The sequence below is a fragment of the Phyllobacterium sp. TAF24 genome (assembly GCF_052113785.1).
In the GTDB taxonomy this organism is placed as follows: Bacteria; Pseudomonadota; Alphaproteobacteria; order Rhizobiales; family Rhizobiaceae; genus Phyllobacterium.
Genome location: NZ_JBFRDN010000034.1, coordinates 1 through 54,593 on the forward strand (window position 1 = coordinate 1; position 54,593 = coordinate 54,593).

45 protein-coding genes are annotated in these 54,593 nt (G+C 55.1%); 11 read left to right on the plus strand and 34 right to left on the minus strand.

All coding sequences use genetic code 11. The features are described from left to right. The 10 genes from cydB to AB4Y96_RS22335 form a co-directional block, all read right to left on the minus strand. The coding region (gene cydB, locus AB4Y96_RS22290; RefSeq protein ID WP_441919964.1) for a cytochrome d ubiquinol oxidase subunit II at positions 1-1,119 on the minus strand (1,119 nt) is incomplete at its 3' end. A 6-nt stretch (positions 1,120-1,125) separates the two neighbouring features. After that, positions 1,126-2,703: a cytochrome ubiquinol oxidase subunit I gene (locus AB4Y96_RS22295; RefSeq protein WP_441919966.1), complete on the minus strand. Its 1,578-nt coding sequence runs from the start codon at positions 2,701-2,703 to the stop codon at positions 1,126-1,128. Positions 2,704-2,781: 78 nt separating this feature from the next. Further along, positions 2,782-4,473, minus strand: coding sequence for an amino acid ABC transporter ATP-binding/permease protein (locus tag AB4Y96_RS22300; protein WP_441919968.1), 1,692 nt, complete (start codon positions 4,471-4,473; stop codon positions 2,782-2,784). Further along, the gene (gene cydD, locus AB4Y96_RS22305) at positions 4,470-6,242 is read right to left on the minus strand and encodes a thiol reductant ABC exporter subunit CydD (RefSeq protein ID WP_441919969.1); all 1,773 of its coding nucleotides are present in this window, start codon (positions 6,240-6,242) and stop codon (positions 4,470-4,472) included. Before cydD ends, AB4Y96_RS22300 begins: the two co-directional genes overlap by 4 nt. Before the next feature lie 3 nt (positions 6,243-6,245). Then, positions 6,246-6,818, minus strand: coding sequence for a GbsR/MarR family transcriptional regulator (locus AB4Y96_RS22310; RefSeq protein ID WP_091886317.1), 573 nt, complete (start codon positions 6,816-6,818; stop codon positions 6,246-6,248). A 202-nt stretch (positions 6,819-7,020) separates the two neighbouring features. After that, positions 7,021-7,848: an iron uptake system protein EfeO gene (efeO, locus tag AB4Y96_RS22315; protein ID WP_441919971.1), complete on the minus strand. Its 828-nt coding sequence runs from the start codon at positions 7,846-7,848 to the stop codon at positions 7,021-7,023. Positions 7,849-7,859: 11 nt separating this feature from the next. Next, on the minus strand, positions 7,860-9,173 hold the full coding sequence (efeB, locus tag AB4Y96_RS22320; RefSeq protein WP_441919973.1) for an iron uptake transporter deferrochelatase/peroxidase subunit: 1,314 nt from the start codon (positions 9,171-9,173) through the stop codon (positions 7,860-7,862). Positions 9,174-9,187: 14 nt separating this feature from the next. Then, positions 9,188-10,375 carry an iron uptake system protein EfeO gene (efeO, locus tag AB4Y96_RS22325; RefSeq protein WP_441919975.1) on the minus strand — a complete coding sequence of 396 codons (1,188 nt, stop codon included), beginning with the start codon at positions 10,373-10,375 and terminating at the stop codon, positions 9,188-9,190. Positions 10,376-10,384: 9 nt separating this feature from the next. Then, the gene (gene efeU / locus AB4Y96_RS22330) at positions 10,385-11,227 is read right to left on the minus strand and encodes an iron uptake transporter permease EfeU (protein ID WP_112529443.1); all 843 of its coding nucleotides are present in this window, start codon (positions 11,225-11,227) and stop codon (positions 10,385-10,387) included. Positions 11,228-11,553: 326 nt separating this feature from the next. Beyond that, entirely contained in the window at positions 11,554-15,171 is a 3,618-nt protein-coding gene (locus AB4Y96_RS22335; RefSeq protein ID WP_441919977.1) for a hydantoinase B/oxoprolinase family protein, read from the minus strand. A 120-nt stretch (positions 15,172-15,291) separates the two neighbouring features. On the opposite strand from AB4Y96_RS22335, the gene AB4Y96_RS22340 reads away from it, so the two are divergent. The 6 genes from AB4Y96_RS22340 to AB4Y96_RS22365 are packed head-to-tail and all read left to right on the plus strand — an operon-like array spanning position 15,292 to position 22,886. Continuing rightward, a complete protein-coding gene (locus AB4Y96_RS22340; RefSeq protein ID WP_091886258.1) occupies positions 15,292-15,879 on the plus strand; it encodes a winged helix DNA-binding protein in 588 nt (195 codons plus the stop codon). A 15-nt stretch (positions 15,880-15,894) separates the two neighbouring features. Further along, on the plus strand, positions 15,895-17,727 hold the full coding sequence (locus AB4Y96_RS22345; RefSeq protein ID WP_441919980.1) for an ABC transporter ATP-binding protein: 1,833 nt from the start codon (positions 15,895-15,897) through the stop codon (positions 17,725-17,727). Positions 17,728-17,767: 40 nt separating this feature from the next. Further along, a complete protein-coding gene (locus tag AB4Y96_RS22350; protein WP_441919982.1) occupies positions 17,768-19,303 on the plus strand; it encodes an ABC transporter substrate-binding protein in 1,536 nt (511 codons plus the stop codon). Positions 19,304-19,356: 53 nt separating this feature from the next. Continuing rightward, a complete protein-coding gene (locus AB4Y96_RS22355; protein WP_091886249.1) occupies positions 19,357-20,280 on the plus strand; it encodes an ABC transporter permease in 924 nt (307 codons plus the stop codon). Positions 20,281-20,284: 4 nt separating this feature from the next. After that, positions 20,285-21,139 carry an ABC transporter permease gene (locus tag AB4Y96_RS22360; RefSeq protein ID WP_441919984.1) on the plus strand — a complete coding sequence of 285 codons (855 nt, stop codon included), beginning with the start codon at positions 20,285-20,287 and terminating at the stop codon, positions 21,137-21,139. 16 nt (positions 21,140-21,155) lie between these two features. Continuing rightward, a complete protein-coding gene (locus AB4Y96_RS22365) occupies positions 21,156-22,886 on the plus strand; it encodes a M14 family metallopeptidase (protein WP_441919986.1) in 1,731 nt (576 codons plus the stop codon). Positions 22,887-22,889: 3 nt separating this feature from the next. Here the strand turns inward: AB4Y96_RS22365 and AB4Y96_RS22370 are convergent, their stop codons facing one another. The 11 genes from AB4Y96_RS22370 to pcaD all read right to left on the minus strand — a co-directional run bounded on the left by AB4Y96_RS22370 (position 22,890) and on the right by pcaD (position 32,133). Then, positions 22,890-23,699 (minus strand): alpha/beta fold hydrolase, encoded by an 810-nt coding sequence (locus AB4Y96_RS22370; RefSeq protein ID WP_441919988.1) that lies wholly within the window; start codon positions 23,697-23,699, stop codon positions 22,890-22,892. A gap of 69 nt (positions 23,700-23,768) precedes the next feature. Then, positions 23,769-24,488, minus strand: coding sequence for an ABC transporter ATP-binding protein (locus tag AB4Y96_RS22375; RefSeq protein WP_441919990.1), 720 nt, complete (start codon positions 24,486-24,488; stop codon positions 23,769-23,771). Beyond that, entirely contained in the window at positions 24,469-25,233 is a 765-nt protein-coding gene (locus AB4Y96_RS22380) for an ABC transporter ATP-binding protein (RefSeq protein ID WP_091886236.1), read from the minus strand. Before AB4Y96_RS22380 ends, AB4Y96_RS22375 begins: the two co-directional genes overlap by 20 nt. Then, positions 25,230-26,237 (minus strand): branched-chain amino acid ABC transporter permease, encoded by a 1,008-nt coding sequence (locus tag AB4Y96_RS22385; protein WP_441919992.1) that lies wholly within the window; start codon positions 26,235-26,237, stop codon positions 25,230-25,232. The genes AB4Y96_RS22380 and AB4Y96_RS22385 overlap by 4 nt, the downstream gene beginning before the upstream one ends. Before the next feature lies 1 nt (position 26,238). Then, a complete protein-coding gene (locus tag AB4Y96_RS22390) occupies positions 26,239-27,102 on the minus strand; it encodes a branched-chain amino acid ABC transporter permease (RefSeq protein WP_091886314.1) in 864 nt (287 codons plus the stop codon). 58 nt (positions 27,103-27,160) lie between these two features. Further along, positions 27,161-28,333: an ABC transporter substrate-binding protein gene (locus tag AB4Y96_RS22395; RefSeq protein WP_441919994.1), complete on the minus strand. Its 1,173-nt coding sequence runs from the start codon at positions 28,331-28,333 to the stop codon at positions 27,161-27,163. Positions 28,334-28,463: 130 nt separating this feature from the next. After that, positions 28,464-29,537: a 3-carboxy-cis,cis-muconate cycloisomerase gene (locus AB4Y96_RS22400; RefSeq protein WP_441919995.1), complete on the minus strand. Its 1,074-nt coding sequence runs from the start codon at positions 29,535-29,537 to the stop codon at positions 28,464-28,466. A 21-nt stretch (positions 29,538-29,558) separates the two neighbouring features. Further along, positions 29,559-30,173, minus strand: coding sequence for a protocatechuate 3,4-dioxygenase subunit alpha (gene pcaG / locus AB4Y96_RS22405; protein WP_441919997.1), 615 nt, complete (start codon positions 30,171-30,173; stop codon positions 29,559-29,561). Next, complete coding sequence (pcaH, locus tag AB4Y96_RS22410) at positions 30,173-30,913, minus strand: protocatechuate 3,4-dioxygenase subunit beta (protein ID WP_441919999.1); 741 nt, start codon at positions 30,911-30,913, stop codon at positions 30,173-30,175. Before pcaH ends, pcaG begins: the two co-directional genes overlap by 1 nt. A gap of 12 nt (positions 30,914-30,925) precedes the next feature. Further along, on the minus strand, positions 30,926-31,330 hold the full coding sequence (pcaC, locus tag AB4Y96_RS22415; protein ID WP_112529414.1) for a 4-carboxymuconolactone decarboxylase: 405 nt from the start codon (positions 31,328-31,330) through the stop codon (positions 30,926-30,928). Then, entirely contained in the window at positions 31,327-32,133 is an 807-nt protein-coding gene (pcaD, locus tag AB4Y96_RS22420) for a 3-oxoadipate enol-lactonase (RefSeq protein ID WP_441920001.1), read from the minus strand. The genes pcaC and pcaD overlap by 4 nt, the downstream gene beginning before the upstream one ends. Before the next feature lie 101 nt (positions 32,134-32,234). Here pcaD and pcaQ point away from each other — a divergent pair, with 101 nt between their 5' ends. Further along, entirely contained in the window at positions 32,235-33,155 is a 921-nt protein-coding gene (gene pcaQ / locus AB4Y96_RS22425) for a pca operon transcription factor PcaQ (RefSeq protein WP_441920003.1), read from the plus strand. A 1-nt stretch (position 33,156) separates the two neighbouring features. On the opposite strand, the gene pobA is transcribed toward pcaQ, so the two are convergent. Next, positions 33,157-34,329 (minus strand): 4-hydroxybenzoate 3-monooxygenase, encoded by a 1,173-nt coding sequence (pobA, locus tag AB4Y96_RS22430; RefSeq protein ID WP_441920004.1) that lies wholly within the window; start codon positions 34,327-34,329, stop codon positions 33,157-33,159. A gap of 112 nt (positions 34,330-34,441) precedes the next feature. On the opposite strand from pobA, the gene AB4Y96_RS22435 reads away from it, so the two are divergent. Next, entirely contained in the window at positions 34,442-35,314 is an 873-nt protein-coding gene (locus AB4Y96_RS22435) for a helix-turn-helix domain-containing protein (protein WP_441920006.1), read from the plus strand. 11 nt (positions 35,315-35,325) lie between these two features. Here AB4Y96_RS22435 and AB4Y96_RS22440 read toward each other — a convergent pair whose 3' ends face one another. Next, on the minus strand, positions 35,326-36,081 hold the full coding sequence (locus AB4Y96_RS22440) for an IclR family transcriptional regulator (protein WP_441920008.1): 756 nt from the start codon (positions 36,079-36,081) through the stop codon (positions 35,326-35,328). A gap of 182 nt (positions 36,082-36,263) precedes the next feature. Between AB4Y96_RS22440 and AB4Y96_RS22445 the strand changes: the two genes are divergently transcribed. Genes AB4Y96_RS22445 through pcaF form a run of 3 tightly spaced genes read left to right on the plus strand, consistent with a single transcriptional unit; the run spans position 36,264 to position 39,114 of the window. Then, the gene (locus AB4Y96_RS22445) at positions 36,264-37,124 is read left to right on the plus strand and encodes a CoA transferase subunit A (RefSeq protein WP_441920010.1); all 861 of its coding nucleotides are present in this window, start codon (positions 36,264-36,266) and stop codon (positions 37,122-37,124) included. An 11-nt stretch (positions 37,125-37,135) separates the two neighbouring features. Next, complete coding sequence (locus tag AB4Y96_RS22450) at positions 37,136-37,909, plus strand: CoA-transferase subunit beta (RefSeq protein WP_441920012.1); 774 nt, start codon at positions 37,136-37,138, stop codon at positions 37,907-37,909. Beyond that, on the plus strand, positions 37,909-39,114 hold the full coding sequence (gene pcaF / locus AB4Y96_RS22455) for a 3-oxoadipyl-CoA thiolase (protein ID WP_441920014.1): 1,206 nt from the start codon (positions 37,909-37,911) through the stop codon (positions 39,112-39,114). The genes AB4Y96_RS22450 and pcaF overlap by 1 nt, the downstream gene beginning before the upstream one ends. 55 nt (positions 39,115-39,169) lie before the next feature. Here the strand turns inward: pcaF and galE are convergent, their stop codons facing one another. From galE to AB4Y96_RS22510, 11 genes are all read right to left on the minus strand, one after another. Next, positions 39,170-40,189, minus strand: a complete 1,020-nt coding sequence (galE, locus tag AB4Y96_RS22460) for a UDP-glucose 4-epimerase GalE (protein WP_441920016.1) — start codon at positions 40,187-40,189, stop codon at positions 39,170-39,172. Between the two features lie 128 nt (positions 40,190-40,317). Continuing rightward, a complete protein-coding gene (locus AB4Y96_RS22465) occupies positions 40,318-41,505 on the minus strand; it encodes a polysaccharide pyruvyl transferase family protein (protein WP_441920017.1) in 1,188 nt (395 codons plus the stop codon). Positions 41,506-41,543: 38 nt separating this feature from the next. Further along, complete coding sequence (locus AB4Y96_RS22470) at positions 41,544-42,872, minus strand: glycosyltransferase family 4 protein (protein WP_441920019.1); 1,329 nt, start codon at positions 42,870-42,872, stop codon at positions 41,544-41,546. After that, on the minus strand, positions 42,869-45,112 hold the full coding sequence (locus AB4Y96_RS22475) for a hypothetical protein (RefSeq protein ID WP_441920021.1): 2,244 nt from the start codon (positions 45,110-45,112) through the stop codon (positions 42,869-42,871). Before AB4Y96_RS22475 ends, AB4Y96_RS22470 begins: the two co-directional genes overlap by 4 nt. Positions 45,113-45,122: 10 nt before the next feature. Continuing rightward, positions 45,123-45,905, minus strand: a complete 783-nt coding sequence (locus AB4Y96_RS22480) for a hypothetical protein (protein ID WP_441920023.1) — start codon at positions 45,903-45,905, stop codon at positions 45,123-45,125. 10 nt (positions 45,906-45,915) lie between these two features. Beyond that, complete coding sequence (locus AB4Y96_RS22485; protein WP_441920027.1) at positions 45,916-47,178, minus strand: glycosyltransferase family 4 protein; 1,263 nt, start codon at positions 47,176-47,178, stop codon at positions 45,916-45,918. After that, positions 47,175-48,017 (minus strand): class I SAM-dependent methyltransferase, encoded by an 843-nt coding sequence (locus AB4Y96_RS22490; protein ID WP_441920024.1) that lies wholly within the window; start codon positions 48,015-48,017, stop codon positions 47,175-47,177. Before AB4Y96_RS22490 ends, AB4Y96_RS22485 begins: the two co-directional genes overlap by 4 nt. Further along, entirely contained in the window at positions 48,014-50,275 is a 2,262-nt protein-coding gene (locus AB4Y96_RS22495; protein ID WP_441920028.1) for a glycosyltransferase family 2 protein, read from the minus strand. Before AB4Y96_RS22495 ends, AB4Y96_RS22490 begins: the two co-directional genes overlap by 4 nt. Positions 50,276-50,351: 76 nt before the next feature. Continuing rightward, a complete protein-coding gene (locus tag AB4Y96_RS22500) occupies positions 50,352-51,011 on the minus strand; it encodes a calcium-binding protein (RefSeq protein WP_091886306.1) in 660 nt (219 codons plus the stop codon). A gap of 290 nt (positions 51,012-51,301) precedes the next feature. Continuing rightward, the gene (locus tag AB4Y96_RS22505; protein ID WP_091886180.1) at positions 51,302-52,720 is read right to left on the minus strand and encodes an HlyD family type I secretion periplasmic adaptor subunit; all 1,419 of its coding nucleotides are present in this window, start codon (positions 52,718-52,720) and stop codon (positions 51,302-51,304) included. Continuing rightward, positions 52,717-54,492, minus strand: a complete 1,776-nt coding sequence (locus AB4Y96_RS22510) for a type I secretion system permease/ATPase (protein ID WP_441920025.1) — start codon at positions 54,490-54,492, stop codon at positions 52,717-52,719. The genes AB4Y96_RS22505 and AB4Y96_RS22510 overlap by 4 nt, the downstream gene beginning before the upstream one ends. Between the last annotated feature and the right edge of the window lie 101 nt (positions 54,493-54,593).

Below are 54,593 nucleotides of genomic sequence, written 5' to 3' on the forward strand. Positions count from 1 at the left end.
GTCGTCCACTTTGCCCCATAGCACCCGATAGACCCACGTTGTGTAGGCTGTAATGAGCGGGACAAAAATGACCGTCACGACAAGCATGATAAAGAGCGTCAGATGGCTCGATGACGTATCCCAGACTGTCAGGCTTGACCGCGGATCGATCGACGAGGGCAAGATGAATGGAAACATCGACAGACCCACAGTCGAAATAATACCGAAGATCGAGAGCGCACTGGACAATATGGTCGTAATCTCGCGTTTGCTTCTAAAACCCAGCAAGGCGATCATGGCACCAAGAAACCCGAGGGCAGGGGCAATGATCATCCAGCTATGGGTTACGAAATTGGCAAACCAGGCATTATTATCCTGTACCACTGTTTTCAACAGCGGGTTGGACGGGCCAACCGGATTGATAATGCTGGTAATGCGGTAACCACCAATCATCGTCCATAGGATCAACCCGGCAAGAGCAAACAGAAGAAGGGTGATTGGTGCCGCGAAACTGCCAAACCGGCGCGCCCGTTCCGCAATGATGCCTGTCGTTTTCAACTGCAACCACGCGCTGCCATGCATAATGAGCATAGAGACCGAAAGAAGCCCGCAGAGAAGCGCGAACGGATTGAGAAGGCCAAAGAAGGACCCCTCGTAGAAAATGCGCAGGTCGCCGTCAAAACGGAAGGGAACACCCTGCAAAACATTGCCCAAGGCAACGCCAAAGATCAGGGATGGCACGAAACCACCAACAAAGAGCGCCCAGTCCCAGGCAGCGCGCCACGTGGCGCTATCGCGTTTGGAGCGGTATTTGAACGCAACGGGGCGAACGATCAGCGCTGCCAGGATAAGGAACATCGCGAGATAGAAACCGGAAAAGGATACAGCATAAAGCGGAGGCCATGCGGCGAATATTGCACCGCCGCCAACGATAAGCCAAACCTGATTACCTTCCCAGATGGGACCAATTGTGTTGATGGTAATCCGCCGCTCCATGTCTGTTCGCGCAACAAAGGGCAAGAGCGTCCCAATGCCGAGATCAAAACCATCTGTTACAGCAAACCCAATCAGCAATACGCCAATTAAAAGCCACCAGATCAGTCGTAACGTGTCGTAATCAATGAATTGATGCAGGATCATGGTCGTTTACTCCGCCGGAACAATGTGTGGGGAAATCAGGAGAGCTTCTGGTTCGTTATCCGGTTCCGGCCCTTTGCGAATGGCGCGAAGCATCAAGCCCATCTCAATGACGAACAGCACCGTGTAGATCGTGACAAAACCGGCAATCGTGATCAGCAGTGACATTGCACCGAGATTGGAAACTGCTGCGGCCGTTGGCAGAACACCTTCGATGATCCAAGGCTGGCGACCAAATTCCGCAACGATCCAGCCCATTTCGGCGGCAATCCAGGGGAGGGGGATCGCCAATACCGCAATCCGTAACAACCATGGATATGTATCAAGTTGTCGGCGCACGGACAGTACGAAAAAGGTTGCAGTCAGCAAGATGAAGAACATACCGAGCCCAACCATGATACGGAAAGACCAGAAGAGGGTAGGGACATGCGGAACCGTGTCCCACGCGGCCTTTTCAATCTGTGCTTCTGTTGCCTGACGCGGATCATCAACATAGCGCTTGAGAAGCAAGGCATAGCCCAGGTCAGCACCATTATTCTCAAATGTCGTACGGGTATCAGGGGCAATTTCACCCGTGCTGCCAGCCGCACGTATCTGCTGAAGTGCATCATAGGCAAGCAAACCTTGCTTGATCCGCACTTTCGCGTGTTTGACCAGATCTTCAATACCCGGAATTTCCGTGGTCAGGGAGCGCGTACCGATCAACCCCATAAGCCAGGGGATATGCACCGCATAATGGGTTTCACGCGACTGTTGATCGGGAAAGCCGAAGGCAGTGAAAGCAGCCGGAGCAGGCTCGGTCTTCCACATCGCTTCAATGGAGGCGAGCTTCATCTTCTGATGTTCGGTGGAGAGATAGCCGCTCTCATCTCCAAGTACGACCACGGAGAGGGAAGCGGCAAGTCCGAAGGAGGCAGCCACCGTCATCGATCGTTTGGCCAGAGCCGTGTGGCGGCCTTTCAAAACATACCAGGCCGAGACGCCGAGAACAAAGATAGAGGCCGTTACGTAACCGGCTGAAACCGTGTGAACGAACTTTGCCTGAGCAACCGGATTAAACAAAACCGCAAAGAAATCAGTGACTTCCATTCGCATGGTTTGTGGATTAAATGCCGATCCCACGGGATTCTGCATCCAGCCATTGGCAATCAATATCCACAAAGCGGAGAAGTTCGAACCGATAGCAACCAACCAGGTTGCTGTGAGGTGCCCCACTTTTGAAAGCTTGTCCCAACCGAAGAAGAACAGCCCGACGAAGGTCGCTTCGAGGAAGAATGCCATCAGGCCTTCAATGGCCAGTGGTGCCCCAAAAATATCCCCGACATACTGGCTGTAATAGCTCCAGTTCATGCCGAACTGGAATTCCATGACAATGCCGGTAGCTACACCAAGAGCAAAGTTGATACCGAACAACGTGCCCCAGAATTTCGTCATCTGCCGCCAGATCACACGACCTGTCATCACATAGACGGTCTCCATGATCGCAAGCAGCACGGAAAGACCGAGTGTCAAAGGTACGAAAAGAAAGTGATAAAGCGCTGTTATCGCAAATTGCAGGCGCGAAAGCGCCACGATGTCGAGTTCCATCTGCTTCTGTCGGGTTCGCCCGACCCCCTGTTGATCAGCCTTGCGACAGGCAAGCGCCGAGTGAAAGAGACTGCGCGGTCAGTCAGGCCGCAATGTTGCAAGCACAACATCAAACTCCGTTGTGCCGCGGTGTACGGAGGCAATGATTTGCCCCTGTTTCATGATGAGAAGGCGATCAGCCAATTCGGCCTCCCGCCGTATGTGAGTGGCTATGATGACTGAACGGCCATCCATCTGCTGTTTCAGACGCGTAAGGACATCGCGGGCTGTGCCGCCATCTAGCCCTTCAGTTGGTTCATCCAGCAACCACAGCGGCGCGTCACGCAGAAGCAGCCGCGCAAGCGCCAGACGACGCAATTGGCCACCTGAGAGGCCAAGCCCGCCTTCGCCGAGCCGAGTAGCAAGCTGCCCGGGCAATGTCCTTACGTGATCTGCAAGCCCCGCTATCGCCAATACATGCCAAAGGTGCGCATCAGTGGCATCTGGATCAGCAAGCCTGAGGTTGTCGCGAAGACTATCCTGAAATAATTCCGTCTTTTGGGTAAGACGTGTTGAGGATACATATCCAATGCAGCCGGCTACCGGTGCAATTTCCCCTGCAATCAGCGCCATCAGCGTCGATTTACCTGCGCCGCTCGCGCCGATCAGAGCGATGTGCTCGCCTTTTGCAAGTGTGAGCGAAATGTCCATGAGAGCAGGTATGAAAGCTCCCTTGTGAAAGGCGGTGACCGCCTCCAACCGGACTGCATTATTGTCCGGGGGAGGGGAGGGAAGAGGAAGCGAGGGGATATCGACAAGATTGCTGCCAATACGCCTTGCCGCTAAGACTGTACGACCAAGCTCCAAAGCGCCGCGCCGCAGCCCGGCAAAGGGCTCGAGCGCTGCCAAAGCCAACAATATGCCCAGCGCAGCAACCGGTGCGCCGATCAGACCAACCTGTGCGAGAATGGCGACTGCAATCAGGGTTCCGGAAAGGAGTACGGCGGCGGCTATACCAAAGCCGACTGTAACACCCATTTCCACGTGATTCAGCCTATTATCCGCATCAGCCAAGCGGTCATTGGCGGATCTGATCGCATCACATTGGGCCGAGACTCGTCCAGCCATGATGAGATCAGTCTGACCTGCGATCAGATCGATAACACGCGAGCGCTGCGCCTCAAGCGTATGGGTGCGGCGGCGGGCGGCACCGAGTGAAACAAGACCGGCGAAAACTGGGATTCCAAACCCCGTTACCAAAAGCCATAGCGCAACGCTTAGGCCAAAGATCGGGTGCATCAGGCCAAAAGCAACGCTGATCGTCAATGCTGAGCACAACGCGACCGCTCCGGGAACCAGTATACGCAGGTAGAGGGAGTCGAGAGCATCGATATCTGCCGTCAACCGAAACAGCAACTTTGACGGCCTTCGTAAAAGCGCATGAGCAGCGTCAGGTCGTGCCCATCCGCGAAACAATTTCTCGCGTAAACCAGCAAGCACCCCAAGCGTGGCATCATGGGTCGTCAACCGCTCGCCATAACGCGCCGCAGTACGTGCGAGAGCGAGAAAGCGGATACCCGCAGATGGCGCGAACACATCAAAGGTAAAGGCCGTGGCCGACGAAAGTCCGGCAATTGCCGTGGCGGTGATGAACCAGCCGGACAATCCGAGGAGCGCAATGCCAGCCAACACCGTCCCAGCTGCCAGCAGCGCACCTGCAACAAGGATAAAGCGTCGCTCTGCGAGAAAAAGCCGGATAATGGGGCGAAAATCGCGCCAGAAAGACATCATATGCCACTCCTCGAAAATGCCATTCGAAGATCGAGGATGCGGTGTGCGCGCGCGGCCAGTACCGGGTCGTGTGTCGCTATGACAAGCGTCTTACCTTTGGACATCGCGAACAATCTTTCGGCAATATCATTAGCCGTCTCACTATCGAGATGCGCCGTTGGTTCATCGGCAAGGATGATCGACGCCTCAGCATTAGCGGCCGCACGGGCAAGAGCAAGACGCAGTGCTTCGCCGCCTGAAAGTCCGGCCCCTCCCTCACCAATCGAAGCCTTGCCACGAGCATTGGCAACATTATTGAGAGCAGACTGATGAAGAGCAGCCTCAACCGCTTGCCCATCGACATTGGGGCGCCCCAGGGAAATATTTGCAGAGACGGTGCCAGCAAAGATATGCGGTCTTTGCCCAACCCAGGCAATCTTTTTGCGCGCCTCCACAGCATTTGTCGCCAAGGACACGCCAGCAATAGCAATCTCTCCGCATTCCAGTGACGCGAGACCGGCAATCAGAGCCAACAACGTCGATTTTCCCGATCCGCTAGGCCCAAGCAGCGCAACAGTTTCGCCATAAGCGATATCAAAGCTGATATCCTCAAAGACTGGCGATTGCTTATCGGCATAGCGGAATGTGAGACCTCTGATCTGAACCGCTGATGTTTCGGAAGATGTAACGGCAGTTATTTCCTGACGGCCCTTTGCACTTTGTGCGCCTGGCACCACGGTATTACCAAGCGCAAGCTTGCGTAGCGCGTCCAGCGCGGCTTCTCCGGCAGCTCGGTCGTGCCAGACAGACGAGAGTTCACGCAGAGGCTCAAAAAACGCCGGAGCAAGCAGGAGGATAAACAGCCCTTCGCTCAGTGAAAGTCGGCCGCTCCATGTGCCGAAGTCCAGCTGCCCGAGAAGATGAAAACCAACATAAACAGCCACCATGGCAACGCCGAGTGCCGCAAACAACTCAAGAACCGCCGAGGACAGAAAGGCGATGCGCAACACGGCCATTGTCCGCATCCGCAAGGATTCCGCATCGTCTCGCAGACGCTTCGCTGTCCTATCAACAGCGCCAAGCGAACGGATCGTGGCAAGTCCGCGTAGCCGATCCAGCAGGAATGCATTCATCCCCCCAACCTCGACCAATTGTGCTTCGCTCGCCGCCTTGGCACGCCAGCCGATAAGCGCCATGAAAATCGGAATAAGCGGCGCTGCCACAAGCAAAACAATAGCGGCGGCCCAGGAGAGCGGCAGAACACAAAGAAGGATGGCGACCGGCACTACCTTCGCTTTGAACCTCGCGGGACCAAAGCGCGCAAGATAGGGCACGACCGCCTCAGCCTGTTCCGTCAGAATACTTGCCGCAGCACCCGATGCTATCCGATCAGGATCAAGCGGCGAACGGCGAGCCAGAACTGCAACGGCGTCTACCCGCAGTTCCGAAAGTGCAGCGCGCGCAGCACGAAAGGCCAGTCGGTTTCCCAGCGCATCGATCAACGCACGTACTATTCCAATCAGAAGAACGCCGGCGGCGAGCCATATTATGCCGGATATCTCGTTACCGGTTGCGATCAGGCCGACAGCGATGCTTAAAAGCCCTGCCTGGGGCAACCACAGGAGAGAGCCAGCCGCCTGAATGAATGCTGCACGTCTCGCCTGACCGGCGCAGTTAACCGCGGAAGTTTGACCAGTGCTAACGGAGGTTTGTTCGACGCGCGGAAAGCCGCTGGCTACCGCAGTATCGGCCCGCAAAGCTGTCGAGGAACTCAACGCGTCGACTGACATCGGTTATGCCCTGTCCGGATTGCGTTTGGAACGACCAAGCGAGACGATCTTGTCCTTCGCCTCGAGCAATCGCGTCACCTTGGCCCCAAGTGTAAGCAATGTTGCAAGACGATCGGTTTCGAGCTTCTTCACATCATCATACCAAGTTGTCAGACGTTCGATAAGGCCATGCATTTCCGCCATGCGTTCCTGAGCGTGGCGCTCGGCATCGCTTGCGGGCTGCTGCATGAGAATCTCGCGCAAGACGGAGAGTGTTGGATCGACCTCCCTCTTCTTTCGCTCCTCGGCAAGTGTTCGCAAAATCTGCCAGACATCGTCAGGTGTCGTGAAAAAGTCCCGGCGATCATCCGGGAGATGTTTCAGCAGAACCAAGTTCCACGCCTGCAATTCGCGCAAACTCATCGAAACATTGGACCTGGAAATACCAAGGGAATCGACAATCTGGTCCGCGTTCAGTGGCTCAGGAGAGACATAAAGCAGCGCATAAATCTGGCCAACGGTGCGGTTAATGCCCCAGCGGCTGCCCATTTCACCAAAATGCAGGACGAAGGATTGAACGAGAGGAGGAAGGTTCATCGGCGATTCCTGATACAACAGTTATTTCAGTAATTACTGAAATTACAGTATTTGATAGGGAAGCCCGATGCAAGTGGAGGGAAAGCTAACGCGTCATTCTCTCGCAGGTCGCGAATTTTATAACATCAATTCAAAGGCTTAAAAAAAGAAACCCAGCCGTTGCCAGCTGGGTTTCACAAAGAATAATGAAGAATTATGTGGTTTAATTCAAGCCAAGCTTACCGCGTAGGGTCGAAAGATCTTCAGCCAAGGTGTTAACAGCGGCCGCCAGCACTGTACGATCATCATCAGTCAGCTTGTCATAAAGCTCGTAACCTTCGGCGGTCTTGTACTTCGACAAAGTCTTGTCGACGGTATCAAAATTGCCCGAAACCTTGGCCACAAACGCACCGTCATCCTTTTCGATCAAGGGGCGAACCAGATCGAAAATCTTGCGCGATCCATCAAAGTTTGCCTTGAAGTCCCACAGATCCGTATGGCTGTAGCGGTCTTCTTCACCGGAGATCTTGGTGGCAGCCACTTCTTCCATCAGCGCAGCAGCACCGCCCACAACTTTTTCGGGCGGAAATGTCAATTCGGTAATGCGCTTGTGGAGTTCCACCACATCCGCCTGAAGCTTGTCAGCAAAGTCTTTCAGGCCTTCCGTGCTGTTCTGGCTGAAAAGGCCATATTCAAGCCGATGGAAGCCAGTGAACGACGGATCTTTCTCCGCCTGTTCGTGATCATCCGCACGGGAGTCAATCGAGCCATCGAGATCGCTGAAAAGTTCAGCCACTGGCTCAACGATTTCGTAGTTCATGCGGGTTGGTGCATAAAGCTTCTTGGCCTTTTCGATATCCCCGGCCTTAATGGCATCGGTAAAAGCCTTCGTCTCGTTGACGAGCTTTTCAAGATTCTCGCCAATGAAAAGCTTGTACTCGGCGATCGGCCCAACGAGATCGAGAGGGGAGACCTCCGCGTTGGCAGCGCGCGGCGCTACCGCAGCGGTTATGGCAAAGACACTTGCTGTAAGGTAGGCTCTTAGTTTCATGGATGGCTCCTTCAGGACTTGGTGATTGTTGGAGTATGGCCGGCTGCTTCCAGTAATGATCGGCCAAGAAAATCATCGGCATTGACAACGCCGGGCAGCGTAAAGAAAAAACCGCCGCCAATCGGCTTGATATATTCCTCAAGTGGCTCGCCATTCAGCTTGTTCTGAACGGTAATAAAACCCTTCTCGAGATCAGCCTGATAAGCGATGAAGAGCAGCCCTTGTTCGAGCTGACCGGATTTGCTTACACCGTTTGAATAGTTGAACGGGCGACGCAGGATCAGGTGCGCGTCAGAACCCTTTGCGCGATCATTTGCCAGCCTGATATGCGCATCCAGCGGCGTAACCGTGCCTTCGGTATCCTTCGCATAGTCAGGCAGTTCTATCTCGGTGCGCCCACCAAATGGCGCTCCGCTTGGCTTGAGCCGTCCGATAATGCGCTCCTGTTCACCCAGCGGCGTACGGTCCCACCGCTCGACAAAGTTACGGATGATCCGGATCACCTGATAGGTACCGTTACGCGCCCAAGTGGGCTCGTCGCCATTGCCTTGAACCCAGACAATCCGATCCATCAATTCAGTATTGCCCGCATCGGGGTTTGCCGATCCATCACGAAAGCCAAGGAAGTTGCGCGCGCTCTGGTGTGTGCCATCGGGGCTGCGTGGCAAAACAGGCACGGAGCCTTCCTGCTTCCAGCGCAAAACCATCAAATCAGGCAGATTTTTCAGGATATCGCGCAGCGCATGAATATTGGTATCGGGTGTATTCGACGATATCTGCAACGAGAGATCGCCATGGCAGAGCGACTGATCCAGCGCATCATTTTTGAATGCCTTCATACGGGAAAGGCGAACAGGCTTATGTGGCAAAAGCCAGTCACGTTGATCGAAGAACGACGCGCCCAATGAGACAGTCATTGTCAGATTGTCAGGCAGAACCACGGGGCCAAGAATGCCATTGTCAGCCGGAGGCAATTTGTCATTGAGTGCGGGAGGCGTGCCACCCTTCATCAGGAAGGCAATACGAGCCGAAAGGGTCTTGAAAAGCCGTTCAACCTCTTCCGGTTTGCTTGCCAGCACCCTGAAAGACGCCACCATACCTGCCGCAGGACGTGGTGTTACGATGCCAGACTGATATTGTCCGTTGAAGGGTTGCTGATCCAGCATCTTGTCACTAAGAGGCGCATCCGTGACCTGTTCGCCATGCCTTTCCTCAGCATGTGCGCCAGCGACACCGGCGGCCAGCACACTACCCGCTGCGCCAACACCAAGCAAAAGGTTACGGCGGTTGGTGATAAAAGACTGTGTGTCGTTGTCTTTTGCCATGCTTGCTTCTCGTCCTATTCCAAACCAACAGCGGCATTGAGCTTGCCGATGGAATCGGCGAGCGCCTGCATCTGCGTAGCCAGCGCCTTTTTACTGTCGGCATTCACATCGCTGTACGAGGGGAAACCAGCCGGACCGCGCAGTGCTTTGAGCGCACTATCAACAGCCGCTAACCGGGCTTCGATATCGGCAATAACAGTAGGCGAGCCCTGAGCAACAACCGGCTTCATCAGCGCCATCATGCGCGAGACACCGGCGAGATTAGCTTCAAAATCAGCGAGATCGGTTTGTGAATAATGATCCTCACCTGCGGTAATCCTTGTGCTGGCAATAGTGCCAATCAAACGGGCGGCACCGCTGGCAATCTGATCTGGCGGAATGCGCAGTGATCGCGCACGATCCTTGAGGGCAGTCACGTCAGCCAGCAATTTGGCGGAAACGGGTGCCAAGCCATCAAGATTCTTGACGGAATAGAGCCCGTATTCGATGCGGTGAAACCCGGTAAATCCGGCATCCGCCTCGCGCTTTTCAAGATAATCGGCAACAGGGTCAATCGCATTGTGCAAATCGGCGAAACGATCTGCCATCGGCTCAAGCTGCATATAGGGCAGACGCGCCTTCGGGTAGAGGTCTCGCGCCTTGTCGATGTCTCCAGCCTTGATTGCATCGTCGAGCGCCTGAACGTTCTTCACAAGCGCGCTCGTCTGAGTCGCAAGAAACACCTGATATTCCGCCAGAGGACCGATAAATGCCACCAGCGCCGGTCGCGCTGCAGCCGCATCCGCTTCTGCAGAGGGTGTTACAGTCAGGGTCCCGCGCGGATTGTTGAGAAGACCGCAGGTGATTTCATACTTGCCAGCGTTCAGTTTGGCCGTCAGCGTCTGTGTGAAGCCCGGAACAATATTCTCCCGCTCTTCCAGAACCATGACGCCATCAAGGATTTCCCATTCGAGCGCGCGGTCAGATTTATTGACGATTTTAAATGTTGTACGACCGGCAGGCACGGTCAGGGCATTCGGATCACATTTGCCTTCACTGATGGTAACGGTAATCGCACCGTCAGCCGGGCCGGTTTTGACCTTGGTCGAGGCATAGTAAAACGCGGCACCACCGGCAACGACAAGCAGGCCAGCCCCGACAACGGCAAACTTCATCAGCTTTTGTGATGGTGGAGGAGAAGACGGATTTGTATTGGCTGCCATGAAAAGCTTTCAATGAGTTGGTCGCGACGCCGCAACAGCGCTTTGACGCTGAGGTGCGGGCCGTAGAAAAAAGAACAGGCTAATGGCGAGAAATGCGACATAGGCAATGACCTCACCCAGTGTCGGCATATCCTGATAACCAAACATGCCTGAAAGCAGTGTGCCGAAAGTACTACTGACCGGCAGCACGTCGCTCAAATCGATCACAACAGTCTGCAAACTATTCCAGACACCTGCCTCGTGCAGATGGCGCAGTGAACCGGCAAGGATACCGGCAGCAACAACCAGGATGAACAGGCCGGTCCAGTAGAAAAAGCGCTTCAAATTAAGACGAACGCCACCCGCATATATGCCGTAGCCAAGACAAATGGAGACAATGATACCCAACAGCGCCCCAAGCGGTGCATCGGAATTTGCACTCTGTTCGAAAATGGCCAGCAGGAAAAACACGGATTCAAGTCCTTCGCGGGCGACAGCAAAGAATACCATGGCAACAAGCGCCGCACCTTGTCCTGACGAATGAGCGAGTGCCTCGTCGATAGATGTATGCAATTCGGATTTGATTGAGCGCGCAGCCTTGCGCATCCAGAAAACCATCGATGACAAAACGATGACGGCAATAAAACCGACGATTGCCTCAAAAAACTCTTGCGCCTTCTGCGGAAATTGGGCGCTAACCATCTGCAGCCCGGCACCCACGAACAGCGAAAGCGCAACGGCCAACAAAATGCCAACCCACACTGCGGGCATCCACGAGCCACGACCCGTCTGCTTCAAATAACTTGCAACAATGCCAACAATCAGCGCGGCCTCAATGCCCTCGCGCAGCATAATCAAAAATGGAACAAGCATTAAAACCAATCCTCGGCGCTGACAGCCCGATGTTGTACAGCGCAGGGCAAGTCATAAACCGGGACGAAAAACGAAGCAATAACAATATATTAGAAGAATTCTAAGAAGGCGATGACGTAAAATTCTGTAATCTTTTCCGTATGTTGAGTTATTTAGTCCACTATTTTGCGACATTAAACTGGTCGACTTTGGGTGTATGCAGATGACCCAGATCACAGAACATGAGCTGTTCACACAGGTTTTACCAGCGCGTGGCAGCACTAATCCAAATATTTGCGGCAATCGCGCCTCTCTTCACTCGGGAAGAAAGGCGCTGATCAGAACCATCAATTCTCCTGTTTGCCATACCCACCGCCGGTTGGGGTGACAATGACAAACGCCTCGCCAGCTTCGAGAACCGTGTGGGCGCAACCCTGAAGCTCTTCCATTGTACCGTCCTTGCGACGCACAGCGTTCGTTCCGGTCTGTCCGGGTTCGCCGCCCTTCAGACCAAAGGGCGCAACCCGGCGATGGCCGGAGAGAATAGCAAAGTCGAGCTTCTCCTGCGCGCGGATCGTTCTTTTGGTACCATTGCCAGCGGACCATTTGCCCTTGCCGCCGGAATTCGCGCGGATATGGAAATCTTCCAGCACCACAGGAAAACGCGTCTCAAGAATTTCCGGATCGGTCAGGCGCGAATTGGTCATGTGCGTATGGATCGCATCGGCACCGTTATATCCGGGTCCCGCAGGCGCACCGGAACAGATGGTTTCATAGTACTGATATTGATCATTGCCGAAGGTAAGATTGTTCATCGTCCCCTGAGCTGCCGCCTGAGCACCCACGGCCCCAAACAGACAGTTTGTCACCGCTTGGCTGACCTCGACATTACCAGCCACAACGGCGGCAGGATATTCCGGGGAGAGCATGGTACCATCGGGAACAATAATATGGATCGGGCGCAGGCATCCGGCATTCATCGGAATATCGCTCTGTACCAATGTCCTGAAGACATAGAGCACAGCGGCGCGCGTCACCGGGCGCGGCGCGTTAAAATTGTCAGCGCGCTGCTCTGACGTGCCGGTGAAATCAACGGTCACTTCGCGGGCTGCTTTGTCGACTGATATGTTGACGACAATGCTGCACCCCTGATCCATTTCATAGGTAAAGCTGCCATCTTGTAGTTGATCAAGCACACGGCGCACGCTTTCCGCCGCATTATCCTGCACATGACCCATATAGGCCTCGACCACGTCCTCGCCAAAATGCTTGATCATCTTGCGCAATTCTGCGACGCCCTTTTCATTGGCGGCAACCTGCGCTTTCAGATCATTGACGTTCTGCAAGAGCGTGCGCACCGGATAGCGTGCGCCGGTCAGAAGCGCGGCTAGTTCGTCCTCACAGAAGCGGCCTCGATCAATCAGTTTGAAATTGTCGATATAGACACCTTCTTCCTCAATCGTGGTCGCCAGCGGCGACATGGAACCGGGTGCAATGCCGCCAATATCCGCATGATGGCCGCGACTGGCGACCCAGAAACGGATTGTCGTGCCGGCATCATCGAAAACCGGCGTACAGACAGTCAGATCCGGCAGGTGCGTACCACCGTTATAGGGCGCATTGATCAAAAAGACGTCACCGGGATGAATAACCGGATTTTCGCGAATGGCCGCAGCAACGGACGCATCCATTGAGCCGAGATGCACTGGCATGTGCGGCGCATTGGCAACAAGATTTCCTTCCGCGTCAAAAACGGCGCAGGAGAAATCCAGCCGCTCCTTGATATTGACAGAATAGGCCGTGTTTTGCAGCGTCACGCCCATCTGCTCGGCGATGGACATAAAGAGATTGTTAAAAATCTCGAGCATCACCGGATCAGCCTTGGTGCCAATAGCTGAACGGTCAGGCAAAGCCTTGATACGTTTGAGGACGATATGATCCTTGGCCGTCAATTCCGCCTGCCAGCCGTCTTCAATAACAATGGTCTGGTTCGGCTCAATGATGATCGCCGGACCGGCAAGGCGCTGTCCGGGTTTCATCACATCGCGCAGCACCACTGCTGCGTCATGGGCGCCGCCTTGTGAATAGAAGCGGTTACGCCGTACAGCATCCGGTTCGCCCGTTGCGATTGCGTCAACTGATGTTTCGGCTTGACCAGCGCCGCCGCCAACGGTTTCCACCTCGACCGCATCAATGACAAGCGCCTTGTTTTCGGCGACAAAGCCAAAGCGGCGCTTGTGCAAGATCTCGAATTCGCGGCGCAAGCGGCTGATATCGTCATGATCAGGAAAGGTCGCCTCAACGGCCAGCACCGTATCCGTACCGGCATAACGGATATGGGCGCGCACAATGCTGGTGATTTCACTCGCGGCGATGCTCTGCGCATAGAGTTCGGCAAGACATTCGTGCTGAAGTTCCGCTGCCAGAACAGCGAGCGGGGCAGGGGCGGCAGGATCAAGCGCCACGCCCAATGCCTTCTGCCGCGTGGCGCGGATGTCCGCGAGACCCATGCCATAGGCCGAAAGCAAACCGGACATGGGATGAACAAGGATGCTTTTCATACCAAGCGCATCTGCAACCAGACAGGCGTGCTGTCCACCCGCACCGCCAAAGCAACTCAATGCGTAGCGCGTGACATCATAGCCGCGCTGCACGGAAATCTTCTTGATGGCCTCCACCATGTTGGCAACGGCAATCCGGATGAAACCATCAGCCACATCCTCGGGGCTGCGCCCATCACCGATCTTGTTTGCCAGCTCGGTGAAGCGGGCTTTCACCACGACGACATCAAGCGGTTCGTTTTGATCCGGACCGAAGATTGGCGGGAAAAATTCAGGCAGAAGTTTGCCAACCATGACATTGGCGTCAGTCACAGCCAGCGGCCCGCCATTGCGATAACAGGCAGGCCCCGGATTGGCGCCAGCCGAATCCGGTCCAACGCGGAATCGACCCGCATCGAAATGCAGGATCGAACCGCCACCGGCAGCCACCGTATGAATCAGCATCATCGGCGCACGAACACGAACACCTGCAACTTCGGTCTCAAATGCACGCTCATATTCGCCATCGAAATGCGCCACATCGGTGGATGTCCCACCCATGTCGAAGCCGATGACATTTGGGAAACCCGCCTCTTCGCCGGTTCTGGCCAGACCAACGACGCCGCCTGCCGGACCGGACAGGATTGCATCCTTACCCTGAAACATATCAGCGGCGGTCAGACCACCCGATGACATCATGAACATGACGCGGGCGCCCGTGCGGGCAATGTCCAACTCCTTGGAAACCTGTGCCACATAACGGCGGAGTACTGGCGAGAGATAAGCATCGATAACGGTGGTGTCGCCGCGCCCGACCAACTTGATCAGTGGTGACACTTCATGGCTGACGGACACCTGCGTGAAACCCAGATCGCGCGCAATCGTTGCAATGGCGGCTTCATGGGAAGGGAACTTATAGGCATGCATGAAAACAATGGCGATTGCTTCATAGCCCTCATCCTTCAACGCCTTCAGGGCAGCGCGTGCCTGCTGTTCATCAAAGGGAATTTCAACCGTACCATCGGCAAGTACGCGCTCGTTGATTTCGACAACCTTATCGTACAGTGCCTCCGCCTTGATGATCTCAGTGGCAAAGATGTTCTTGCGTTCCTGATAGCCAATGCGAAGAGCATCGCGAAAACCTTTTGTGGTGATCAGCGCGAGGCGCTCGCCCTTGCGTTCGAGCAAGGCATTCGTCGCAACGGTTGTGCCCATGCGCACTTCGCCGATAAGTCCGGAGGGGATCGCTTCGCCGGGCTTTAATCCCAGATGCAGGCGAATACCTTGTACAGCGGCATCCTTGTAAGCATCAGGGTTCTCGGACAGCACCTTGCGGGCATGGAGTGTGCCTTGCGGATCGCGGCCGATGACATCGGTAAACGTGCCGCCACGGTCGACCCAGAAATCCCAGCTTCCCATGCTCATCCTGCACTCCTCTTGCTCGACTGCCACATTTGTAAGCATGCCCAATTAATAGACTATAGCGTCGTTGACAATATGTCGATAAAATGATGATATAAATTCGTCAAGGCGGAGGCAAGAAGAATGACGACTGGTCCTAAAGACCACACGGCGGCAGATATTGAGCAGTTTGCAACGGCACTGCCGAAGCATCTGAAACCTGTTTCTTCGATTGGTCCCATCGTATCGTCAGCACATCTTGCCGAAGGCGGTTCGCCCGGCCTTTCCGAAGTCGAATACGGCATGATTCTCGCTTCCCATGCCTTTTCCCGCTGGATGGTGCGTTGCATGGCCGCCGCCGGATTGCCGGGCCTTTCGGCCACGGAAATTCTCATCCTTCACTCAGTCCGGCATCGCGGACGGGAAAAGAAGCTTGCCGATATCTGCCTTGTTCTAGATATCGAAGACACGCATGTAGCGACTTACGCTATCCGCAAGCTGGAAGCCGCCGGACTTGTCACCACAGGCAAGGCGGCCAAGGAAAAGACCATCAAGATCACCAATAAGGGCGCTGACGCCTGCACGCGTTACGCCCAGATTCGCGAGCGCCTGTTCGTCGCATCAACAACCAATGCACGGCCCGCCGAAGACACACTTTCGGAAATAGCTGCGGTGCTGCGCTTCCTTTCAGGCGCTTATGATCAGGCGGCTCGTGCCGCCACTACACTTTAAGACAAGGATTGTTGCGTGACCGGTGATCTCTCTCCTCCGCTATTGGCCGTGGACAATCTTTCCGTTGAGTTTGGTCCGTCGCGGGTTGTGGAGAACCTGAGCTTTTCTGTGCGAGCAGGGCGCACCCTTGCCATTGTCGGCGAATCCGGGTCGGGCAAATCTGTCACCTCACTATCCGTTATGCGGCTGGCCGACATGATGGGCGGACAGTTTCCGACGGGTCAGGTGCTGTTCGAGAGCCGCAAGGGCCGGATCGACCTGACAACCGCAACCCAAAAAACCATGCGCGGCATTCGCGGCAAGGAGATCGCCATGATCTTCCAGGAGCCGATGACGTCGCTCAATCCGGTATTCACCATTGGCGATCAGATCGCCGAAGTTCTCGTTCTGCATGAGGGCATGTCCAAGACGGCAGCCCTCGCGGAAGCCAAAAGGCTGTTGGACCTGGTGCGTCTGCCGGATGCTACCGACTTGCTCGGGCGCTATCCGCACCAGCTGTCCGGCGGCATGCGTCAGCGCGTCATGATTGCCATGGCCCTTGCCTGCCGTCCGAAACTGCTCATCGCCGACGAGCCGACGACAGCACTTGACGTGACGATACAGGCGCAGATTTTGAACATCATCCGCGAACTGCAGGCAGAACTCGGCATGGCCGTGATCTTCATCACCCATGACATGGGTGTTGTGGCAGAAATGGCCGACGACGTGGTGGTTATGTGGAAGGGCAAGAAGGTGGAGGAAGGCCCGGTTGCCGACATTTTCGCCAAGCCGCAACATCCCTATACGCAGACATTGCTTGCGGCGGTGCCAAAGCTCGGCAGTATGACCGGCGAGGAATTTCCGAAACGCCTCCCGCTCACAATCATGGATGGCGACACACCACGTCTTGTCGGTGCTGAGTGCATCCAGAATACGGCTCGCTATGGCCTTCCGCCAATCCTTTCGGTGCGCGATCTCGTCACCCGGTTTAATATCAAGAAGGGCCTTTTTGGCGGCGTCACCCACCGGGTGCATGCGGTCGAAAAAGTATCTTTCGATATCCATCCCGGCGAGACATTGGCGCTTGTCGGCGAATCCGGTTCCGGAAAATCAACCATCGGGCGGACGATCCAGCAATTACAAAAGGAAACCTCAGGCACGATCCTCTTTGATGGCCGTCCCGTTTCCGCGATGAACCGCAATGAGCAGCAAAAACTGCGGCAGGAAATTCAGTATATTTTCCAGGACCCATTCGCTTCGCTTGATCCGCGTAAAACTGTCGGCTTTTCCATTGCCGAACCGATCCGCACCCATGGACTCATCAACGGTAGCAAACCGATCCAGAAGCGCGTCGATGAATTGCTGGAACGCGTCGGGCTAACCAGCGCTCATGCAACACGCTATCCACATGAATTCTCCGGCGGTCAGCGTCAACGCGTCTGCATTGCCCGCGCGCTTGCTTCCAATCCGAAACTAATCATCGCCGATGAGGCCCTGTCGGCGCTCGACGTGTCCATTCAGGCGCAAATCCTCAACCTGTTCATGGAATTGCAGGAACAGCAGGGGCTTTCCTATCTTTTCATCAGTCACGATATGGCTGTGGTCGAAAAAATGAGCCACCGGGTGGCAGTGCTTTATCTGGGGCAGGTCGTCGAAATCGGCACACGCCAACAAATCTTCGAAACACCTACACATCCCTACACCCAACGCCTTTTATCAGCGGTACCGGTGGCTGACCCGACCCGTGCGCGTAATCGCACCATGCTGGAGGGCGAAATACCAAGCCCCATTCGCCGGGTCGGTGATGAACCCAAGATTTTCGAACGGAAGGAAATTGCGCCCGGTCATTTTGTGGCAAGTGCAGCCTGAACCGTTTCCAACAAGACTGATTAAAAAAGAGGAGAAAACAATGACAATAAAAAAATGGGGAATACACGCGGCGTTTCTGGCGCTGGGTCTGGCAGGAACAGCTTTGCTCGCTGGCCCCGCATCGGCAGCGGGTACGCTGACCATTTCATCACCGCAGGACCCCGGCAGCTGGGACCCGATCGATACATTTCTCGTCAACTGGGCTTCGGTCGCCACCAACATCTATGATGGCCTGACCTATCGCGGCCCTGACCTGAAGCTGGTTCCCGGTCTTTCCACCGCATGGGAAGAACTCGACGAAGGCAAGCGCATCCGCTTTACCCTGCGCGAGGGCGTAAAATTCCATGACGGTGAGCCCTTCAATGCGGAGGCCGTCAAATTCACCTTTGACCGTCTGCTTGGTGAAGAAGGCAAGAAGGGGCCACAGCGTTCCAACTATGCCGCTATCGAGAGCGTTGAAATCATCGACGCCAAGACCGTCGATTTTCACCTGAAGGCACCGGACCCGGTCCTTTTGACCAAGCTTGCCGGATATGGCGCGATGATCGTGCCGCCGAAATACATTCAGGAAAAGGGTGATGACTATTTCAACGCCCATCCTGTCGGCACGGGTCCGTTCAAGGTTGTCTCCTACGAGCCGAAGATCGGCATCAAGCTGGAAGCCTTTGCCGATCATTGGGGCGGCGCACCGAAACTCTCCAATCTTGAATATCGCTTCATTGCGGAACCAGCGACCGCCGTTGCCGAATTGCAGGCGGGACGTGTTGATCTCGTCATTCCGCCAACCATTCCAGTTGGCATGATACCGACCATTCAGGCCGACCCGAAACTTGAAGTCGTCAGCACTGCCGGTCCAACCGTCTACGCCCTGCGCTTCAATACAAAGAGCGGCCCGACTGCCGATGAACGGGTGCGTAAAGCATTGATCCTCGGCGTCGACCGCGATGCCATTATCCAGTCGATCCTCGCGGGACAGGCATCGCCAATCGCCAGCTTCCAGGGCGCATTGTCCTTTGGCAACGACCCCACGATGAAGCCATTGCCCTATGATCCGGAAAAGGCGAAAGCCTTGCTGAAGGAAGCGGGCATTGCAGCGGGTACCACATTGCAGATTGATGTGCGCGGCAATGACACCACATTTAACGAAGTGTCACAGGCCATTGCCAGCTATCTTCAGGTCATCGGCATCACAGTGACAATCAAACCCTACGAGACCAACGTCTTGCTCAACGACATTATCCCAGCTGGCAAGACAGGCGCGATGTTCGAGCAGGCATGGGGTGGCTGGACGCTCGACTACGATAATACCGCCTATTCAATGTATCACTCGGGTGAGAAGTGGAACCCCTATGACAGTGACGCCAAACTGGATGCGTTGCTGGAATCCCAGCGTTCCATCACCGATCGGGCCAAGCGCGAGGAAATTCTCAAATCCATCGCCCACTACACGGCAGATCGCGCATTGGAAATGCCGCTCTTCAACTACAACGCGATTTTCGGCGTCAACAAGCGCGTGAAGAATTTCACACCCGTTCCCGATAGCCGCCTGCGGCTCACGGATGTCACGGTCGAATAATGGCAAGGGCCTGTCGCCACCGGGCGGCAGGCCATTGATTGAAGGATAGAGACGTGGCTGGTTTTCTGATCAAACGCTTTTTGCAGGCAATATTCGTCGTCATTGTTGTGACGCTCATCGTGGCATTCGCCATCCGCCTTACCGGCGATCCGGCATTGATGCTCACACAGGGGGCAGGCAGTGTCACCGAGGACGATCTTGTACGCATCCGTGAAGCTCTTGGCCTTAACCAGCCATTTCTGGCGCAATATTTCGGATTCCTGAAAGGATTGTTCACCCTCGATTTCGGCCGCAGTTTCCTTGGTGGCACGAAAGTTTCTACTTTGCTGGCAGCAGCTTTACCAGCCACGTTACTCCTCGCATTCTCCTCTCTCATCGTTTCCATCGCCATTTCCATTCCACTTGGCATCAAGGCGGCAACGTCGCGTGGCAAATGGGCGGATCAGCTTATCCGCATTCTCTCGCTCGTCGGTCTATCCTTTCCAAATTTCTGGCTGGCGCTGATGCTGGTGCTGCTGTTCGCGATCACATTGAAATGGCTACCACCCAGCGGCATGAGCGGCTTTGAAAGCTTCATCATGCCCGCCGTCACCATGGGCATCATCCTGACCGCCACCAATGTGCGGCTGGTGCGCACCGCCATGCTGGAAACGCTCAGCGCACAATATATCATGGTTGCCCGCGCCAAAGGTCTCAGTGAGAATGTCGTGCTTTACAAGCATGCGCTACGCAATTGCGCCATTCCGCTGATCACCTATTTCGGCTTGCAGTTCGGCGGCCTTCTCGGCGGAATTGTCGTGGTGGAGCGGGTGTTCAACTGGCCGGGTCTTGGCACGCTGGCATTCGATGCGGTCGGCGCGCGTGACTATCCCGTGCTGCAGGCGGTCATCACAGTCCTTTCCCTGATGATCATTGGCGTCAACCTTCTCGTCGACATTGCCTACGGCCTTGTCGACCCGCGCATCCGGACGGAGTAAGCCCATGTCTGTTACAACGACAACTCCTCGATTTGCGCGGTTCCGCAATCTGGAATTCATCCTTGGCGCTTTGCTCGCAGGTGGCATGTGCCTTGCGGTCATCTTCTCCAGCATCATCTTTCCGGGCGGCGCCGAAAAGATCGACCTGATGGCACGGCTACTCCCGCCCTTCGTCAAATGGACACATCCGTTTGGCACCGATCCACTCGGTCGGGACGTGCTCGCGCGTGTCATCACCGGCGGTAAGATTTCCCTGCAGGTAGGTTTTATCTCCGTGGCCGGTGCCGTTGTCATCGGCGTTGTGATGGGTCTTATCTCCGGTTACTACAGGGGTTTCTGGGATATGGTCGTCATGCGCTTTGCCGATGTGCAGCTCGCCATGCCGTTTATCCTTCTTGCCATCACCTTCATTGCCATTGCAGGTGGCGGGCTAACCAACATGATCATTCTGCTGATTGTGTCGCAATGGGTGCAATATGCCCGGCTGGTACGCGGCTCGGTTCTGGCGTTGCGTGATCGCGAATTCATCCTCTCCGCCCGCGCCATCGGTGTAAGGGACCATCGCATTCTGTTCCAGCATTTGCTACCCAATCTCATCGGCCCGGTCATCGTGCTGATGACGCTTAACGTTGCCACCAACATCCTGCTCGAAAGCAGCCTGACTTTCCTTGGCCTCGGCGTTGATCCACTCATCCCGAGTTGGGGTGGCATGCTGGCTGACGGACGCACCTATTTGCAGAATGCCTGGTGGGTCAGTGTCTTTCCCGGCCTTGCAATCCTCCTGACCGTACTTGGTCTTAATCTTCTGGGTGACTGGCTGCGCGACAGCCTCGATCCCACCGGCAGAACATCACGCTAATTAACAGTGAATTGAAATGACAGTCATTTATGAAGGCGGTTTTAACCGCACCCTCGACCAGCTTCTTGGCACTTACGGCAAGACCGCCGCACGCGGCACGCGTTTTGAAGCATGGTTATTCGAGGATGCTCCGAGTCGCCGGGCCGCCGAGGAAAAGCTAGCCGCGTTTGGAGTTGAGGCCCGCTTGCGTAGTGGTTACAAGCCATTGCTGCATTTCTTCCTTGAAGAGGTGGATTTGGATGCACTGAAGAGCATCTCCATCGCCTATCCCGTGCATGAGAACTGTCCGCAGAACCGGTTTCTGCTGGAAACCTATCCGCTGGCTGCCCTGACTGGAACGGCGGAATTGCGTTTCGAAATCGGGAGCAGTGCTCCATTCACCTATGATGTGGCATTGATTTACAAGGATGGCAGCAAGGCAGAACACAAGGTTTTCGCGCCAAACCGCATTCATACGGATTTCATTGGTGAAACCCTTGTCTCGCCCACAGGCTGGATCAAACTGAACGGCGCATTTGAAGGCACAAGGCTTGAAACGGACTACGAGGCTCTGTTTGCGACCGCCATGCACGCTGTGGTCGACCACGATTGGGGGAATAGAGAACCCTATTTCGACGAACTCAATATCCGTGCGACGCTTGCCATTGCCGACCAGCCATTGTCCTTCGGTGACGAGGTCATCAGCCTGCGTGAAGCGCTGCATGAGGACTTCTATTTTTCACTCCTCGAAGTCTTTCAGAAAAAATCAGGCCGCCCGCTCGGTGATCGCGGCTTGCAGCCAGGGCATATCGTTCCAGAAATCATTGAAGGTCCGGGAACGCCGACACTGCGGATCGAGACGCGTCAACTCGATACAGCGGAAGCGACAGGTAGACTTCAACGGTTGGCCACAGCCCACGCCCCCATCTTCGTTGCGCAGGTTCGCGCGGAACTTGCCAAGATCGACGGCAAAAACTTTGAGGCGCAGTCCCGTGCCGGGAGGGCGGTTCAAGCCCGTTATCACAAGGGAAGCGATGCTGCGGTCATGATCAGCGGCGGCCAGCATCCGAATGAATCAACAGGCATTGTCGGTGCGCTGCGCGGGGCACTGGCCCTTGCGGAGCGGCCCGGTACACACTTCACTGTTTCACCACTGGAAAATCCGGATGGTTATGCGTTGCATCAACGCCTTCGCGCTGACAATCCCCGGCACATGCACCATGCGGCTCGCTATACGGCGCTTGGTGATGATCTGGAATACCGCACCGGAACGGAGCTGCGCGAGAAGGCAATCCGCGTTGAAGCGCAGCGCCTGAGCGGCGCACAATTGCATATCAATCTGCACGGCTATCCTGCTCATGAATGGACGCGGCCACTCTCCGGTTATGTCCCGCGTGGCTTTGCCATGTGGACCCTGCCAAAAGGCTTTTTCCTGATTATGCGGTATCAGGAGGGATGGGAAGAACGGGCCGAGCGTTTCATGGACACTGTGACAAAACGGCTGGCAGCAGTACCGGGACTTGTCGCTTTTAATAATGAGCAGATCAGGCTTTATGAAATCCACGCGGGCGAAACCGGCTTTCGCATTATCAATAGCTTTCCCTGCATGATCTCGGTCGATAGCAGACACGACGTGCCCCTTACATTGATCACTGAATACCCCGATGAGACCATCTATGACGAGGCTTTTATTGCTGGACATACAGCACAGATGGAGACAGTTCTCGCGGCTTACGACGCGTTTCAGATGATCGAAGCACTGGCTTAATGTTCAGCGCTGATTGATCCCCTTGAGGAAGGCGAGCACAGCATTATTGAACAATTTCGGCCTTTGCAGCGGCGCGAAATGGCTCACGCCGGGGAGGGTGATTAGCGCTGCCCCCGGAATGCTGCGGGCAAGGTATTCTGCATGTTCCGGCTTGATGAATTCATCATGCTCGCTCTGCACAATCGTGACAGGCACGCGAATAGCCGCCAAATCCTCAGCCGTGTAATTTGGTTCCGTCCCCATCATCAGGCTGACAGCATCAACGAATGGTTGAAAGGCATCAGGCGTAGTAGAAAGTTCGGCATAATCCTTAGTGTGGCGAGCAAAACATCGTTCGACAACCGGAGTAAATACAAACTCTTTGGTACCGCTCGGGTCCATATTGCAGCCGAAGAAGAAAACGCCATCCACACGATCAGGTGCTTTTGACGCAAGGACAAGAGCGATGCACGCGCCGTCGCTCCAACCCACGAAAGCCGCTTCCTGCAAATGCAGCACATCCATAACAGCCAAAGCATCAGATGCCATCAATTCATAGGTGTAAGGCCGTGAATCGCATGTGCTGCGGCCGTGTCCCCGACTGTCAATAACGACGGCACGATAGCCGGAACTGGTGAGTGCAGGAATCTGGTAGCCCCAGTTGCCACCATGGCCGAGGCCACCATGCAGCAGGATTACCGGAGCACCTGCCCCATAGGAAGCATACCAAATCCTGGCACCATCGTGTTCGACATAGCCTTGATCTGATGTCACTTGCAAAGGCGCCGCGCCATGAGCCTCAAAGTTCTTCAGATCGTCATCGTGTGTTTCCATTCTGATTGGTCCTTGCTGAGGAACAAGATTCAAACAGCGCCTGACGACACTTGCAATAAGGGAAATATTTCAGTGGGCGAGACTTGCGACACCAAGCAATTGATCAACCGTATCCCTGTCCTTCGATAGTTGATCGGATGAACCGTCCCAGACAATGCGGCCGCGCTCGAGAATAATGACACGTTCGGCAAATTCCAGCGCACTTTGAATACGTTGTTCGACCAGCAGAATTGTCATTTCGCCGCTGGAGGCAAGGCGCGAAAATGCCGCCATGAGTTCCTCGCAGATGACAGGGGCAAGTCCTTCCAGTGGCTCGTCCAGCAAAAGCAGGGAAGGACGGCCAAGAATGGTCCGCGCCGTCGATAGCATCTGTTGTTCGCCGCCCGAAAGCTTTGAACCGGAATTTGCCCGTCGTTCATAAAGCCGTGGGAACATGTCATAGGCTTCCTGCAATGCACTGCGCGGCCTGCCTTTCAGCCCGACAAACAGATTTTCCTCCACCGTCAGCGATGGAAAAATGGCGCGTGACTGCGGAACGAAGCCGAGACCGTTCCGGGCGCGGGCGGCGCTTTCCAGAGCAGTCAGATCGCTATCGCCGAGTTTGATGGTTCCTTCGTAGCGCTTTGTCTGCCCTGCAAGCGTGGCAAACAATGTTGTCTTGCCAACGCCATTACGACCGAGCACGGCAACGCGGGATCCCGCCTCGGCGGTGAAGGTGATGTTTTCAATGACGCGCGTCGGGCCATAACCCGCGCTGAGGTTTTTGACTTCAAGCTGCGCTGCTGGCATGGGCATAGCTCCCCAGATAGGCTTCGCGCACCCGCGCATCATCGGTTACCGCGCGCGGCGAACCATCGAAGATGATTTCTCCGGCAGCCAGCACCACAACCCGTTTGGCAAAACGGAACACAAGGTCCATGTCGTGCTCGATCATCAGCACCGCGAGATCATCTGGCAGTTGCGCAAGAGCGTTTTCAATCAGGAATGTATCGCTATGCGGCACTCCTGCCGCTGGCTCGTCCAACAGCAATACTTTTGGCCGCAATGCCATCGCGAGGGCGATTTCCAAGAGGCGTTGCTGCCCATAGGCGATCTCACCCACCGGCACAGTGGCGAGCGTACCGAGATTGAGTGTTTCAAGGATAGAACCCATTTCGCGCATCACCTGCGGCATGGCATGGAAATTCCCCGCCAAACGCCCGGACTTGCCTTCGCGCTGCAAGATGGCAAGTGCCACATGCTCTTCCGGCGTCATTTCCGAAAACAGCCGCGTAACCTGAAACGAACGCACAAGACCCGCCTTCACACGCCGCATCGGGTTGAACTTGGATATGTCCTCACCATCCATCAACACCCGGCCGGAATTTGGCTGCAAATGCCCGGTTACCAGATTGACGAAAGTGGTTTTCCCCGCACCGTTGGGACCAATCAGCGCAATCCGGTCACCTTTTGCCATGGACAGCGAAACGTCCTTCGTAACATCCAACCCGCCAAAGGATTTTTTCAGCCGCTCGACTTCAAAGATCGCACTCATTGACGGCTCCCGATGAAACGTTTCATGAGGGTTACTGCCGTGCCATAAAGACCCTTTGGCGCGAAGAGCACGACGGCAATCAGCAATGCACCAACAATGGTCAGCCAATGGAACGGGTTGGCGGCGGACACCACATGTTCGAACCACATAAAGACAATGGTCCCGACCAAGGCACCATAGAGCGAACCCGCACCGCCCAGCACCAGCATAACCAGCGCTTCGGCTGAATTGGTGAAACTCAGGCTGTCCAGCCCAACGACCTGGGTCGAGACCGCATTGAGCGCTCCGCCTACGCCAGCAACGGCACCCGAAATCACATACATCTTGATCAAGCTTGCCTTGACCGATGCCCCCATAGCGCTCACCCGGATTGGATCTTGGCGGATGCCGCGGCACAGCATGCCAAAGGGTGAGCGGACAAGGATACGCAGCAGGACAAAAACAAGGATCAGCAGAACAATACCGAACACATAGGCCGTCCGCCCCCAGAGGTCGAAGGCAAAGAGACCGAAGACCGGATCGGGCGCAATGCCGGAAAGACCATCGCTGCCACCCGTATAGGTAGAGGCTTTGTTGGCTGCTTCGTGGAAAAGATGAATAACCGCGATGGACAGGACCAGTTGAGCCAGTCCGTGACCGCGCAGGATAACGACACCTGAGACAAGGCCCGCAACAGCGCCCGCTACCGCCCCGATGGCAACCATGCTGAGTGGTTCTGTGATGCCGAAAGTAACAGCAGCAATACCAGCCGCATAGGCTCCGGCACCGAAAAGTGCTGCATGGCCAAGCGTGGCAACACCGCAATAGCCCGTGACGAGATCAAGCGACAGAACCAGCAGCATAATCGCGATGATGCGCGTGAGCAGCGCCAGATTGTCAGGGAACAGGAAATAGCCAGCAACGGCAGCGACGCCGATAATAAGAACGCCTGCCAGATCACGCTGCCAAGGGCGGCGCATTGGTTTTGCCTGTTCAAAAGGAGCAGAGATTTCGGTAGCGCTCATATCACTTGGCCCTCCCGAGAAGTCCACGCGGGAAGACCCAGACAATGGCGATCACTGCAAGATAGAAGAAAAACTCGCCATATTCAGGGACGAGGTAACGTCCCGTTGTGTCGATGGCACCGAGCAGCAGGCAGGCAATGAGCGCGCCCGGAATGGAACCTGCACCGCCAACCGAGACAACAACAAGGAAGGTCACCATATAGCGCAGCGCATAATAGGGTTCGACTGGCAGAAGTTCCGCGCCGATGACACCACCAAAAGCGGCAAGGCCAACCGCAAGGGCAAAGCTTGCCGCATAGACAATACGCGTGCGGACTCCAAGCGAGGCGGCCATGGCGGTGTTATCAACCGAAGCGCGCAACTTGACACCGAATGACGTGCGCTCGATGAGAAACCACAGGCCGAGCGCGACGACAACACCGCAGCCAATGGCAAAAAGTTTGTGTGCCGCGATAGTACGGAAACCGAGATTAACAGGCCCTTGCAACTCAGCGGGCAGTGGGATGGTTTTCAATGTCGGACCGAAGACATAATTGGCAAGGCCGATGACACAGAACGTAATGCCGATTGTCATCAGCACCTGTGTCAGTTCCGGCGCGCCATAGATGCGGCGATAAAGGAAGCGCTCCAGCGGGATGGCGATAATGATTGTACCGATGACAGCCAGAATAATGGCAAAACCATAGGGCAGACCCAGATCGCGAGCCGCATAGGAGGCAATATAGCCGCCGATCATTGCAAAAGCGCCATGGGCAAGATTGACGACCCGCATCAACCCCATGGTTACGGACAAGCCGATGGAAATGATGAAAAGCACCATCCCATAGGCAAGCGCGTCAACACCAATGCTGAAGAAAACCTGCATCAAATCATCCCGGTTGAAACCGGCGCTGTTACCGCTCCGGGCCATTCATCAATCAAAACTACTTTGCCGCTGCCAGACCGGGGTCCGGCTGCTTTTCAAAGGTCTTGATCTCCTTGTTGTAATAGGCACCATCGCTGCCCTTGGCGACTTCGCGCAGATAGATATTCTGCGTGATATGCCGGGTTTCCGGATCGATAGACACGGGACCGCGTGGGCTTTCCCAGGCGAGGCCCTTCACCGCATCAACAGCTTTTTTGGCATCCTGCTTGCCGCCTGTGGCTTCGATCATCTTGTAAATGACATGCATACCGTCATAGGCACCCACCGAAGGGAAAGACAGTTCTGCCGGATTGCCGATGGCTTTGCGTGCTGCCTCGACAAAAGCCCGGTTTTCGGGCGAGTCATGCGCAATGGCGTAGTGGAACGTCGTAAGAATACCGAGCGCCGCATCGCCGAGCGCGGGCAAATCGGATTCCTGCGTCAGGTCACCAGGTGCGAGAAACTGAACGCCGGCTTCCTTCAGGCCATTCTCATTATAGGCTTTGACGAAACCGAGCGTCGTTGGGCCCGATGGCAGAAAGGCAAAGACAGCCTGCGCACCGGAATTGCGCACGCGCTGCATGATCGGGCTGAAATCATTGGTCGACAGCGGCATGCGGATGGATTCGACAACCTTGCCACCTTCCTTTTCGAAAGTGGTTTTGAAAGCGTTTTCCGCATCGACACCCGGACCATAATCACTGACCACGGTGATCGCCTTCTCGACACCGCGCTCACGCGCGATCTTGGCCATAGGGGCTGAGGTCTGCCATGTGGTGAACGACGTGCGCACCACATAGGGGCTCTTGGTGACAATGGCTGATGTAGCGGCGTTCATCACCACGAGTGGCACATTCGCCTGCTGTAAAAGCGGCGTTACCGCCATGGCATCAGGGGTGAAATAGAAGCCCGCAAGATATTGCACGCCTTCCTTGACCACCAGTTCCTGCGCCAACGCCTTTGATTGGGCTGGATCAGCTTGTGGCACATCGCGATAAAGCACTTCGATTGTGTCATTGCCGATCTTGTTGCCGTGCGTGGCAATATAGGCGTCAATGCCAGCCTTGAAGTTCTTGCCCTGAATGGCGAACGGGCCCGAGAATGGGCCGACCACACCAATTTTGATCACATCCGCATAGGCAGCACCGCTGAGCAGAATGGCTGCCGCTGCAGCCAGAATAAGCTTTTTCATCATTCCTCCCTTTGATCCCCTGCCGGCCAGATTATTTCTCCCATCTGGTCCGTTTGGAATGTTTCGTTCAATGTCTCACACCAGTTGGTAATGTAAAATGAAAACTATGCGCCTTTGCATAATCGCCAAGTTATGATTCTCCGGAAACGGCGCTGTTCCCCAGTCTCTCTATGGAAGACAACAAGCTGATCGTTGTCCGCAAAGAATTGGCGGCCGCGGTGACCATGGATGGCAGGATCAACCATTCAAGCGTCCATGCGGACCCTGATCGTTCCTGTTCATGTACAAGCGCCTGATGCATGCCGGAAAGCTGAACGGCGTTATAGCGCGCAAGCGTGACAAGCAGTTCCGCCTGAACCGGATTTTGCTTGTGCGGCATGGCCGATGAACCACCGCCGCCACTGAGGCTGATCTCGCTACCGGATTGTGCGAGCAACGCGATATCCTGCCCGATTTTCCCCAGACTTCCCGTGACAAGCGAGAGCAGACCGGCAAAATCGGCGATACGATCCCGTTGGCTGTGCCATTGCGGCGCATTATGCAGGCCGAGCGCTGCCGCAAGCCGTTCGCGAACCGCATCCGCCTTACCGCCAAGCTTTTCCAGCGTGCCAGCAGCGCCGCCAAATTGAACGACAGGAAAGGACTGCTTGAGAAACGCCAGCCGCTGTTTATCGCGCAGGAGCGGTTCGCGCCACGCTTCGATACGATCATGTGCGGTGATGGGAATTGCCGCTTGCATACGCGTATATCCCATCAGACTATTGCCTCCGAACGCAGTATCAATGCGATTGAGCCCGGTGATTATATCGCCGAGGCCACTATCCAGATGAGAGAGCACCGGCTTCAAACGGATCATCAGGCTCGTATCAATGACATCCTGACTGGTTGTGCCGAAATGCAGCGCGTTGCGATGTGCTTCTGGAATTGTCGCACGGAGCTGGCGTATGAGTTCCGGCACAACAACGCCATCGCGTGCAGTGGCTGCTTTCAAGGCTGCCATGTCAGGTGCGAAAGACTGACAGGCACTTGCAATGACATGTGCGGCTTCACCGGCAATTACGCCTTCGCCCGCTTGTGCCTGAGCCAATGCCGTCTCGAAATCAAGCATGGCGGCGATTTCGACACGCGCTGAAAACCAGTCCGTTGCCGCCTCGTTGCCGAGAAGGCCAGATAGGAATGGATGATCGAAGGGCGAAATACTCATCGGTCAGATATCCCGGATATCTTAGATATCGAAGAAGACAGTTTCTTTCTCCCCCTGCAGACGGATATCGAAGTGATAGGTCGAACCATCCTTGCGGGCGAGAAGCGTTGGCACACGATTGCGATGCTCGATCCGCTGAAGCACCGGATCTTCCGCATTTGCGGCTTCCTCATCGGCAAAATAAAGACGGGTTTGCAAACCGATATTGATACCGCGTGCCACGATCCATAGCGTCACATGCGGCGCCATCAACCGCCCGTCTTTGTAGGGCACACGTCCGGGCTTGATTGTCTCAAAAATATACTCGCCGGTTTCAATATCCGTCGGGCAACGGCCCCATCCGCTAAAATTTGCGTCTGCCGCGCCGCGCATTTCCGACGGACTGTTGTAGAGGCCTTTGGCATCCGCCTGCCAGACTTCGACAAGCGCATCGCGCAGCGGCGTACCCGTACCGTCAAAAATACGACCGCGCAGGGTAACGCGCTCACCAAACGTCTGGTCATTGACCATGGAGGCACCAAGGTCAGCCTCATAAACGCCAGTGATCCCGGAGAAATTTGGCGTGCAGCCAATATGCACATAGGGACCGGCCGTCTGCGACGGTGTTTCCTTGAGAAAGCCCAGAGACTGCACCATCAATTGCCCTCCAGACGGTTCTCAAACAGCGTGGAGCGGCGGCCACGCAACACGATATCAAACTTGTAGGCCCGTGCATCCATGGGGATGGTGTTCTGCCGGTCAAGCGCGGCAATCAACTGCTCGATTGCCGCTTTATCAGGGATCGATTTGACGATTGGGCATTGCCAGATCATCGGATCGCCTTCGAAATACATCTGCGTGATCAACCGCTGGGCAAATCCATGACCGAAAACCGAGAAATGGATATGGGCGGGGCGCCAGTCATTCACACCATTGGGCCAAGGATATGCACCGGGCTTGACGGTGCGAAAACGATAATAGCCATCTTCATCCGTGATCGTCCTCCCACAGCCGCCGAAGTTCGGATCAAGCGGCGCAAGGTAGCCTTCGCGTTTATGGCGGTAACGTCCACCAGCATTTGCCTGCCAGAATTCGAGTAAAGCACTGGCCACGCCGACGCCGCGCTCATCCACCACACGGCCATGCACGATGATACGCTGGCCGATGGCGCTTTCACCCGGTTTGGCAAAATTATGGATCAAATCATCATCAAGCTCGCCGAGCAGCGAATGGCCGAACACGGGGCCGGTGATCTCAGACAGTGTATTGTCCAACGACAGCAGAGCCCGCTGCGGCGAGCGGACAATACTTGTCTTATAATCAGGCGTATAGGCAGGCGGATGCCATTGCCTGTCGCGCTGGAAGAATGCACCGGTTTCCGGTTTTCTGTTGGACATTGCTGCCTCCCGTCACGCTGCCTGCTCGGCTTCCAGTTCCTTATAGACCTGCTTTGCCAGCTTGATCGCATGATTTGCCGCTGGAACACCCGCATAAATTGCAACGTGCAACAGTGCCTCGCAAATATCATCCTGGGTCGCGCCTGTATTGGCAGTAGCGCGGATATGCATGGTCAATTCGTCGTCCTGCCCCAGCGCTGCCAGAAGCGCGATTGTGACAATCGACCGCTCGCGCTTTGTCCAGCCGGGACGGGACCAGACATGGCCCCAAGCCGCTTCCGTGATCAGGTCCTGAAAAGGCTGATCAAATCCGGTCTTGGTGGTTTCCACCCGGTTGACATGCTCTTCACCCAGAACAATCCGGCGTGTCGCCATGCCCTGCAGATACCGGTGTGAAGGGGTAGCCGCGTCCGTCATGATTTTCCTCCAAGCTTGAATTCGTCAATAAAGGCTCGCATCACCGCAACCAGCATTTCCGGTTGTTCGACGCAGGGAATATGACCTGCATCCTTGATGACTTCGTAACGTGCCCGTGGAATAAGTTTTGCAAGCTCAAGCACCAGATCGGGTGGGGTCGAGCCGTCCTGATCGCCAACAACGCAGATTGCAGGCACAGCAATGCGTTTTGCCGCTTCGGTGAAATCCGCATCACGCAGAGCAGCACAGGTGCCGCTATAGCCACTCACTGGCTGGCGAACGACCATGTTGCGATAGCCTGCGAGATCATTGGCGCGCTCGTTATGAAAAGCCGATGTGAACCAGCGTTGCAAAATACTATCGGCAATTGAAGCGATACCGCTTTCATTCACCGCATCAATACGCGCATTCCAGAATTCCGCTGTGCCAATCTTGTGCGCTGTATCGCACAGGATCAGTGCCTGCACCAATTCCGGCCGCGTCGCATAAAGGCCCTGCGCCACAAGCCCGCCGACCGACAGGCCGCAAATGACCGCATCCTTGACGGAAAGATAATCCAGCAAGCCAGCCAAATCCCCGACATGATCGTCAATGGTATAAGGCGTGCTGCCAGTATCCGACAGACCATGGCCGCGCATATCATAAGTGACAATGGCGAACTCACCGACGAGCCGGATAATCACATCCCGCCAGATGCGAAAATCCGTTCCAAGTGAATTGGCGAAAACCAGCACAGGTTTACCTGCGGGCGCACTGATCAACTGATAATGCAGCGTGACGCCATTGATATGAGCAAATTGCACCGAAACCCTCCCGGATGACTTATCTGGACAATGGATTATGTATTTGGTTCAGTAAAATGATATCTTGCCGCATTCGCTTAACCCTGGGGTTATGAAAACACATGATTGATGGCCGCATCAAGTTCCGCCACCTACAAACCTTTCTCGAAGTCGCCCGCCAGAAAAGCGTGATGAAGGCAGCAGCGATTCTACATATCAGCCAGCCCGCTGTAACCAAAACCATTCGTGAAATGGAAGAGGTACTCGGTGTTGCCATGTTTGAGCGTGATGGTCGTGGCATCCGTATCACACGGTTCGGTGAAGTATTTTTGCGCTATGCGGGAGCGGCGATTACCGCGCTGCGGCAAGGCATCGATTCCGTCACCAACGAGCAATCAGGGGAGGGTATCCCCATTCGGATGGGTGCCTTGCCAACGGTTTCAACCCGCATCATGCCGCAGGCCATCAGCCTGTTCCTGCAGGAAAAGACCCAGAGCAGATTGAAAATCGTCACCGGAGAAAACGCCGTTCTGCTCGAACAATTGCGGCTGGGCGATCTCGACCTTGTGGTTGGCCGATTGGCTGCGCCGGAGAAGATGACCGGCTTTTCCTTCGAACATCTTTATTCTGAGCAGGTGGTTTTTGCCGTAAGTGCACACCATCCTTTGCTTGATGCCAGCGAGGACATTTTCAACAGACTGGCCGAGTTCCCGGTGCTTATGCCGACACGCGCATCCATCATCAGGCCTTTCGTCGACCGGTTTCTTATTGCCAACGGCGTCGCCAAACTTCCGCACCAGATCGAGACGGTTTCCGACGCTTTCGGCAGAGCCTTTGTGCGCTCCCATCATGCCGTGTGGATCATCTCAGCCGGGGTGGTTGCCAGCGACGTTGCAGACGGTATGCTTGCACTCCTGCCGATCGATACCACCGAAACAAAAGGGCCAGTTGGTCTCACCACCCGCGCCGATGTTACTGCCTCACTGCCGCTGATGATCCTGATGCAGACGATCCGCGAGGCAGCAGACGCGCTCAAAGGCTAGCCTAAAAAGGCAGTCCCACATAGTTCTCGGCCAGTGCTGTCGAAGCTGCGCGGGAATGGGTAAGATAATCGAGTTCGGCCTCCTGAATTTTCTGTACGAACGCGTCGCTATCGGGAAAGCGGTGCATCAGCATCGTCATCGACCAGGAGAAGCGCACGGCTTTCCACACGCGTAAAAGCGCACGGCGTGAATAGTCATCAAGACCGGCCATACTCTGATCCGCGTAATATTCACGCAAACCCGCAAACAGATAGTGTACATCACTTGCTGCAAGATTGAGCCCCTTTGCCCCCGTCGGCGGCACAATATGAGCAGCATCGCCAGCCAGAAACAGGCGCCCGAAGCCCATGGGTTCAGCAACAAATGAGCGAAGCGGAGCAATGGACTTTTCGAACGAAGGTCCCATTGTCACAGCCGCCGCATCTTCTTCGGGCAGTCTGCGCCGTAACTCATCCCAGAACCGGTCGTCCGACCAGTTCTCCACTTTGTCATCAAGTGGACACTGGACGTAGTAGCGGCTGCGGCTCATGGAACGCATCGAGCAAAGTGCGAACCCTCGTGAGTGATTGGCATAGATCAGTTCGTGTGCGACGGGCGGCACATCGGCGAGAACACCCAGCCAGCCGAAAGGATAGTTGCGTTCAAATGTCCGGATAGCCTTCTCGGGTACCGAACGGCGGCTGATGCCATGAAAGCCATCACATCCGGCAATAAAATCGCAATCGATGCGATCAGCCTTTCCATCTTTCTCGAAGGTGACAAACGGCTTGTTCGTATCAAAATTATGGATGGCAACATTGTCTGCCTCGTGGATCGCCAGCGCCCCACTCTCTGCACGTTGTTGCATGAGGTCGCGGGTCATTTCAGTCTGGCCATAGACCGTAACCCGCTTGCCACCAGTCAGGTCGAAAAGATCAATACGATGGTTGCGCCCATCGAAGGCCAGTGAAAACCCATCATGCGGCAGACCTTCTGCACGCAAGCGCGTGCTGGCTCCCGCGTCATCCAGCAGTCGAACCGTGCCTTCCTCCAACACTCCGGCGCGAACACGGCCGAGAATATAGTCCTTGCTCGCCCGGTCGAGGATGATGTTGTCGATGCCCGCCCGGGTCAGGAGTTGACCGAGCAAAAGCCCGGCGGGCCCGGACCCAATGATAGCCACTTGCGTACGCATGATGCCTCCCAGCATGAAATATGCGCGTAAGGCTAGCGTCGGTAAGCATATGAACAATGGACTTATCCGGCAAAAAACAGGACAATCTGAACATTGGTGGCGGGAGGAACCGATGCGGGGAGCAGTACCAACCTATGATCTTTACGGGGAGAATCATCCGAAACGGCCCGACTTCTGGCTGCATTGGGAGACAATTGCCTCAAGAAGCCAATTACATAACTGGGAAATCAAGACCCACCGTCACGATGCATTCTTTCAGATTTTGTACTTTCGTGGCGGCACCGGCGACGCCGTCTTTGGTTCTCAAAGCCATCCCATATGCCCGCCTGTTATGATCACCGTGCCACCGAAATGCGAGCACGGCTTTCGATTTTCGCGGAATATGGACGGCATTGTGATGACGATGCTCGCCTCGCGTTTTGGCTCTTCCGGGCGCCCCGTTTGCGATGCCGGGACACAGCCAAGATTGATCTCGCTGACATCTGGTCACGCGGACACAATCTTTCTTACGCAAAGTATCGAGCGTCTGAGCGCGGAACTGATATCAGGCAGCGCTTTTCACGATGATCTCGTGGAGTCGTATCTCAAGACAATTGTGCTTTTGGCTGTGCGGATGACACCCCCTCAACACCCCAACACCAGTGACGGAACAGGAGACCGTCTGAAACTATTGCAAACATTGGTCAATCAGCATTTCCGCAATCATCATCCTGCGGAATTCTACGCTGCGCATCTTGGCTTATCGGCAACGCATCTCAACCGTATCGTCAAGGCTGCGACGGGACAAAGCACCAATGGCTTACTTGCGGGCCGTCTTGTCGATCAGGCGAAACGCGATCTGGTGTTCACTTCGGCCAGCATCAAACAGATTGCTTATGATCTGGGCTTTGCCGACCCTGCCTATTTCACACGATTTTTCACTAAGGAGACGGGCAGGACACCGCGACAATACCGCACCGAACAAAGCGCCAGAATGGTTGTTTAGTTCAACTGCACCTATACCAAAACTCCAGCTATCGTATCTCGTGTTGATTGCATCACAGGCAGGTATCGCTCGACCATTTCTTCGACCGTAACGCGCGGTGCCTGAGCGCCGATATTGATGGCGGCGATGGTGATGCCGCGTGTGTTGCGCACCGGAACAGCGATGGAACAAAGGCCAATCTCCAACTCCTGATCGATCACCGCATAGCCCTGCAAGCGGACTTTGCGCACTTCGTCCATCAATTCCGGAACTGACGTTTTCGTACGCGGTGTATTTGCCGTGCGGTTGCTATCCTCAAGAATACGCCGCGCCTCGTCATCGCTCATCGCCGCCAGAAGAACCCGGCCCATTGAAGAGCAGTAAGCCGGGAGGCGGCTACCCGGATTGAGATTAATCGACATGACACGCTTATGCGAAGCGCGAGCGATATAGACAATCTCGTTGCCGTCGAGCACCGAGGCAGATGCGCTTTCGCCGGTTTTTTCGGAAAGCTGGTCCAGAAATGGTTGCATCAACCGGGGTAGGGGCGTGGATGAGAGGTAGGAATGGCCGAGGCGCAGGATACGCGGCGTCAGAGTGAAAAACTTGCCGTCATAATCCGCATAGCCAAGCTGGGTGAGGGTCAGAAGGCAGCGGCGTGCCGTGGCCCGTTCCAACCCGGTCATCCGCGCAATATCCGTGATCGACAGGCGAGAATTGACCGCATCAAAAGCTTCAATGACAGAAAGTCCTTTGGCAAAGCCACTGATGAAATCGGTTTCGCGCATTCATTTCAACCTAATTTATGGGGATTTTCGGATAGATTGTGCGATATACGAACAAATGTCAAATAACGCACAAAATACATTGACGTGCCGAACCTGACGGGACTACGCCATTGGTGCAGATGGAGGTTTGCATCAGACATCGGCGCATGTTCGTCGGTCGGTGACCAAGCAGGGAGAGAGACGTGGCGAAAATCTGTACGCTTTCCGAAGCGATTGAGGACAATGTCAGGGATGGCGACACACTTGCCATGGAGGGGTTTACCCACCTCATTCCCTATGCGGCTGGCCACGAGATTATCCGGCAGGGCCGCAAGGACCTCTTTCTTGTTCGCATGACGCCGGACCTTATCTATGATCAGTTGATCGGTGTTGGTGCGGCTCGCGGTATGAAGTTTTCCTGGGGTGGTAATCCCGGTGTGGGTTCATTGCACCGCTTCCGTGATGCGGTCGAAAACCAATGGCCGCGGCCGCTTGCCATCGAGGAACATTCCCATGCAGCCATGGCCAACGCCTATGAAGCAGGCGCTGCCAATCTGCCTTTTGCCATTTTGCGCGGTTATATCGGCGCCGACCTTGCCAAGGTCAATCCCAACATCAAGTCCATCACATGTCCCTTTACAGGCGAGGTGCTCGCCGCTGTTCCGTCCATTCGTCCTGACGTATCGATCATCCATGCGCAGCGTGCCGACCGGCAAGGCAATGTGCTGATCGAGGGCATTACCGGAGTGCAGAAGGAAGCAGTGCTTGCCGCCCGCCGCTCCATCGTGACAGTCGAGGAAATCGTCAACGAGTTGAACCCGCCATCACCCAATGCAGTCGTCTTGCCCCATTGGGCTATCAGTGCAGTCGTACATGTACCGGGCGGCGCTTTTCCATCCTATGCCCATGGCTACTACCCACGCTCCAATGCTTTTTACATTGCGTGGGACAAGATCGCGCGTGATCGCGAGAGTTTCACGGCTTGGATCAAGGAGAATGTCCTTGCCGGCAAGCCCGAAGATTTTGCCCGCCATGCCGTCAGGCATGCGGCAAATGCGGCGTAAGGAACCGGATCATGACGCAGGATTTCACACCCACTGAAATGATGACCATTGCTGCTGCCCGTGCGCTCACCAATGATGATGTCTGCTTTGTCGGAATTGGTGCGCCTTCAGCTGCCTGCAATGTGGCACGGCTCACCCATGCGCCCGATATCACCCTGATCTATGAAAGCGGCACGATCGGCACCAAACCGGATGTATTGCCGCTCTCCATTGGCGATGGCGAGCTTTGCGATACCGCGCTGTTTACCGTTTCGGTGCCGGAAATGTTTCGTTACTGGCTGCAGGGCGGGCGTATTACCACAGGGTTTCTCGGCGGAGCGCAGATAGATCGCTTTGCCAATCTCAACACCACTGTCGTCGGTCCCTATGATACGCCGAAGGTACGGCTGCCCGGTGGTGGCGGTGCCCCGGAAATTGCCAGCAATTGCGGCCAGATTTATATCACCATGGCGCTGACCAATCGTGGTTTTGTCGACCATCTGGATTTCATAACGTCCATGGGCCATGGCGAAGGCGGCGATCATCGCGCGCGACTTGGAATGAAAACCAAGGGTCCAACCCGTGTCATTACGGATCTTTGCATTTTCGAACCGGACCCGGCCACGAAGGAGTTGACCGTAGTATCCATCCACCAAGGTGTGACGCGCGGGCAGATTGAAGAGAATTGCGGGTGGCCTGTTCGGTTTGCTAAAGAGACCGTCGAAACACCCGTTCCCACTGAAACCGAACTCTCAGTGCTGCGCGATATCAACGCACGCACGAAACGAGCGCATGAGGCAGCCTGATGTCCGAAGCCTTTATTTGTGATTATATCCGCACGCCCATCGGCCGTTTTGGCGGGGCGTTGTCCTCGGTTCGACCGGATGATCTCGGTGCCATCCCGCTGAAAGCATTGATACAGCGGAACGGTTCCGTTGACTGGGAAGCCATCGGCGAAGTCTTTTATGGCTGCGCCAATCAGGCAGGCGAGGACAACCGCAACGTCGCGCGCATGTCCCTGCTTCTTGCCGGACTACCGGTAGGCGTACCGGGTACGACGATGAACCGCCTGTGCGGCTCGGGTATGGATGCGGTTATCGCAGCGGCGCGGGCGATCAAGGCCGGAGAAATGGAAATAGCCATTGCGGGCGGTGTTGAATCCATGTCGCGTGCGCCATTCGTTTTACCGAAGGCTGAAGGGGCTTTTTCGCGCCATGCGGAAATTCACGACACAACCATTGGTTGGCGCTTCATCAACCCGCTGATGCAGCAGCAATATGGCATCGACTCCATGCCGGAGACTGGCGAGAACGTTGCCGAGGATTACAACGTCTCGCGGGCCGATCAGGACGCTTTTGCGGTACGGTCGCAGCAAAGGGCAGGAGTTGCCATGGACAGCGGTCGGCTCGGTCGCGAGATAACTCCTGTGATTATTCCCCAACGCAAAGGCGACGCGATAACCGTGGATCGCGACGAACATCCCCGCCCGCAGACGACACTTGAACAACTGACTAAATTGCCGACCCCATTCCGCAAGGGCGGATCGGTAACCGCGGGGAATGCATCAGGCGTTAATGACGGCGCAGCCGCTCTGATCATTGCTTCCGAAGCTGCCATAAAGAAATACGGCCTCACTCCCATCGCCCGGATCGTCGGCGGCGCAACCGCTGGTGTTCCACCACGCATCATGGGTATTGGCCCGGTTGCAGCAACGCGCAAACTCTGCGCGCGGCTTGGCCTAACACCACAGGATTTCGATGTGATCGAACTCAACGAAGCCTTCGCCTCGCAGGGCCTTGCCACTCTGCGCGAACTCGGGCTTGCCGACGATGCCGATTATATCAATCCGAATGGCGGTGCGATTGCACTTGGTCATCCCCTTGGCATGTCCGGCGCGCGCATCGCCGGGACGGCAGCATTGGAGCTTGGTATCAGAGGCGCAAAACGCGCCCTTGCCACCATGTGCATCGGTGTCGGTCAGGGTATCGCTGTCGCGCTTGAACGTGCCTGATAAAGCATTATGCCGGGCACTTAGCCCGGCATAATCACCGCTTAGCAGATTTTGATCAGACGGCGATCCGGGATTCCGACTGTTCCAGAGTTTTTAGAATGGCAAGCTGCCGTTCCCAGGCCAAAGCATCGCCAACGATAAGGTCGAGGTCAGCACGCTTGGGCTCAAAGCCGAACAGTGTCCGCACACGCTCGTTACCCGCAACAAGAACAGCGGGATCGCCGGCACGGCGCGGTGCCGTCCGAACCTCGAAATCAACACCCGACACGCGTTTGACCGCATCAATGATCTCAAGCACTGAATAACCATAGCCATAACCGCAATTGGCTGACGTACTGGTTCCACCTGCCTCCAGATAATTCAGCGCGCAGAGATGGGCCTGTGCCAGATCGCTGACGTGAATGTAATCACGGATGCAGGTGCCATCGGCGGTCGGATAATCCGTACCGTAAACCTCAATATGCGAGCGTTCACCGGTCGCGGCCTGACTGGCAATCTTGATAAGATGTGTGGCGCGCGGGAACGACTGACCCGAACGCAATTGTGGATCGGCACCTGCCACGTTGAAATAACGCAGCGCCACATAGTTGAATTCCGGATGGGCAACAGCGGCATCGCGAAGCATCCATTCGGTCATCAACTTGGATGTGCCGTAGGGCGAGATTGGCTGATGCGGCATGTCCTCGGTGATCGGCGTGCGCTCCGGTTCGCCGTAGATGGCAGCCGTCGATGAGAAAATAAAATGCTTGATGCCTTCGGCAATGACTGCCTCAATCAGAGCCCGCGATTGCACCGTATTGTTGCGATAGTAATAAAGCGGGTCCTTCACCGAATCCGGCACGACGATTGATCCGGCAAAATGCAGGATCGCAGTAACATTGTGTCGACGGATCAGATCGCGCACCAGTGCCTGATCGCCGATATCGCCCTGCACAAACGGTACATCATCCGGCACCAGCCAAGCGAAACCACAGCTCAAATCATCAAGCACCAGCACCGATCGGCCAGCATCCTTGAGGGCAAGCACCATGTGACTGCCGATATAGCCGGCGCCACCAGAAACGAGAACAGTCATGGGAGGAACTCCTGCAATTTTGTTGGAGATATCTATGTGATGGAGCGGCTTGTGCCAATTCGACAATAGTTGTTATACCTCCTGTCCTACGGTTTGTTTTCCTCCCAAGGAAATTGTGCTGCTATTCGTTATGCGACCCAGCGAGCGGCGTCCGTTGCACGTCTGCCCGTTTCAGTCATTTTATGATCGACATTGTTTTCAGTCAGGAAAACATTCATCTCGCCATAGGTCTCGAACCAGGCGCGGTTGTATTTATCAAACAGCGACTGATCCCAGTAATCCTCCAGCCTGAATGGCTTGTCACTGAACACGTCATAACTCGGAATCTTGTAGGTCTCGGCGAATTCGACGGTGCGGCTGTCATAGGTGAAATAGATCGACGGAATACCATTGGCCAAAGCCATGAGATTGCCGTGCAATCGGTAGCCAAGCACCAGTTGATGCGACCGCACCAGCTTTTCGTAATCAGCAACTACATCGGAATAGTACATGCGCTCGCGATAGAGCTTTTCGATTGCTTCATCGAAATACCAGTCGGAGACCCAGCGGTTTCCCTTCAACGAGGCAATCGCCTGTTCCTTCTGCTCATCAGTGCCGAAAACCATCTTCTTCTCTTCCACTTCACCCTGCGCCATCAGGGTAATGTCAAAGCGTTTGGCCATTTGCTTGATGAGTTCACGGTGCAGGGTCAGATAGCGCTGGATATCCTGCGCATAGGTTGGCGACACTTCGCGGCGGACAGTCACACCAACCTTTTTTACCGTATCCAGATCAGGCAATTTAATGCGCAGATGCTGGTTGTTCCGGCGGAAAGCCGTGGGGCAACCAATGATCCGCACATTCTTGATGCCGATATCATTGAGAACCTGCGCCGAATAGGCACCTCGCACGCCGATGGACGTGGTGGAATCGGCAATGAGACGCCAAACCGCCTTGGATTCTTCCGAGAGCTCCAGCTGACCTTTGACCGGCGCCTGAGCACCAACGCCAAAAGCGATAACCGGCAATCCCAACCGCTTGAGAACCGGGATTGTGTCTCGCCAGTTCATTTCCTTGTTGATGTAGTTGGACCCGCGCAGGATGACATAGTCATATTCCTCGCGCAGTTGATCAATCTTCTCCATCAGCGGATTAACGATGGGAAGCTCGCCGACCTTATCGTAGTTCAACAGTTTCAGTGACGATTCGAAAACGAAAGCGTCGCCAATGTTGTGGTAGTGATCAATACTGCGCTGAATGTCACTGTGCTTGTACCAGCGCACATTATCATGATCGTATACTTCACCGGCGGGGATCAGTACGAGGACGCGTGCCATGAGGTATTCCTTCTTTTGGCGATGAAAGCTGGGTAACTTCAGCTTGCTTGGGAAAGAACAACGTCAGTTCTTGCAGCTACGTTAAGCGACTGCTGCCGGGTAGGTTTAAGCAATTCACCGTAGAGAGCAAGATGTTCTTGAGCACAGTCAATATAGTTCAGGGGATTTCGGATGGTCTGATGCAGGCGATCCCAAATCGAGGAGTCGCTTAGCACTTCTGTGAAACGATCGGCCAGATCTTCAGCGCTGCGAACGCGGAAATGCAAGCCATCGAGTCCATCACGAATTTTCTCCGCCATACCACCAATATTGGAGCAGATAACCGGACGGCGATGGTGCAGGGCCTCCTGAATGACAATAGGCGAATTCTCCCACCAGATGGAGGGCATAACCACCCAGTCGACCGATTGCATGAGGCGCGGCATCTCCGCATTCTGATAGGCGCCATAGAAGCGCACGCGCGGTCCGGCTTCCTCAATCAGCTTCTGCATGCGATCCTGGAATTCACGCGGTTGTTTCTCAAGATTGCCGCCAAAGATCATCAGGCGTGAATCTTCGCCCCAGCTTTCCTCGGGCACGCGCGATACAGCATCAATAAGCACGTCGATACCCTTGAAAGGCGTGACCTGTCCAAAATAGGCAAAGCGGTTGCGCCGGGGCCTTGGTCCCGACAGCTCCCGCGGCGGCGTTATGTTGTCGATGGCAATGCCATTCTCAATGACGGTCAGCTTTGCAGGATCGAGGCCCCATTCCTTATATCTCTCCGCCAGAAAATCACTCGGCGCAACGAAGGCATCGGCAAGTTCAAGCATACCGCGGATGAAACGTTCCCGCTTGAGGAAACGCGCCGGAGGAATATCGGGGAAACAGGCATGACAATCGATGGGTGAAGCCTCGTTGCAAAGCTTTGCCGAGCCTGCCTTCACCATCTGCCCGTCATTGTTGCAGATCGACAAATATTCGTGGAACGTCACCAGAATGGCCGTATCCGGCATCGCTTCGCGAATGGCATAGAGCGTCTCCAACCCAAGACCGAGCACATGGTGAAAGTGCACCACATGCGGATTGAGGTCCCGGACAAAGCGCAGGAGATCGCGCCGGATTTCATCGGTGTTGTTGTTTGACAGATAGAAGTGATCATATTCATCCGCATGAAACAGGATTTCGTCGCTGCTGCGGCGCATGCTCATCAACGCAGTCGTACCATGGCGCGGAATCGGATGACCGGCTCGTGCAAGATAGACAGACTGGACACCGGCCAGACTGTTAAGCCCCTTGTGCAGATTGTAAGATGCGATTTCCCCGCCCCCGAGTGAGATACTCGGATGAGCATGGGAAATCACCAGAACCCGAAGCTGTTCGCTCATGCCGTTTCCTCTGTGGAAGCACCGCGTTTATTGGAGACATTGTTGGCCCATCGTGCGTCAAAGACCTGCCGATCAATCCGCTCGATCAGAGCAATGGTTGAGGCCTTGTCAGATACGGATATATCATCAGAACCCAACATCTGGGCCGATGGCAGCCAATAGGAACGCAAACCCGACTGTTTGAGTTTGAGGCCAAGATCGAGGCCCTTCTCATGCGTTCCAAGATAGCCACGCGTGAACCCGTTGACTGAGAACAGCGCATTGCGTGGCAGGATGCAGCACTCGAAGGTTGCTGTTGCCACCTCTGTTATTCCCATTCCAGCCACAGCATCAATGGGGTATCCGGCATAACGGCTGATCAAGGCGCGATCGGACTGGGCTCCTGCCACCCATGTTCCGGCCCAGCGGATGGAATCATCTTCATAGGCGAGAGTTGGAGATAGCACGCATTCCTTGCGCGCATCATAGGCGGCCAGCAATTTCTGGAACCAGCCGGAACTGCGGGGTAAAAGCGATGCGGCGAGAAAGACAACGCTCTCGGTCGAAACCGCCCGCGCACCCACCTCCAGTGCATCGTAGAGATCTTCCGAGCCGCTTGCGGATACCAGCCGGACGCGCAGGCCATAGAAATCAGCTAATCTGCGAATCTGAACGCCGATACGGTCAACGATTTCCGTTGCAGCAGCCACAACAATCGGCGCTTTCCGTGTACCGGGATCAAGTGCGAGCAGGGCAAGAAGAGGACCAATCTCTTCCACGCGTTCATCCACACCAATAATAAGCGCCGGTCCTTCAGCGTCTTCAAAGGCACCAAGATCAACGACGCCGAAAATCTCCGGAGGCGGACGGCTGACACCGCGAAGCAATGGCACGAGTTGCTGATCAACGATATGACGCAGCGCCCATGCATTGGGGTCAATGGCGCGAATTTGCCTGACAACCGCATCACGTGACGTAATCCGTGTCGGCGTCAAGGGCATGAAGGCCCGGCGTGCATCGCTCAACTCAAGTTCAATATAGAAGGGAGCCGTGCTGTCACCTGCAAGTTCCGGAGCGAAAGCCACGAACCCATGCGCATGACGATTGGGGTCGAGTCCGGCATTGAATGGTGGTTGGTTGTCAAATTCCCTAGTCACATCGGGCCGGTCTACTCGCGTCCAGTTGCTATCAAGCTGGGTTTCGCCGCGGTGGCGACGCAGCTTGACCGACTGCACGTGGTTATCCGGGTCGAGTAGCCAACCGGAAACCAGAAGGCCGCTGCCTTCGACACGAAACACGTTATCGATGCCCATCCGAACCGGGAAGGGCAGGCTGGATATTGTCTCCGTGCCATCAAAACGGTTAGCCGCCGAACGCAGGCGAAGAAGAATCTCCGTCGAACTGCGCATGTTCGGCAAAATAGCCCTGACATGGCTGGGTGTTTCACGCGAGCCAACAAGCAGACGCCGGTCATAGACCTCAATAAAGCGCCAGCCCCGGCGTCCGCGAAACAACAGACGCTCGATGTCATTTGGCGCAACAGGTTCATTGGCAAGCAGCAGCCCAGCGAAGCCAGATGCCTGTTCACTCACGTCGGGCCGTGCAAAGACGCCGATTGAACATTCCGCAAGGGAAGGCGAACGGCCACTAATCAGAAGCCGCGTAACGGAAGGCGTCAGATCCTGCGCCCAACCCTGCACAAAAATCTCACCTTCATCACTCCCGCCGATCAATTCGATGATGCCATCGGATCGCGCGCCAGCCTGTAACAGTACGGTGATAGCCGCAAGCTTTTTGCGGCCAATCGGGCCGGAAATTAATCCTTCAACAAGCCCGTCAATGGCGCCGGGCAAATTGGACCCTGCGAGATCGGCCATCATGGCTGCCAGATCACCAACAGTGGCGGCTCGTGCAGCAAACGAATATCGCGCCACCTTTGCCTTGTGCTGAAACATGATCGTTTTCAGCTGACCGCGGCGTAAAACAGTGGTTGGAACAATGGCAACAAAACCATGTGTACCCGCTGGCGAGGGTGCCTTCAGTGGCCAAGTGATGAGCGTTACCTTGACGCTCATGGCGGGGTCACCATTGAGGAAAACCGTCACCTGATCAGAGGTGTTGCTGCCGATACCGAGGACCAGCACCAGCGTATCCTCTACCGGGCAACCCACAACCATTTCGCCTTCCATGACAATGGAATTGCGCTCCGGCGCTTTACCGGTTTTGGGTACAGGCAGCAGGGTTTTTTCGTCGCGTGTCATCTCAACACCCTCAACGGAGAGCCCCAAGCGTCAGGAGAGCGCCCGTAACAAATCCCACCAGGACGAACAACAACAGAAATAATGGTTTGGTGTCACCACCGGCGCGCTTGTGCAGAAGTTCTATGCGCGTTTCCAATCCCGCCACAACACCATCCATCCGCATGAGATGCACGTCGAGCTCTGTCATGCGTTGATTGACATCGCTGCGCAGACCCTCAAGCGAATTGCTGACATCGCCAAGGTCGGAGGGCGTGCCTCCCCCGTCAATGGTTTGTGACGGCCGTTGCAGGGAGCGTTGGTTCACCTGTAATTGGCGCTGCGCTGCCATCARCATATCAAGCTTGTCGAGGATACGCGTCATTGGTGCCGCAATGAGCGCTTCCGCCGCCTGTTCGTCGGGCTTTGGAACGCGCAACGACTGCTCTACGCCTGCGCCACTGATTGCTATAACAACCAGTTCACCTGCCCGCATCGAGGCAAATTGCGGCAGCATCACATCAAAGGCATGGATACCATCACCAATCCCATTGCGCTTCAGGTCGGGCCGGTCCTTGTCAGCAGTTGCTTCGGCAATAGGCTTACCATCAAGCATCACGCGAATGGTCAATCTCACGTCCGGTGCCGCCGGATCAAAGGCCCATCCGTAGAGACGACCGTCATCAACAGCGTCGACACGCCCTTTGATCGGTTCTATTTTCGCTGGCTCAGGCTGCACTTGTTTGGTGTTATCCTGTTCCGGGGCGGTTGTCGGCTTTACAGAAGACTGTGCCGACACTTTTGTCACTATAGACATGATATACCTCTCAGGCTGCCTCGACACGTTCAGAACGCAGAGTCTCGATCAGGTCGAGATACCGTCCAGCTGTCGTGTCGATGGTATCAGGGTGGCGCGCCCCCAGGGAAAGAAGCTGACGCAGGTCAGTATCTTCAGCAATACGCCGCATGGCAGCTGCCAATGCGAGCGGATCGTTGGGGGGAACAGTCAGGCCATTGACGCCGTTTTCGATCATTTCGGCCATACCGCCAATATTGCTGGTGATCACGGGGCAATCCTGCCCCTGAGCCTCCTGAATCACCAGCGGTGCGTTCTCCCACCAGATTGACGGCATAATCGCACAATCAACTGTCGCGATGAGATTTCCTATGTCTTCACGCCGATAGGCGCCGCGCCTTTGTACGAAAGGCGACGTCTCGGCAAACAACCTGTCTATATCAGCAACAAACGCTTCGCTCTGAAATGGCGCCGCGCCGTGGACACGCAGTTCAAAATCATAGCCCTCGGCAATCAGTTGCTTCGCCGCGTCCAGAAGGACGGTAGTCCCCTTCCAGGGATTGAGGTTGCCGAAATATCCAAAGATGGGCTTGGTACGGGTTGCCGGATCAGCTTTCACTGCCAGTTCGCGCTTCGGCTGCCCATTCGGGATCACACTGATCAGCTCTTCGTCAATTCCCCACTCAACATAGCGTTGCTTGAGAAACTCACTTGGTGAAACGAATGCATCCACTACGCTCAGCAGTGATTTCAGATGGCGCTCGCGCAGCACGAATTTGTCCAGCGCTATGTCTTTGAAACAACTATGGCACCGGTCGGGGCTTGCTCCGTAACAAAGTTCCTTGTCTCTCGTGCGAACCATCAGGCCATCATGATGGCAGATCGGATAGTAATCGTGCAGCGTCAGAACAATCCGGCATTCGGGCAATGTTCGCCGGACGATATGCGGAAACTCCGCACCCAACAGCAGCAAATGATGCAGATGAACGACATCAGGCTTGAAATCCCGCAGCAGTTCAACAATGTCGGGCACGATCCCATAGAGATCGACCTGGCTCATGAAAAAGCGGTCAAAGTGGCCAGACCAGAGCAAAATTTCATCGCCGCCGTTACCAATGCTCTGAAAGCTTGTGCCGGGCCGTGCTTCGCGATGAATATGATTGGTCGCACCTAGAAAGAGCGCTTCGCATCCCGCACGCTGATAGGCGCGAAACAGATCATGCGCAAAGATTTCAGTGCCGCCGGGATGCAGTGACGGATGATTATGGGCCGCGATAAGGACACGGGCCATTATCTCTCCCCTCCGGGTCCCGCAATGAAAATATCCTGATAATGGTCAGCGGGTACGCCGCGCCAGTGACCAAGTGATTTGTCGAAAACCGATAGGCCAGCACGAGCCAAAGCCTGATCCAGAAATCCATCATCGAAACCGACAGCGGCGAGGGGAGGCAATTCCGGCACGAACCAGCAGGGCCCTTGATCATAGCGCTGGAAACCCAATCGTGTATCGCGCTTCTTCAGCGGGTTTTCGGCCGCCGTCTTGTCCACTACAAACGCCGTCATGAAAAGGCGTCCGCCGGGCGCAAGAACGCGTGCAACTTCACGCAGATAGACGCTGACTTCCTCATCGGGAAGATGAGTAACAACCGATGTCATGATGACAAAATCGAACTTTTTGTCTTCGAAGGGTAATTTGAGCTGAAGACCATCAATCGCTCCCTTCGGATTATAAAGGGAATGGGCGATATCCATGTAGCGGAATTCGAAATTCGGATAGACGGGCGTGATCTTCTGCTGGCACCAATTGATGCCACCGGATACCGGGTCAATGCCGCGATAGCTTCCTTTAGCTGGATCAAGATATTGTGTGAGCGGTACAGCCATACGGCCAATACCACTGCCGATATCAAGCACATGGCTTTCCGGGCGCAATCCGCCCTTGCGGATAAAATGACCCAGAAACTCGGAGCCGACGGTCCGAAAATCACCATCACCGACAAAAACACTGTCCGGGTCAGGGCTGGGCAGAAACCTGTTTCGTACGACAGCTTCCATCAGCCAGTCGATATATTCATCATTCACAGCATTCGTATGCTCGGGTAGGGCTTTCTTGAGTGCTACAACCTCAGTCAAGCGGCGCTCCTTTCAGACTTTCCAACGATATAGGGGGCGACAGTGTCCTCTGTCGCCTCATCGAGGTAGGTCGACATCAATTCGGTTATGTCATCGTTCCAGCGCTTGGTGTGCAGCCATGAATTATACTGGCTCGCCAGACCGCGCATGTAGTCGGCGCTGCGGCGGATGGACCGCCGCTCGAAATGGTACAGGGAAACATCTGGCTCATAGGCAATATGAAAGCCGATCTGGCGAATTTTCAGGCACAGATCACTGTCCTCATAGTCACCGATAATGTAATCTTCGGTAAAGCCACCCACGAGATCGTAAATGTCTTTTCGAGTGACCAGACAGGCGCCTGTCACCCCCGGAACGGTGCGGCCCACACGTGCGGGAGCATATTCTCCGGGCATTCCCTTGTAGAAATGGTGATTCAGCCAGACGCCCTTCTGGTCGCGTGCAAAATACAGCCCGGCGTGCTGGAGAGACCCGTCCTCGAACAACAATCGTGGACCGATTGCGCCGAGCTTCTTCTGATCAAGCAATGGTTGAATAAGCGCCTGAAGCCAGCCATTGGCGCAAGGCACAACGTCCGAATTCAACATGACTATCATTGTGCCGGTAGCCACGCCTGCGCCCGCATTGCAGGCACGGGCATAGCCGCTGTTGCGATTCATTGTGACAAGCCTGAATGGCAAGCCGTGCAGAATGTGTAAGCCGCCCAGCATATGTTCGGTATCATCCTGAATCTCAGGGGAATCGAGCACAAAAATGAGTTCGGCGTTGTCGACAAGCCACGGATCTGTGGCCATCGCAGAAAACTGGAAACGAAGGAAGTCAAGATTCCGATAGAGCGGAATAACGATCGACACCACAGGATTATCAGGCAGAACGCCATAATCCTTGGTATCGGCGATCTTCACGGTCTTACCGAGCTTATGCTCAACTTCCTGCAGGGCAGGGGCGAGAATATTCTCAAAAACCTGATCGCGCGCGTGCTGAGGAGGGACAGAACGCAGGATGCGATTTCGCTGGGCCGAAGCTTCGAATGGCTGTAACGGCGGGATCAGCGACGACGTCGCGCCCGAGACCAGCCGCATCTGGAAACGCGGTTGGAGCAGTGGGCCCAAATTTTTGCTTTGCGGAAGCCATGCAACAAATCCGGTTACATCTGCACCAAAACCATCTTCGCGCTCACCGGTTTTGCCGGGAAATTTGTAAAAATTGGGTTGAAGCGGCAAGACGCTTCCGTTTTCTGAAAGATACTCAATCCTCGATAACATGGCCGCAGGATCATGTGTCCAACCGCCGACCAGAAGACCACCATCCAGCGCGAGGGCGAGATCGATTTCAGCGGCAGGATGCGTGGCGGATTTGGCAATCTGACGAACCGTCAGCGGCGCGCGCGTCTGCATATCAATGGCAGTAGCAAGGCCAGCACCTGTGACCTGGGCCAATTCCCGAATGAGGAACTCACGCAGATCCATATCTCCGTGGCGCTTTGCCCACCACTTTTCGAAATCCGCCTGCTGACTGTCACCATCAGCGAGTTTGCGAACGGCAACGCCGTTCTTGCCGCAAAGCACGAGATGGAAGGATTGCGGTAAAGACCGCGCTGACTCAACCAAAAGGTGACACGATTGGCCGCCCCGTTTGATTTGCGAGCCCATGACGAATTTTGCCGGCAGAGCTGTCACCGACGCCGCACTGATTGCGTAAATCGTGCTCACATCGCCAAGCACGGGATCAATCACCGTCTCCAGCAGATACTGGCCGTCGATTGGCTGACCACAGGAGCGCACAGGCCGAGGCTCCGGTGTGAGCGCCAGAGTGATTTCACGCGCAACACCGGCGAAAATCTGATTCTGGGAAAGGCGGAATGTGGTGCGCCATGTGCTCAGAACATTGTTGAGCAGCTTGATGTGACCGGCAGCCGAAAGATTATTCACCGCACTGTTTACATCAAACGATGCAAGTTCATCGGCGGGATAAAGAACGGCCTGCTCTGTTGGCCCGAGCGATCCAGCAGAAAGGGTCAGATTGATCGGCTCATCTTTCGTCCGCATGGCCCAAAGCACACGCTGACCGCCCGTTTCAAGAGGGATGTTGAGGCTAACAAGCGGAACGAGTTGATCCGATGCCTCCAGCGTACATTTTGTCGAGGCTCGCATCGCGCCGGGGAGATCCCAGATCACGACAGCAATATCAGCACATAGACGAGAGATGGATACACTCTCCGTGTCGTCTGCAATATCCGTCGAATGGTCGAGGTTCAACACGTTGCCCTTTCATTCACATCGGAAAGAAAAACGTGCCCGGCAAAAAAGCAGGGCACGCCAATTTTTGAAAAAATCAATGTACGACGAAGTACTGGTCGGGATGTGCCTGCACATCGTCATAGCTGGTGTTCACAAGTGTGATGCTGTCGCCATGGCCGAAATCGACCACAACGTTGTTGCCAACTTGCGTAATATGGTCTGCCACATCATCCGGGGAATTGATGTGAAGGCCATTGATGCCTTTGGATATCTGAAGAACGTCTTCACCTGGGGTAAAATCAAGAATGACGTCGTTGCCGCCGCCACCATTGAACAGGAATACGTCATGTCCGGAACCGCCGACTAGGGTATCATCGCCAGCTCCACCAACGATAAAGTCATTCCCTGCGCCGCCGAGAATAACGTCATTTCCGGAGCCGCCGAAGAGGATGTCTGAGCCATTACCGCCCAGAAGAGTATCATCTCCGTTGTCACCGAACAGAACGTCGCTTCCGTCGCCGCCATTCAGAATGTCATTTCCTTGGTCACCATGGAGAATATCACTGCCTGTTCCGCCGAAAAGGGTATCGTCACCCCGTCCGCCGAAAAGAAGATCATTCCCTTCATCACCAAATATGATGTCGTTGCCGTTTCCGCCAAAGACGAGATCATCACCACCGTGGGCGTGGATGAAATCGTCAAAACGCGAACCAAACAAAACGTCGTCGTAGGCGCCGCCTTCTAAAGTGGCCATCTGCTTCTCCTTCTGTCTGCTTTGAGTTTCGACTGCCGAAAATGTTCCGACCATCGATGCTTTGACGATTGTGCGCTGCAACAAATCGAAATGCAACATAACCTAAGAGTATAAATGCGGCATTCACGAGTAACAAATTATTACGGAAGCGTATTACTTCACGTTTTGTATCACGACTCTAATTTATGTTTATTTCAACTGTAATTAATCTATCAAACTATATTAGTTATAGTTTATTTCAAAATTTGAAATGTCATACAAAACGTCCCATTTTGGGGGAATTATTCTATTTAATCTTCTCTAAATGCGCGATTGAGGCTGTCTGATATTGGCGAGATGATGTAGTCGATCGCCTTGCGAGCCTTATGAACAATGATAACTTCGGCTGGCATTCCCGGATAAAGTTTGACTGACGGATTGGCCGCCAACGACTTTGGCATGATCTCCGCACGCGCCACAAAGTAGGCCGTGTCGGTTTTTTCGTCCATAACCTGGTCCGCCGCGATGTAGCTTATCTTGCCGTCCAGTGGTGTTAATGAACGCTGATTATAGGCTGTCAGACGAATCTGCGCAGGTGATCCCATCGAAACGCTATCAACGTCACGCGGGTTGATTTTCATCTCCACGACCAGAGGCTCATTTTCTGGAACGATGTCCAGCACCGGCTCTCCAGCAGCAATAACGCCGCCCGGCGTCCTCAGGCGGATATTGGCGATGACACCGGCCTGCGGCGACTTGATTTCAATACGGCGCATCACATCCTTCGCCGCAACAATCCGCTCTTCCGTGTCCGCCAGATCGGTCTGATTGGTTGTGATTTCGCCCGCGATCTCCGATTGCAAATCGCTCTCGATCCCAATCAGTGCGAATTCTGCGCCAGCTTTTGCCTGTTCGGCTTTGGCTTTGTCGCCAGCATGCTCGCCACGGTTTCCGGCCAGTTCGCTCAGTTTTGTGTCGATTTCTGTCAACTTGGATTTCTGGGCAAAGCCCTTTGCAACCAGGCTGGCGATTGCAGTGCGTTGTTCCGTGATGAGTTCGATCTGCCTGTCGGTCGCAGCGATCTGCGAGGCCGACGATTTTGCCTGTTCCGTATATTGTTCAATGGTCTTTTTCTGAACATCGGTGCGGCTGATCTTTTGCGCTGAGCGCTTCTGGAAGAAGATGCGCTCAGCCTTCACCGCGTTCTGCGCCGCGACGTCTTCCGGACCACCGAAATTCTCCGGAAAGGTAATCTCTGGCTCGCCCGCCTGCTCAGCCCGCAATCGCGCAAGCTTGGCTATGAGACCGACACGCCGGGACTGCAAGGACTGCAATTCGGAACGGGCCTTTGTATCATCGAGCCGGACCAATGGTTGGCCAACCTTTACTTCGTCGCCTTCCTGCACGAGCAGACGATCTAATATGCCCCCTTCCAGATGACTGATGGTCTTCCGCTTCGAATCGACAATCACGGTTCCCAGGGCAACCGCAGCGCTTCCAAGCTCAGCCGAATAGGCCCAGCCAAAGAACCCACCGAACGCGACTACGATGGTCATAACCCCAGCTATGATAAGTCGGCGCAAAGGCGACTTTGCATCCTCGTTTTCCAGATCAACAACCCATTCGGGACGCACAGCTCCAAATTTGGTCAATGCGTGCGTTTCACCAGCTTTTTCACGAGGAGCCAGAAGTTGACTAACACGCTTGGGGACTATCGATTTGCCGGTCATGCGCCTGCTCCTGCCGTACCCATTTTCGGACCAGTGGGTGTTATGGAAGCCACCACGTCAGTACGCGGCCCAAACTGTGTGATTCGACCGTTTTCAAGCACCAGCAGCTTATCCGCTACCTGCATGATGGTTGGCCTGTGGGCGATCATGATGACAATAGCGCCGTCATCCCGCGCTTGTTCGATAGCACGCATCAAAGCTCGCTCGCCGACGGCATCAAGGTTCGAATTTGGTTCATCCAACACGATGAGGCGAGGGCGATTATAGAGGCAACGGGCGAGGCCGATGCGCTGCCGCTGACCGCCGGAAAGGGTCAGGCGGCCATCGCCAACAGGCGTGTCGTAGCCAAGCGGCAGACGGCCAATCATCTCGTGCACGTCAGCGAGGCGGGCCGCTTCCAGAACGCGATGCGGATCACTGTCACCCATACGCGCGATGTTGTCCTTGATGGTACCATCAAGCAGCGCCACCGATTGGGGAAGATATCCGGCTATCTCGCCAAAGGAGCCGCGCTCCCAAAGATAGACATTGTTGCCATCGAGGAAAACGCCGCCGGAAGTTGGCTTGACGATACCAATCATCAGCCGGGCCAAAGTCGATTTACCCGCTGCGGACGGACCAACAATCCCGAGAACTTCACCGGGCGAGAGAGAAAATGAGATGCCCTTGATAATCGGCATTTCAACACCCGGAGCCGCGTAAACGAGCTTGTCGATGATCAGATCACCTTGGGGTCTTGGCGTTGGCATCGTCTGACGCACCGCAAGATTCTGCGCCAGCAACGACTGTATGCGCTGCCAGTTGCCGATGGCGTTTACCCACTGACGCCACGTATCCACAACATGATCAAAAGGCATGAGAAGGCGGCCAATAATAATCGTCGTAGCGATCATGGCACCACCCGTGATTTCCTGCTGCATGGCCAATAATGTACCGGCACCCAGCCCGCCGATCTGAATCATGAAGCGCAGCGTACGGGCGATCGTTGCCATGCCGCGACTGCGGGTTCCGCCAATATCAAGCAGGTCCAGCGCATTCATCTGGGTTGACCGCCAGCGTCTTGCCAGCGCCGGCAGCATGCCCATAGCCTCGATTACTTCCGCATGGCGCAAGGTGCTGCCGATCTTGGAGATGGCTTCAATATTTGCCTGATTCGCATCCTTCAGCAGGCTTCGCGTCATAATATCCGTGATAACACCGCAGATCACGAGCACGACCACCGAAACCACACCGATGATCCCGAAAACCGGGTGCAACAGAAAAAGCACGGTTAAATAAATCGGCGACCAGGCCGCATCAAGCGGCGCACTCACCGCTGTCGACGTCAGGAATGTACGCAGTTCCGTCAGATCGCGCAGTGCCTGTGTCGCCCTCGGCAACCCTTGATCGACGGATGCCTGAACCGCCGCCGTAAGAATTGGCAAGTTAAGGCGGCGCACCAGCGCACTGCCCATAGCCTGAAATGACAGAGCCCGAATAAACTCAAGAATGCCAAAAACGATCAACGCGCCAACCGCCAGAATGCTCAACATTATGAGCGTATCAGTGCTCCGGCTGTTCAAAACTCTATCGTGTACCTGCAACATATAAAGCGGTACAGTAAGTTGCAGAAGATTGATGCAAGCACTTAATAAAACGGCATAAAGCAGGCCTGACAGGAACACCCGGCGCGCTCGCAAAATAAGAGCTTGAGGCGCCGGAACTGCGGACGTCATCGTATTTTTTCCAATATTGCTCTTGCCATTTGCATTGTTTTGACGAGTATCTGTCATCTATAATCTGCCTTGGAAATGCCACAGCTGCCGGTTAGCCCGTTTGACCTTGGTCTAAGGAAACAGACTAGTAAAGTAATACCGTGCAGAATGTGACAGAA

Coding starts and splice junctions, on each gene's coding strand:
- AB4Y96_RS22295 (WP_441919966.1), bottom strand. CDS start 2,703: ATGGAACTCGACATCGTGGCGCTTTCGCGCCTGCAATTTGCGATAACA.
- AB4Y96_RS22300 (WP_441919968.1), bottom strand. CDS start 4,473: ATGATGTCTTTCTGGCGCGATTTTCGCCCCATTATCCGGCTTTTTCTC.
- cydD (WP_441919969.1), bottom strand. CDS start 6,242: ATGTCAGTCGACGCGTTGAGTTCCTCGACAGCTTTGCGGGCCGATACT.
- AB4Y96_RS22310 (WP_091886317.1), bottom strand. CDS start 6,818: ATGAACCTTCCTCCTCTCGTTCAATCCTTCGTCCTGCATTTTGGTGAA.
- efeO (WP_441919971.1), bottom strand. CDS start 7,848: ATGAAACTAAGAGCCTACCTTACAGCAAGTGTCTTTGCCATAACCGCT.
- efeB (WP_441919973.1), bottom strand. CDS start 9,173: ATGGCAAAAGACAACGACACACAGTCTTTTATCACCAACCGCCGTAAC.
- efeO (WP_441919975.1), bottom strand. CDS start 10,375: ATGGCAGCCAATACAAATCCGTCTTCTCCTCCACCATCACAAAAGCTG.
- efeU (WP_112529443.1), bottom strand. CDS start 11,227: ATGCTTGTTCCATTTTTGATTATGCTGCGCGAGGGCATTGAGGCCGCG.
- AB4Y96_RS22335 (WP_441919977.1), bottom strand. CDS start 15,171: ATGAGCATGGGAAGCTGGGATTTCTGGGTCGACCGTGGCGGCACGTTT.
- AB4Y96_RS22340 (WP_091886258.1), top strand. CDS start 15,292: ATGACGACTGGTCCTAAAGACCACACGGCGGCAGATATTGAGCAGTTT.
- AB4Y96_RS22350 (WP_441919982.1), top strand. CDS start 17,768: ATGACAATAAAAAAATGGGGAATACACGCGGCGTTTCTGGCGCTGGGT.
- AB4Y96_RS22360 (WP_441919984.1), top strand. CDS start 20,285: ATGTCTGTTACAACGACAACTCCTCGATTTGCGCGGTTCCGCAATCTG.
- AB4Y96_RS22365 (WP_441919986.1), top strand. CDS start 21,156: ATGACAGTCATTTATGAAGGCGGTTTTAACCGCACCCTCGACCAGCTT.
- AB4Y96_RS22370 (WP_441919988.1), bottom strand. CDS start 23,699: ATGGAAACACACGATGACGATCTGAAGAACTTTGAGGCTCATGGCGCG.
- AB4Y96_RS22375 (WP_441919990.1), bottom strand. CDS start 24,488: ATGCCAGCAGCGCAGCTTGAAGTCAAAAACCTCAGCGCGGGTTATGGC.
- AB4Y96_RS22380 (WP_091886236.1), bottom strand. CDS start 25,233: ATGAGTGCGATCTTTGAAGTCGAGCGGCTGAAAAAATCCTTTGGCGGG.
- AB4Y96_RS22385 (WP_441919992.1), bottom strand. CDS start 26,237: ATGAGCGCTACCGAAATCTCTGCTCCTTTTGAACAGGCAAAACCAATG.
- AB4Y96_RS22390 (WP_091886314.1), bottom strand. CDS start 27,102: ATGCAGGTTTTCTTCAGCATTGGTGTTGACGCGCTTGCCTATGGGATG.
- AB4Y96_RS22395 (WP_441919994.1), bottom strand. CDS start 28,333: ATGAAAAAGCTTATTCTGGCTGCAGCGGCAGCCATTCTGCTCAGCGGT.
- AB4Y96_RS22400 (WP_441919995.1), bottom strand. CDS start 29,537: ATGAGTATTTCGCCCTTCGATCATCCATTCCTATCTGGCCTTCTCGGC.
- pcaG (WP_441919997.1), bottom strand. CDS start 30,173: ATGGTGCAGTCTCTGGGCTTTCTCAAGGAAACACCGTCGCAGACGGCC.
- pcaH (WP_441919999.1), bottom strand. CDS start 30,913: ATGTCCAACAGAAAACCGGAAACCGGTGCATTCTTCCAGCGCGACAGG.
- pcaC (WP_112529414.1), bottom strand. CDS start 31,330: ATGACGGACGCGGCTACCCCTTCACACCGGTATCTGCAGGGCATGGCG.
- pcaQ (WP_441920003.1), top strand. CDS start 32,235: ATGATTGATGGCCGCATCAAGTTCCGCCACCTACAAACCTTTCTCGAA.
- pobA (WP_441920004.1), bottom strand. CDS start 34,329: ATGCGTACGCAAGTGGCTATCATTGGGTCCGGGCCCGCCGGGCTTTTG.
- AB4Y96_RS22435 (WP_441920006.1), top strand. CDS start 34,442: ATGCGGGGAGCAGTACCAACCTATGATCTTTACGGGGAGAATCATCCG.
- AB4Y96_RS22440 (WP_441920008.1), bottom strand. CDS start 36,081: ATGCGCGAAACCGATTTCATCAGTGGCTTTGCCAAAGGACTTTCTGTC.
- AB4Y96_RS22450 (WP_441920012.1), top strand. CDS start 37,136: ATGACGCAGGATTTCACACCCACTGAAATGATGACCATTGCTGCTGCC.
- pcaF (WP_441920014.1), top strand. CDS start 37,909: ATGTCCGAAGCCTTTATTTGTGATTATATCCGCACGCCCATCGGCCGT.
- galE (WP_441920016.1), bottom strand. CDS start 40,189: ATGACTGTTCTCGTTTCTGGTGGCGCCGGCTATATCGGCAGTCACATG.
- AB4Y96_RS22465 (WP_441920017.1), bottom strand. CDS start 41,505: ATGGCACGCGTCCTCGTACTGATCCCCGCCGGTGAAGTATACGATCAT.
- AB4Y96_RS22470 (WP_441920019.1), bottom strand. CDS start 42,872: ATGAGCGAACAGCTTCGGGTTCTGGTGATTTCCCATGCTCATCCGAGT.
- AB4Y96_RS22475 (WP_441920021.1), bottom strand. CDS start 45,112: ATGACACGCGACGAAAAAACCCTGCTGCCTGTACCCAAAACCGGTAAA.
- AB4Y96_RS22500 (WP_091886306.1), bottom strand. CDS start 51,011: ATGGCCACTTTAGAAGGCGGCGCCTACGACGACGTTTTGTTTGGTTCG.
- AB4Y96_RS22505 (WP_091886180.1), bottom strand. CDS start 52,720: ATGACCGGCAAATCGATAGTCCCCAAGCGTGTTAGTCAACTTCTGGCT.
- AB4Y96_RS22510 (WP_441920025.1), bottom strand. CDS start 54,492: ATGACAGATACTCGTCAAAACAATGCAAATGGCAAGAGCAATATTGGA.